Below are 42,618 nucleotides of genomic sequence, written 5' to 3'. Positions count from 1 at the left end.
CCTCCGAGGCTGCAAACCTGATGCGCGAAATCTTCGCAGCGAAGTAAACAGCATAGTATTGCGGCAGATGCCGGTAGTCGAAAGACTGCCGGCATCTGTGCTTTTAACGCCCCCCGCTAGCACCCGCAAATATTGCACTAGAAAGTAAGCTTGTGCACACGATGCCACAAAAAGATGTAAGTACGACCATAACCTTTGTATACTTGAGGACATCGAGCCTAGTCAGAATGATTCTCTAACCAGGTTTCAAGAAACACCACCACTCACAGGAGATCACCACACTCATGACCCAGCCTATCTCTCGCCGCGCTGTCGCCAAGGCAGGCGTCTGGTCCGCACCCGTCGTCGCAGCCTCCGCAGCAGTACCCGCATACGCAGCATCCGAGGAAACCCCCGGCGTGCAGTACGGCGTGTACGTCAGCGTGCAGAACAACGGCGGCTACGTCGGCTACGCATCCTCCAACAACACCGGCACTATCAACCCGGCAACCCCCGAGGCGCACTTCACTGCCTCCGGCACCCCCGACTCCGACATCAACTGGGACGACGCAACCTCCAAGCCCAAGAGCGCAACCTACGTCAACGGCGAAGGTAAGTTCACCCCCGTCACCAACTCCCAGACCGGCGCAAACGGCGCCTACATGTCCTCCAGCGGCTTCTGGTGGTCCGTACCGACCAAGGACACCGCAACCGGCACCGGCTACATCCCCGGCAGCAGCGTCACCCTCGCAGCTGGCGCAACCTTCGTGACCGAGGTTGAGTACACCGTCGCCGCCAGCGCACAGTCGCTCCTTAAGTTCGGTAAGATCAACGGCCAGGCATGGGCCCCCTCCGGTCGCAAGCTGACCGGTAAGACCACCGAACTGGTAGCCTCTGCAGGCCAGGCAAAGTACCTGTCCGTGGCGCAGACCGCCGGCACCTGGACCGCAGAAGTACCGACCGTCACCAAGAACTCCGACGGCACCTACACCTTCAAGGGCCGTATCGTCTACACCACCAGCAAGGCGTACACCATGAAGCAGTCCGGCACCAAGTACTACAGCCAGACTAACTTCATGCCGGCGCAGCTGCGCTTCCCGGCAGATAACGGCTGGGTCTCGTACAAGCAGACCTCCACCGTGCAGGTCGCAAACCTGACCTACTCCGGCAACGGCGCAACCGGTTCGGAGAGCGTTTCCGGTCAGGCCACCACCGCAGAGATTCACCCGTAATAGGGCAACCCCTCATGCAGGGTAAGAACATATAGAAAACCCCCAGCGGATGATTCACCCGCCGGGGGTTTTCTATGCCCAGGAAGCAACCTCCACAGGAGAGTGAAGAGCATTCCGTAATGGCTATATAGGCTTGTCTAAAGCATATTCAGGAATTGGAATTAGCTGACCGTCGTGCCGAACGCCAGACCCAGCAGGTAGGTTACGAACGCTGCGCCGAAACCAATTAGAATCTGGCGAATACCGCGCTTGAGCGGGGAAGCGCCCGAAAGCAGGCCCACCACGCCGCCGGTGAAGCCCAGCGCCGCACCCACAAACAGCAGGGACAGCACCATCGCGAACACGCCCGAAAAACCGAAAATATAGGGCAGAATCGGAACCAGTGCACCCGAAGCAAAGAACGCGAACGACGCAGCGGCGGCACCAATATCGGTACCCAAAGCCACATTCTCCTCACAATCCTCATCCTCGCGGTGAGACAGCGACGGATCGCAGTCACAATCCAGGTAGCCGAAGCGCTCCATCGCACGGTGATGCGCCGCGTCCGGCTCCATGCCGCGGGCACGGTAAATGAGCTCCAGCTCGTTCGAGTCCAAATCCAAATCGTGTGCAACACGCAGGGTCACCTGGGTCGGCTGGGAGGCATCCAGCAGTTCACGCTGGGAACGCACAGACACAAACTCACCCGCCGCCATCGACAGCGCACCCGCCAGCAGACCCGCAATACCCGAGAGCAGAACCATCGAGCTGGATGCGCCCGAGGCGGTAATACCCATAGTCAACGCCAGGTTTGACACCAAACCGTCGTTAGCACCAAAGACCGCCGCACGGAAATTACCCGAAAGCTTCTCCCTGCCACTGGTCGCCAGGGCACGGATAATTTCCTCGTGAATCGCCTCGTCAGCCGCCATTTCCTCGGTAGCGTCCGGATCCTCAGCGTAGGGGGAGCGGGACTCTGCGCGCTGAGCCATCGCCAGAATAAACACCGAACCGAAGTTCTTTGCCAAGAACTGCAGCACCAGAGACTGCATGGACGGGCGCACGTGAACATCCGCGTGTTCGCCGAGCATGTCACGCCAATGCTGCTGGTGACGCTTCTCCGCCTCGGCAACCTGCAGAAGGATCTCGCGGTCGGTACCCTCAGCGCGGCGAGCCAGGTAGCGGTAGATGCGTGCCTCCGACTCTTCATCAGCCAGGTAGCGGCGCCAACGCTTAATCTGCGCGGGGGAGGGGGAAGTAACCGCACTGTGGCGGGTCGGCTTGTGCTCGGTCGCCTCAGCTGCGGTCCTTTCAGCCTCGGCCGCGTCAGTCTGAAGCTTCTCGGTCTGCTCGCCGTACGTGTCTTCGCCGTGCTCGTTCGGTGCGTGCGTGCTCATATCTCTCTTTCCGCCGGATGCGGGTCGCGCCGGGTATTTCCCGGGCGCACAATCATGCGTTCAATCTGTGTGTTCTGAGTTGATCAGTGAACCACTGTAGAGCACTCCGAACAGAAAATCTAGGACGGCCTAACCCGATAATCATGTTCGCCTCAACGTACTTTGTGATACCGCACGGGCGAGGATTCAAGGGGCGGGAAAGGTAAAAGTGCCGGGAAGGAGCGGGGCAGCTTCGAGCATAAAAAGCCGGGCGGGTGCACCCTCCATAAGGAGAGCGCACCCGCCCGGTTGGTGGCTCTAAAAACTAGCGTCTACATGGTTTGCCGCCATAGGTAGGCTGCAGTTTAGAGGCTACAACTTAGATGGTTGCGGCTTAGATGTTGCCTTCGCCGTTCTCCAGGAACGCGCGGATGAACCACTGGAACTTCTCCAGCTCAGCGGTCTGACCGATCAGCAGGTCCTCAGTGACGGGGTCGGACTCACCGGCAAAAGCAATAGCCTTGCGGTGATCCTTGATCACACGGGTGTACACGTCGTTCAGGGCGTGCAGGTGGTCAGCAACGCGTGCGCGGCCGACGGGGTAGTCCTCGACGGTGCGCTGTGCGACCAGTGCGCCAGCCAGGCCGTTGGGGGTTGCGCCCAGGGTTGCCATACGCTCTGCGATGGCGTCGACGAACTCGCGGACGGTGTCGACCTGGGGGTCAATCATTTCGTGAACGGCGATGAAGCCGGGGCCGGTCACGTTCCAGTGAGCGTGCTTCAGCAGCAGGTGCAGGTCGTTCAGGTCGTGCAGACGTGCCTGGAGAACCTCGGAAATGCCCTTGCCTTCTTCGAGGGTCAGGCCGGGTGCGGTGTAGTTTGCGAATGCCATGATGGTGTCTCCTTCTTGATGCTGTGATGTTTTTGGTTCGGTGAGGTGGCGCCCCGCCGAATCGTTATTATGAGTAAATCATTTTAAGGAACCATTGTCAAGGTTATTTTGAGTAATTCGTAATAAATTGTCATCTATGTGTCGCGCCGCACTTAAAAGCTCCTGCCCAAACGTGCCAGCCCCAAACGCCCGCGTGGCTCACCGCCCAGGCGCACACAAAGGGTGGGATGCGCGATATCTCATCTTGTGCATCCCACCCTTTACGGTGAAGTGTATTCAGTTCTCTGTAGAGCTTTCAGTCTGCAAACTACGCGGCTACGCCAGCGCGCGAACCGCCTCCAGGGTCAGCTCCTCATGCTTGAGGCGCACGGTACCCAGCTCCGCCGGAACCTCCAGCTCGCCCGGCACAACAATGACACGCATACCCGCCGCGGTTGCGCTACGCACGCCCGAAGGGGAGTCCTCAATCGCCACGCACTGAGTCGGATCAACACCCAGACGCTCCGCTGCCAAAAGGTACGGCTGCGGGTCCGGCTTGGGGTGAGTGGTCTCATCGTTACCAATAATGACCGAGAATGTGCCCTCGGGAGCCGCGTTTGCGGTACGGCGCGCTACGGAAGTGGTCGCATTGGTGACGATAGCCGCCGGAATCTGCGCCTCGCGAACCTCCGAAAGGAAACGCTCAATACCGGGCAGGAACTCTACCGGCTGGTGCGCCAGGGCGTCATGCACCTTCGCCACAAGACGTTCATTAATCTCTTCGTCCGGCAGATCCACGCCGCGCTCGCGCAGGCGATCCAGAGTGAACTGCATGGACAGACCCAAGCAATCGAGGGTGTCCTGCTCGGTCCAGGTGCCACCGAAATCTGCGGCGAGAGCAACCTTAGCGGCAGCCCATACGGGTTCGGTGTCAACCAGGGTTCCGTCGTGGTCGAAGAGAATGGCGGCGGGGAAGGTGTTCGTAGTCGTCATGTCATTAAGCCTACCGGTTTATTTCTGAGGCGAGCGTAGGACAGTGTCCCCAATCGTCACCAAAAAATCTGTGCCCGCGTTCTGGGGGTTCTTGGCGATAGTGAGCAGCGCATTGGCAACGTCCTCACGGGCAATCGTCGGAATGCCCGGAACGCGTTCGACACTCGCCATGTTAAATACCTTCACCCCGCCCCTACCGGGCTTATCGGTCAGCCTGCCCGGATGCGCCCGCGAAATATACGGCTGATATTCGGCGACCAGGGCGTCCGCCTTAACCTTGTCGGTAAAAATGCCGCGCATGATGACCTTGCATGCCAGGCGCATGGGCAGGGATGCGGTCCGCACCGTATCGCCTACGCCGTAGGCGCTCATCAGAACGCAGTGCTTCACGCCTGCGCCCGTGACCACCTCCATGATGAGAGGCAGGCGCTCCTGCATGAACGTGGAGGAGAGAAACTCTCGCACCGTGGCTTTCTGGCCCAGGATGCTGACCATCACGTCTTGCCCGGAGGATGCTGCGGCGAGCTGTTCGGCATCGTTCAGGGCTCCCGGAACGATAGTGAGATTTTGGTGCGACCCTAGTAGTGCTCGTGCTTTATCGGGGTTGCGCACGTAGGCGGTGACGGTGTGCCCCTGTTCTAGTGCTTTGCGGGTGAAGAGGCGACCGGTGCGGCCGGTTGCGCCGAGAACCAGTATTTTCATGTGGGTCCCCATTCGTGACTGTGATTGTTGTGGGAGCCCGCAAGCGCCCAGTCCGGTCAGTATAGCAATGTGGTTTCGACTGGGGGCTTTTGGTTGAGGCTCTTTCAAGCGGGGTTTTGGCTAGGGCTCAGAGCAGTGCGGGGTGAAAAACGAAAAAAGTGGAGAAAATTTTTTGAAAACCCCTTGCGAAACATAGTTGAGTGGAGTAGACTCAAGTTATGTAATGCGAGGGGACGTAGGATAGGCCCCTGAATGCACGATACGAAAGGACATCATGGATATTAAGTTCACGACCAAGAGTCAAGAAGTTATCTCCGCCGCTAACACCAACGCGCAAACGGCGGGTAACCCCACTATTGAAACCTCCCACATCCTCAAGGCCCTGATGGATCAGCGCGAAGGCATCGCAGTCTCGGTGCTCAAGGCCGCAGGCCTGGATGTAGACGCCATCTCCGAGGCTGCTTCCGCAGAAATCAAGAAGCTTCCCAAGGCATCCGGCACCTCCGTGCAGAACGCCTCCTTCAGCCGTTCCGCACTCTCCGCCCTGCAGGCTGCGCAGACCCGCGCTCAGGGCTTCGGAGACACCTACGTCTCCACCGAAATGATTCTGCTGGGCATTGCCAGCGGAACCGATAGCACCGCGACCGCCATGCACAAGCTTGGCGCTACCGCAGAGCTCATCGCACAGACCATCCCCAACGTCCGAGGAGACCGCACCGTGGACACCCCCGACCCCGAAGGCACCTTCCAGGCGCTCGAAAAGTACGGCACCGACCTGACCGCCATTGCCCGCGCGGGCAAGCTCGACCCGGTCATCGGCCGTGACTCTGAGATTCGCCGCGTCGTGCAGGTGCTCTCCCGCCGAACCAAGAACAACCCCGTTCTGATTGGTGAGCCCGGCGTCGGTAAGACCGCCGTCGTGGAAGGCCTGGCACAGCGCATGGTTTCCGGCGACGTGCCCGAATCCTTGCGCGGCAAGACCCTCATCAGCCTGGACCTGGGCTCCATGGTCGCAGGCGCAAAGTACCGCGGTGAATTCGAGGAGCGCCTGAAGGCAGTCCTCGAAGAAATCAAGAAGTCCGAGGGCCAGATTGTGACCTTCATCGACGAGATTCACACCGTCGTCGGTGCTGGCGCATCCGAAGGCTCCATGGACGCGGGCAACATGCTCAAGCCCATGCTTGCCCGAGGCGAGTTGCGCCTGATTGGTGCGACCACCCTCGACGAGTACCGCGAGAACATTGAGAAGGACCCCGCCCTGGAGCGCCGCTTCCAGCAGGTGTACGTGGGCGAGCCCAGCGTAGATGACACCATCGGTATTCTGCGCGGCCTGAAGGAACGCTACGAGGCACACCACAAGGTGCAGATCGCTGACTCCGCGCTGGTTGCCGCAGCAACCCTGTCTAACCGTTACATTCCTTCCCGTCAGCTGCCGGACAAGGCAATTGACCTGATTGATGAGGCAGCATCCCGCCTGCGCATGGAAATTGACTCTGCACCGGAGGAAATTGACCAGCTGCGCCGCGCTGTGGACCGCCTCACCATGGAGGAACTGGCACTTGCCGACGAGACCGATCCCGCATCGGTTGAGCGCCTGGAGGCCCTGCGCAAGGATATGGCGGATAAGAAGGAAGAGCTCGACGCCCTCAACGCTCGTTGGGAGGCTGAGAAGGCAAGCCTGAACCGCGTGGGCGACATCAAGACTCAGATCGACGAGCTGCGTTCCCGTGCAGAGGTTGCACAGCGCGAGGGTAACCTCGCTGAGGCATCCCGCCTGCTGTACGGCGAGATTCCCGCAAAGCAGGCTGAGCTGGAAGAAGCACAGCGCGCCGAGGACCGCGCCAAGAGCGAGTCCATGGTCTCTGAAGAGGTCACCGCAGATGATATCGCCGAGGTGATTTCCTCCTGGACCGGCATTCCCGCAGGTCGCATGATGCAGGGTGAGTCCGAGAAGCTGCTCGAAATGGAGAAGCGCATCGGTGCCCGCCTGATTGGTCAGGAAGACGCAGTGGTAGCTGTCGCTGATGCTGTGCGCCGTGCCCGCGCAGGCATCTCCGACCCGAACCGCCCGATTGGTTCCTTCCTGTTCCTGGGCCCGACCGGTGTCGGTAAGACCGAGCTGGCTAAGGCACTGGCTGAGTTCCAGTTCGATGACGAGCGCGCCCTGGTGCGTATCGACATGAGCGAGTACTCCGAGAAGCACACCGTTTCTCGCCTGGTCGGTGCCCCTCCCGGATATGTCGGCCATGAAGAGGGCGGTCAGCTGACCGAGGCTGTACGCCGTCGCCCCTACTCGGTGGTCCTGCTCGACGAGGTCGAGAAGGCACACCCCGAGGTCTTCGACATCCTGCTGCAGGTGCTCGATGACGGCCGCCTGACCGACGGTCAGGGCCGCACCGTGGACTTCCGCAACGTCATCCTGATCCTGACCTCGAACCTCGGCTCGCAGTACCTGGTCAACCAGGACCTGCCCTTCGACGAGCGTTCCGAGAAGGCCATGGAGGTTGTGCACCAGGCATTCCGCCCCGAGTTCCTCAACCGACTGGACGACATCATCATGTTCCAGCCCCTGTCGGCTGAGAACCTGGGTCAGATTGTGGGTCTGCAGGTCAAGAGCATGGCTAAGCGCCTGGAGGACCGCCGCCTCACCCTGAACGTGACCGAGGCAGCCCTCGAGTGGCTGGGTAAGACCGGCTACGACCCGGCGTTCGGTGCCCGCCCGCTGCGCCGCCTGGTTCAGCGCGAGATCGGTGACCGCCTGGCTCGCGGCATCCTCTCCGGTGCCATCCACGACGGCGACACCGTGACCGTGGACGTGAACCCGGACGTTGCCAGCGACGGCCTGGTCGTGACCTCCGAGCGTGAGCAGAAGGCTGAGGACTAAAACTCAACCGGCTGGCTGGATAGGCCCGGTTACTTGGCAGGGCCCGGCTTGCTGGGCGGACTTAGCCTGTGGCTGAGTTTGCCAGTTCGAAACCATAAGAAATAGGCTGTGGGGTACCCTCGAAATGGGGGTGCCCCACAGCCCTTTAACGTGCGAGAACAACGTACGAGAGCACAGAGCATAGAGGAGAAGAATGGACCGCTGGACTGACCAACAGAACTTTGCCGCAGCCGGTGAACAGCGCGAAGAAATCGCCTCCGTGCACCGTGCCGCAATCCGCTCCATTCAGCGAGTCGTCTCCGAGAACGCCACCCCGCACGACGAGGGGTACGCCGCCGCGGGTATTGCCGAGCTACTCAAGGCGGGTAAGGTTCTCGTGCTCACCGGCGCGGGCGTGAGCACCGAATCCGGCATCCCCGACTACCGCGGCCCGGGTGGTTCCCTGCACGATCACCGTCCCATGACCTACCAGGAATTTCGCTACGATGACGCCGCGCGTCAGCGCTATTGGGCGCGCTCCTACGTGGGCTGGCGCCGCATGCGCCGCGCCCAGCCGAACCGTGCCCACTATGCGCTCGCTGAGCTGGAGCAGCTGGGTGCCGTGAGTGGTGTGATTACGCAGAATGTGGACGGTCTGCACGCCCGTGCCGGAAGCTCTAATCTGCTGGCGCTGCACGGTGACCTGTCGCGTATTGTGTGCCTGGACTGCGGTCAGGATGAGGGGCGCGAAAGCCTCGATACGCGCCTGGATGCGGCGAACCCCGGCTACCTGGCGCGCCTTGAAGACGAAGACCTGCGCGTGAACCCCGACGGTGACGTGGAACTGGACGACCGCTACATCCGCGATTTTCAGATGGTGCCCTGCCTCGCCTGCGGTTCGACCCGCCTCAAGCCGGACGTGGTGTACTTTGGCGAATCCGTGCCCGCCGAACGCAAAGCGCTCAAGGATGCCATGCTCGCCGAGTGTTCGGCGCTGCTGGTGGTCGGCTCCTCGGTAGCGGTCATGAGCAGCTACAAGATTGTGCTGGAGGCTCTGCGCGCCGGCAAACCGGTCGCCATCATTAACGGAGGTCCGGGACGCGCCGATGCGAAGGCAACCTACCTGTGGCGTAGCGGCGTGGGTGAGGCGCTGGAGCTCATGCTTGACGAGATTGACGACTAAGTAGCACTGGCACAACTAGGTGGCGCCGGCACGACTGGGTAACGCTGGCGCCCGGCGAATTTTGCCGCGCGTGCACTGACCTGTAGTTGGCCCGTCATTAACTGCACGAAAGTGCTACTTTGTGGCGTAATTCATTTTAAATAGCCCCTGGACAGGCGGATACACCCATTACGCGAGGATAAAATGATGGGATGGACATTCGACACACTATCACTCGCTTCGGTGCCACCGCCCTGATTGGTTGCGGCCTGGTGGTTACCGCAATCCCCGCAACGTTCGCTCAGAACGGCGAAGAGTTCGTCACTCACGTCTACTCCGACAAGGCTACTTCCCACATTTCTGAGGTTTGGTACAAGGGCGAAACCCTGAAGGTTACCGGCGAGGGCTTCCTGACTCAGGACGGCACCTCCGGCTCCGTTATCGCCATTAAGCTGAACAAGGGCACCGTCAAGATTGACGGCCAGGACTACCTGGAAGTTAAGGCTGACGAGAAGGGTAACTTCTCCGTCTCCATTCCCTGGCAGAGCGACCTGGATGAGCGCATCTCCGTGGACGTCTACCTGCTCTCCGGCTCCCTGAAGGACAACGACACCGCTCGCGGCGGCAAGGCTGCGACCGTGAAGATTGAGGCTCGTTCCGTTCAGGAAGCAACCCCCTCCGCTACCGCTTCGGTGAGCCCTTCGGCGACCGCGAGCGCATCGGCTTCCGTGGTGGCTACCCCCTCCGCATCTGCTACTCCTTCTGCTTCGGCTACTGCCGCTGATGAGGTTATTGCTTCCGTGGATGCTGAGATTAAGAACCGCGCCGATGAGAAGGCGTCCGCCACTGCTTCGGTGAGCCCTTCGGCTACCGCGTCGGCTTCCGCTTCTGTGGTTGTTACTCCCTCCGCTTCGGCTACCGCTACTGCTTCTGCTACCGCGTCCGCTGCTGCTGATCAGAACGCTTCCGTTGCGAACGATGCGAAGGATCAGCTGGGTGATTCCACCTCCGCTACCGAGCAGGTGAGCGCTTCGGCTGAGAGCACCCGCTTCGCGAATTGTGCAGAGGTTGCGGCTGCGGGCCTGGCACCCATTCACAAGAGCCACCCGGACTTCCGTCAGAAGTTCGACAACGACAAGAATGATTGGGGCTGCGAGGTTATTAATAGCGAAGTGACCGACGGTTCCTCTTCCAACGGTTCCTCGGGTTCTTCCTCCCGCAACTCCGGCGGTCTGGATAACCTGGGTAGCGGCTCCTCCTCTTCGAGCAACTACACTTCGAGCCGCGCTCAGCGCTCCTCCCTGGCTAACACCGGTGCTTCGAACGCCTTCACCATTGCTGGTCTGGGCCTGGTAGCTCTGGGTCTGGGTGTTGCTGGCGTGTCTGCTGTGCGTAACCGCAAGAACTCCTAAAACTATTGCCGCCGCCCGGTGCGGTGCGTGAGAGTCCCCTCTTCTGAACGCTTTTGAGCGTTTGGGTGGAGGGGATTCTCGCGTTTAACGGGGCGGTTTTTGCTGGTGTGTTGTGTTAATAAGTCGGCGTAGGCACTTGTTAGTTTTTTCAAGTCTAAATTGAGGCTTTAGGGGTGCACGGCGGTGTAAAAGGTCTCTATAGTTCAACCATGCCTTCAATAAACCTTCAAGAAAAATATGTTTTGTGAGTCAGGTCATGGCAAATTGGCTTCTTGGGAGTCGGTATCCCAAGCTTCGCTCGTTAGAATGGGGGGCATGAGCATTCGAAACAATATCGCACGCATCGGCGCCACCGCACTCATCGGCTGTGGCCTCGTTGCTACTTCCGTCCCCGCAACCTTCGCAGTTGAAGGTGCGCCTCAGACCGTTCACACCTACGCAGACTCTGCACAGTTCATTGCCCCCGACACCTGGTATGAGGGTCAGGGCCTGAACATTGGTGGCCAGGGCTTCAAGACCGCTGACGGCACCTCCGGTTCCGTTCTGGCTCTGAAGCTGAACAAGGGCGCCGTTAAGATTAACGGCCAGGACTACCTGGAAATCCACGCTGATAGCGATGGTAACTTCTCCGCTACCATCCCCTGGCAGGAAGAGCTGCACGGCAGCGTTTCCGTTGACATTTACCTGCTGTCCGGCTCCCTGAAGGACGGTGACGTTCCCCGTGGCGGTAAGGCAGCTACCGTGACCATTAAGGTCGCAGAGCAGCCCGCACCGGCTCCCACCGAGGACCCGACCCCCGCTCCTTCCCAGGATTCGACCCCGGAACCCACCCAGGATCCCACTCCCGAACCGTCCAAGGATGCAACTGCTGAGCCGACTACCGAGGCTCCCAAGCCTGCTGACGAGACCTCCGCTCCCGCAGTTGAGGAAGCTAAGGAAACCAAGCCCGCTGAGGATCAGAAGCCTGCCGACGAGCAGAAGTCTGACGGGCAGTCTACCCCTGAGGCTGACCATGTTGAGGGCGACTCCCAGGCACCTAAGGGCTCCAAGAGCTCTGACAATATCGTGCTGGGTTCCTCTAGCAACGATGACCTGGGCTCCGGCTCGAATGACAACCTGGGCTCCGGTTCCTCCAACGCATCCTCCAAGAGCTCTTCTTCCCTGGCTAAGACCGGTGCATCCGGTGCAATGACTGCTGCTGGCCTGGGTCTGATTGCTCTGGGTGCAGGTGGCGCGACCATCGTTGCAACCCGCATGCGCAAGAAGGCTTAATAGCGCCTAGTCGCTAAGCTTTTAGCTACTTTTATGGGCTCCCTCCATATCGGAGGGGGCCCATTTTTTGTACCTTTTGAGGCTGTGGTGGATGCTGGGAAAGACGCGAAAAAAGCAAAAAATTACGGACAAATAGCGCTACTGACAAGGCTATTTATCGGAGATACATAACACTTATGTCTAAGTTAAGACGAGCACAGGGTAAACACAGGCTTGCACGGGAATCTAGATACTACCAAGAACGCACAGCTCGGAACTGAAGAACAGACAGCGACGAGCACCGCGAATCTCACGACACGACATCTGGAGCACCCAATGAACATTCTGACCATGGCACTCGCCGATGCCATAGCCATCGCAGCGCTCTGCACCCTCTACATGGTGCGGCACCGCAACCGCGAACTGATGATTTCCTACGCGGTCATCAACGCCGGTATCTTCACCGTCTCGGTGGCGCTGGTATCCGCCGGATCGAACGCATCCGCTATGGGTATGGGTCTCTTCGGTGTCCTGTCGATTATCCGATTGCGTTCCACCGCCCTGAGCCAGCGCGAGGTCGGTTACTACTTCGTAGCGCTCTCGGTCGGCATGATTGCAGGTGTGAACATCAGCCCGGCGTACATCGCCTTCGCCCTGATGGCTACCCTGGTCGCCCTGATCGCGATTCTTGACTCGCGTAGCGCCCCGACTTCTAAGGAACTGACTCAGACCGTCACTGCCGATCGTGCGATCAGTGACGAGGAGGAGCTCAAGAACTACCTGAGCGCTCGCCTGGGTTACAACGTCACTTCGGTCAAGGTGACCGAGCTGGACATGGTGAACAACCTGACCCGCGCAACCGTCACCTACCAGCCCAAGGAAACCACCGAGGGCGGCACCCCCGCAGCGGTGGAGGCGGCAGCACCGCAGGTAACCGCAACCCGCCAGCCCGCGGCAACTCAGCCGGTAGCGCCCACCGCCGAGGCGCACGCCACGCTGGATACTCGGATGATTCCCCTCCAGCGCACGCCGGTGGGCAAGTAAAACCAGCCGGTATCTAGACTTCCGATTCACTCCAACCGCACGACAACCCCCGATACCCACGACACGCCGCCCCAGTGCATAGCCCAACGCACAACCCAGAGCACAGGGGGTGGAACCCCAGAAGGACGGAAGACCATGACTAACGCAGCCGCAAACATAATCCCCGCAGAGTGGAAGAGCATCAGCCTCGAAGCCATGAACGAAAAGGCAGCCATGCAGACCCGTGTGGACCGCAAGTACATTGTCGACGCAGAAACCGCCGCCAAGGTACTTTCCACGCTCGATGCAGACGCCTCCGTCATGGAAATCAAGGGCCAGCGCGACTTCGCCTACGACTCGGTCTACTTCGACACCCCGCAGATGCAGAGCTACCACTCGGCAGCCTACAGTCGCGACGACACCTTCAAGATTCGTACCCGTAGCTACCTGGACTCGAAGCTGACCTTCCTGGAGGTCAAGACCGACGGTGAACAGGATATGACCGTCAAGAAGCGTATCCCGTACACCTTCGAGAACCGTGACCAGCTCACCGCGGAAGGCCACGAGTACATCACCGCAGCACTCGGTGACATCCTCGCGGGCCCCGTGCACAAGCTCGAACCGGTCCTGACTACCGGATACCGCCGTACCACGGTCTTCCTGCCGCAGAGCGAGAAGAACCCGGTCGCCTCCCGTATGACCGTAGATAACGCCCTGACCTGGACTCCTCTCTCCGAGAACATCCTCATGGCGGGTGTGAACTACCGTAACTTCCACGGCAACCTGGTCGGCACCACCTACGGCCTGCCGAACGCGGTCATCATCGAAACCAAGTCCGGTGTGGAGCCCTCCGTGGCTGACCAGCACCTCTGGGATGCGGGCATCACCCCCGCGAAGATTTCCAAGTTTGCAACCGGTATGGCGGCGCTGAACCCGCAGCTGGCAAGCAACAAGTGGGAAGAAACCCTGAAGAACTGGATGCACCTGGAACCGGTCAACGGCACCCGCCTCAACCTGGATGACATGACCGAGGAGGACTACCAGAAGCTGCTGACTGAGCGTTTCGCAGCCGCCTAAACGGCAACATGGCTAAAACAGCAACTTAGTTGCGCGGGTAGGGTAGCGCACCTACCTTACCCGCGCCCCCAGCCCCCCTAACCGATAACCCTCCGAACTAAACACAACACTGGCTTTATTCGCCCCACACAGGCAATAACCGCTCTCACACATATTCACATTTCACATACAACCTGTACCCCCCAACCTGTGGCGCGAGCTCTCCGCGAGTAGTCACCAAAACACAAAGGAAAACCCGTGAAAAAGAGCAATATGATCAAGAGCGCAACCTCCATTACCCTCCTGGCAGCCCTGGCGTTGACCGGCTGCTCGGCAACCTCGGCATCGAATGCCAGCGCATCGAGTGCAATCAGTACCTCCGCTTCGAGCACTTCGGGCACCACGTCGAAGGTGGCAGACTCCTTCTCCACCGACGTGAAGAGCGGCGCGAAGCTCGCCGAGGACACCCACTACTCCGCGAAGGATCTGACTTGGGATTCCTCCAGCGAAGTCACTATCGATCTTTCTAACCCGACCGCGACCGACGGCGTGACCGTCAGCGACGGCGTCATTACCATCACCAAGGCGGGCAACTACAAGCTCACCGGCACCTACGAGGGCCAGATCAAGGTTGAGGCAGCCGACAGTGACATGGTCCGCCTGATCCTGAACAACGCGGCGATCACCAACTCCACCGGTGCAGCTATCAACGTTGTTGAGGCGGACGAGGTCGTTATCTACACCGCCTCGGGTACCACCAACACCGTCTCTGACGGCTCCTCCTACTCCGATACCGCCAGCGGCAGCCCCGACGCAGCTATCTACTCCAAGAGTGACCTGACCCTGGCGGGCGAAGGCACCCTGAAGGTTGAAGGTAAGTACGAAGAGGGTATCCACACCTCCGACGGCCTGGTCATTGCCTCCGGCACCCTGGAAGTGAACGCGGCAAACACCGGCATCAAGGGTAAGGACTACGTCGATATTCTGGACGGCACCATCACCGTGACCGCAAGCCAGGACGGCATCAAGGCAACCAATGACACTGACGGCAACCGCGGCTGGGTGCGCCTGAGCGGCGGTACCGTGAACATCTCTGCAGGTGATGACGGTTTCAAGGCTGAGCGCGTGCTTGAAATCTCCGGCGGTACCCTGAACATTACCCAGGCGAACGAGGGTATTGAGGCGCAGTACATCAACATCCTGGACGGCACCGTGAACGTGACCAGCTCCGATGACGGTATCAACGCCTCGTACAGCACCACGACTACCACCGACTCGACCAGCACCGACTCGACTACTGCAACCTCGACTAAGCAGAGCGCGCAGGGTGGCCAGAACTCTGCACCCCAGGCGCCCAGCGGTAGCGCAGGTCAGGCACCTGCAGGTGGTGGTCAGGCTTCCTCGGGCACCATGGGTCAGCCCCCGGCTGGTGGTGGCGCAGGCGGTGGCATGGGTGGTGGCGGTACCTTCGAGGTCGTCGACGCAACCATCAACATCACCGGCGGTACCGTCACCGTGAACGCGAACGGCGACGGCATCGACTCCAACGGTACGGCAACCCTCTCCGGTGGCACCCTGATCGTGAACGGTCCCTTCACCGGCGGTAACGCATCCCTGGACACCAACGGCGACCTGCTGCTCAACGGCACGACCGTGGCCGCGGGTAACTCCGGTGACATGTTCGAGGCGCCCTCGACCAACTCCACCAGCGGCTACGTGAAGATCAGCAACGTATCGAACCTGAGCGCCGGCACCACCGTACAGGTTGCCGACTCTTCCGGTAATGTGGTGGCGAACTACAAGGTGACTAACTCCAGCACCGCACTGATCCTGGTCTCCAGTTCCAAGATCACCAAGGGCGAGAGCTACACCGTGTACACCACCACCGATAGCGTGGACGCCTCCAGCACCGCCCTGGCTTCTAATGCCACTTCGCTGGGCTCCTTTACCGCAAGCTAAGCGGGGGCGCCCTCCCTAGACCCCGTGCGGGATGTCATGACCTGCACGGTACCCTCTCTGAACCCGGTCTTGTGAGTGAGCCGGTAAGGAGAGACACTCGCCCCGCATCGGATGTAGTGATATATCCGGTGCGGGGCTACGTGTTATATGGGGTGTGTGGCGTCTGGGGTGTTGTGGCATCTGGAGTGTGGGCAAAGAGCGGGGTTTAGGTGATCGCGGTGGGGCGGACGCTACGCTGCGCTCGCCGCGGGTGCAAAATAAAACGGTTGTTCCGGTGCGAAGAAGTGTCATGATACGCAAAATAGGTGCCGCTGAGCGAGACATTCAGGGCTGAAACAGGGTACTCTATAGTGTAGTAAAGACTGTTGAACGATCCGAGAGCGATGCGCCGCGCGTGCTGTTCGCCTCGGACAGGATGAAAGAGGGGGTCACGCCATGGGGCGCGGCCGTCAGAAGGCTAAAGCAACTAGGCAGGCTCGGGAGATGAAGTACTTCAGCCCCGAGACCGACTACAGCGCACTCGAGCGCGAGCTCAGCAGCGCGAAGAAAACGAAGTCCTCCGATTCGTCCCGCCGTCGCTATGACGACGAGGACGACTACTCGGCATACGCAGAAAAGTACGCGTCTTACGAGGATGAGGCATAAAGAATACGCGGAATGATTCGGTGCATATCGACCGAGCGTATTTCATAGATGATGAACCGGCTTGAGGCCCCGCACGGGGTGCTCAGCCGGTTTTTTCGTGCCCGCGTTTTTGTGCCCGCAGTTTTAGAGGATGCACTCTCAGGTGTGTGCGCGAGGACAGGTTACCCGGGGGGGGGGGTCTTAACTGTATGGAACACAAAGCCAATACACATGTTTATACATATATATGCATAGTATCACCTGGTAATAAAGCATAGTCAGTAATAAAAAAGTTTGAAATGAATAAGCATACATAGCTTCTGCACAGCTTAGTCATGCCTGGCACAGAGAATAGACCGGCATTCTAGAGACATGAACAACGAACAGAACATGACTCAGAACATTGACCAGACCACCCAGACCGTAGCAGAACAAGCTAACGCAGTGCAAACCGCTGCAGAGCAGAAGCTAGCTAAGAAGAAGCTCACCCGTCGAATTTTCATCGGCGGCGGCCTCGGCGCACTCGCAGTAGTCGGCGGCGGCGCAGGCTGGGCCTACAACCGCTACCTGGCAGAGCACACCGAAATCGAAGACACCACCGCCTACGAGGCGGCAGCAGCTCAGGCAAACGCAAGCGCCTCCGGCTCCGCCACCGCAGACCCCACGGAACTGACCGGAGTGAAGGTCAACGGCCAGAGCCTCACCGCTAACGAAGGCTCGATCACCATCACCTCCAACACCACCGGCAGCGGCTCGGGCGCGGTCGTCTCCTTCGTGGCAGACATCAAGCTCGACAACGCAACCCTGCTGCGAAGCGCCTTCGCCAACAACAAGTTCGGCCAGAACATCATCGACACCCCCTCGAACATTGCCTCCGAACACAACGGCATCTGGGCGATCAACGGCGACTACTACGGCTTCCGTACCACCGGCATCGTGATCCGAAACGGTGTGGTCTACCGTGACTCCGGCGCTCGCGAGGGTCTCGCCTTCTACCGCGACGGCTCCGTCAAGCTCTACGACGAAACCGCCACCAACGCCCAGACCCTCGTCAGCGAGGGCGTGTGGAACACCCTCTCCTTCGGCCCCGCACTGGTCAAGGACTCCGCAATCGTCGACGGCGTCGACAGCGTCGAGGTGGACACCAACTTCGGTAACCACTCCATCCAGGGCAACCAGCCGCGAACCGGTGTGGGTGTGCTCGGCACCAACCACCTGGTCTTCATCGTGGTCGACGGCCGCTCCACCAACTACTCGCGCGGCGTGACCATGCCCGAGTTCGCCCAGATGTTCAAGGACCTCGGCTGCGTCAGCGCCTACAACCTGGACGGTGGTGGCTCCTCCGCCATGGTCTTCAACAACAAGCTGGTCAACCGCCCGCAGGGTGGCACCAAGGAACGCGGCACCAGCGACATCCTCTACATTGCAGGGAGCGCATCGTGATTATCCTGATACCCGCCTATAAGCCGGACCAATCGCTGGTCCGCCTTGCCCGGGCCCTGCGCGAACAGGACCCCGGCGCCGAAATCCTCGTGATTGACGATGGATCCGGCAGCACCTACGCACCGATCTTCACCGAACTGCGTATCGACGGCGTGACCGTGCAGACCCACCCCGCCAATAGGGGCAAGGGCGCGGCACTACGCACCGGCATCGCCTGGGCGAAAGCAAACCGCCCCGGCGAGGTCATCGTCACCGCCGACGCGGACGGCCAGCACCTACCTCGGGACATCTTCCGTGTGGGCGTGCGCACCGAAACCGCAGCGGCGGCAGGCCAGAAGAGCATTATCCTCGGCGTGCGTACCAAGCCCGACCCGAACGCCGGTGAAGAAGGCACTAGGGTGCCGCTGCGCTCCAAAATCGGTAACAGCGCAACCGTAGGCTTCTTCGCCCTGGCGACCGGCGCCCGCGTGGCAGATACCCAGACCGGTCTGCGCGGCTTCACCCCGCAAATCCTGGACTGGCTACTGCAGATCCCCGGCGATAAGTACGAGTACGAGTTCTCCATGCTGCTACGCGCAACCCGCGCGGATGTGGAACTGGTGCAGGTACCCATCGTGAAGGTCTACGAGCCGGGCAACCCGACCAGCCACTTTAGGCCGCTGCAGGACTCGGCGCTGATTTACGCACCGCTGCTTGCCTTCCTGGCTTCCTCTTTCCTGACCGGCTTCCTCGTGGATGCTATCGCCCTCTTCGTCCTGGTGGGCATGGGCGTTCCGCTACTGGCGGCCGTGGTCGGCGCCCGCATCATCTCGGCGCTGACAAACTTCACCGTCAACCGAATGCTCATGCACGACGGAGGCACACGCCCCTCCGCCTCCTCCTCGCTGGTACGTTACGCCGTGCTGGCGGTGGGTATCCTCGCAGCCAACGCGGCTCTGATGGAAGCTTTGACCGGCCTGGGCGCGTCCCTGCTGGTCGCCAAGATCCTGACCGAACTGATTCTGATCCCGATCAGCTTCGCGGTTCAGCGCCGCTGGGTCTTTCTACCCACTCGGTGGCAGGAAAATACGCGAGAGAAGGCAGTGGCAACTCACGCACCCTCGGGTTTGCGTGCGGTGAGCTACGAGTCCGCTCGCATGGAGGCTGCCGGTATCCGTACCGGCGTGCGCGCCTCCCAGGTACGCCCCTAGCCCGCCTACCCTGGCGGCTAGTTCACTAGTGGCTAGTTCGCTAGGGGCTACCTACAAAACTTCTCTCACCCGTCAGTCGTGAGGGTGGGTGGGAGATGCAAGCTGCCGCACCACAAGCGGCAGCATTCTGTTCACGAAAAGCCCCCGCTGAAAACTCAACGGGGGCTTTTTGTATGTGGGGTCCTTCAGAAGCCTATTGGCTCACCGGCTTCCAAAGGATAATGCGCCGATTAGCGGCCGGGGATCAGACCACCGGGGGTAATCAGGAACGGCGGGTTGTGGTTAACAGCCGGGTTGGTCACGTAACCAACACGTGCCGCACGGGTCGGGTGCTTGGGGGCACGCTTCGGCCAGGGCTTCGCAGCAGGGTTCGGGTCCTTCTTGCCCTGCACCATAGCCAGTGCGCTCGCCGCGTTCACAATGCCGGAGCCGCACGCGTTCACATCGCAGGTGAGCGGCTTGGAGCTCTGCTTCAGAATCTGCTTTGCACGCTCAGCGGTCAGCGAGGGATCCACCGACTTCATCAGCGCAATCACGCCAGCAACCTGGGGTGCCGCCATGGAGGTGCCGTCGTACTCGGTGTAGCCTGCGCCGGTGGACACGGTGGTACCCAGGTCCACGGTGGACATAATGCCGCTACCGGGGGCGCTCACATCAACGAGCTTGCCGTAGTTGGAGAAGTCGCTACGCTTACCCTCCTGGTCGGTAGCGCCCACCACGATCGAGCCGCCGCAGTTAGCCGGAGCGACCTTGGAGGTGTCCTGACCGTCGTTACCAGCTGCAACGACGAGAATCGCGCCGCGCTTGTTCACCTCAGCAATAGCCTTGGAGTAGGTTGCGGGGCAGGTGCCCTCGCCGCCGAGGGAGAGGTTAATGATCTTGGCGGGGTTGGAGTTCGCGGGAACACCCTCAACGGTGCCGCCAGCTGCCCAGACCATTGCATCCGCAATGTCGGAGTCATAGCCGCCGCACATGCCTAGAGCACGCACGGGCAGGATCTTGGTGGAGGGCGCCACGCCGACGATACCGCGCTTATTGTTCATAATTGCGGCGATAGAGCCGGCAACGTGGGTGCCGTGCCAGTTCGACTCGCTTGCCTCGGAGTCAGCACCGCAGACGCCCGCTTCTTCCCAGTTGCCCTGGTCGGTCGGGTCGGAGTCGCGGCCGTTGCCGTCACGGGCGATGGAGGGCTCGGTGATGAAGTCGTAGCCGGGCAGAACGTTCGCGTCCAGGTCGGGGTGCTTGACGATGCCGGAGTCAATCACAGCAACGGTCACGCCAGCACCCTGGGTGGTCTTCCACGCCTCGGGCGCGGCCAGGCCCTTGGTACCGTGCAGGTTCCACTGCTGCGGGTAGAGGGTATCGTTGGGCGCTACAACCTGGTTCGACGCCTGAGCGGCCTGAGCTACCTGAGCCACCTTGGAGGTGGTGGCGGTACGAGTGCGCGCGGTGGAGCGGCGCAGCAGGTCGGGCTCAACCGATGCGACGGAGGGGTTGGAGCTCAGGGTTGCCATGTACTTCTCCGCCTGCTCTGCGGTGAGCTTGGAGGAGAGGGTCACCACGGTTGCCTTCTGGGCGGTGGTGCGTACGTAGTTGGTTTTGATTTTGAAGAGGTCGTCGACGCTCTTCACCTCGGAGGTGAGGCCCTGGTAGAGGGAGTCGCTCCAGGTGGCGACCTGGGTGCCTGCGGGGCTTGCCCAGTTGACGCCGCCCCCGTTTAGTGCGCTATCGGTGTAGGTGATAACGAAGCGGTTGAAGCCTGCCTTCTGCTGCTTGGAGCTGAGGGAGGAGATGGTGGTGTGCGCCTTGGCACGTTCGGCGCTGTTAGCCTTTGCGGGTGCCGCGAAGGATGCGGGTGCGCCCAGGGTTGCGACGAGTGTTGCTGCAGTACCCAGGCTCAGTGCGGTGCGTGCGATGCCGCGTGCTGAGGGGTGAGTGGTAAAAGACATCGGGGTCCTTTGCGTATGTGAGTGCCGGAAGCGGCAAGTGGGTTGGTTATTCACCCACATAAATGCACCTTCGAGAAAATATCTGCATTCTTTTGTGTATTTGCTTGTGAGGAGCGAATAGAAAAAGAAAATGCACATCACTGCATTGATGTGTATTTTTCTCTAAAAACCCCCGTGCGGGAGTTCTTCGGAAGTAGTTTATGTGGTGAGATATCGCTATCCTAGCACCTTTTTCCAGGTATATAGCGGCTAAAGCTCGATAGTGTGGCGTAAATAATGAGATTTTTCCTTCATGTAAATGCAGATAAAGAAATGCCTAGTCGAGGTATTCTGGCGCCTTAAAGTGAAGATTTAAATTTTGCTCATCTTTGCATAAAATGATCTGCATCACAAAGGTTATTTTATTCATAAAGTAACCCAAAAAGGGTGCTAGAGTATCTCACGGTGCGTACCCGTGCATGCACATTGTGAAACCAAATCACAGCCCACACAATGCACCAACACCTCACTCTTCCGTATTCACTCGTACCGAGCGCACGCCCTCAACGCGAATCGGCAACGCTACGCCACATCGTGCGCACCCGGTACCACTCACCTCAAGGACGTCCATGCTTCGCATTGCTCGCCCCTCGCAGGCACGCTCCTCACAGCGTTCCCTGCTGAGCTTCGTCACCGCAACCTGCCTGCTCTCGGCAAGTGTGATCCCCGCCGTGGCGGCACCCACCGCGCAGACCACCCAGCCCAAGGCATCTGCGGCGGCACAGGCTTCTAACACCGCCCAGATCTCCAATACCGCGCAGGCCGCGCCCGTGGCGTACAACCGCTTCATCATCACCTACACCGATGAGGCGAAGAACGCCGCCTCCGCCGACGCCACCGCAGACCAGATCGACTGGTCCGCAGCCGCCGGCACCCAGCAGGCAACCTGGGCCGACGCACTCTACGCGGGCATCACCTCCGAGGTGCAGAGCATTGACGAGCTACTGAACATTAAGACCAGCTACGTCCGCTCCACCGCGCTGGATGCCAGCGTGGTCACCACCTCCGCGGAGCTCACCCCCGCCCAGGCGCAGCAGTACATGGACGCCCTGAGTGCGAACTCCAAGGTCGCCTCCGTCTCGCCCGATATGCGCCGCTACGCCACCGTGGACAACACCTCGGAGCCCGTCAAGATCAACGACCCGAAGATGAACCGCATGTGGTCCCTCACCGGTGAGAAGGGCGTCTCCGCGCTGGAGGCGTGGGGCACCACCCGCGGCAAGGGTGTGACCGTTGCGGTGCTGGACTCCGGCATCACCGCTCACCCGGACCTGGACGCTAACGTGCTGCCCGGCTACGACTTCATTGCCGAATCTGCCTTCTCCAACGACGGTAACGGCCGCGACTCCGACCCGACCGACGCCGGCAACTGGACTGTAGACAACCAGTGCTTCACCGGTTCGAAGGCAACCGCCTCCGACTGGCACGGCACCCACGTGGCGGGCACTATCGCCGCTATCGCAAACAACAACGAGGGCATTGCCGGTGTGGCACCCGAGGCGAAGATCGTGCCCGTGCGCGTGCTGGGCGCCTGCGGCGGCTTCGACTCGGACATCACCGACGGCATTATTTGGGCCGCCGGTGGTAGCGTGCGCGGCGTACCCGCAAACCAGAACCCCGCCCAGGTCATTAACATGTCCATCGGTAGCGAGGGCACCTGCACCACCCCGTACCGCCAGGCGATTGCTCAGGCGAATAAGCGCGGCTCCATCGTGGTTGTCGCAGCGGGTAACAACAACTTTGACGCCTCGAAGTCCAGCCCCGGCAACTGTGAGGACGTCATCACCGTGGGCGCAACCGATAAGAACGGCAAGCGCTCCTACTTCTCCAACTACGGCTCCCGCGTGGACGTGAGCGCTCCCGGTGGCGACCGCCGCTACTGGGGTGGTGGTATTCTCTCCACCCTGAACGCCGGTAAGACCGCTCCCGGTAAGGCCGACTACGCCGAGTACCAGGGCACTTCCATGGCGGCACCGCATGTTGCCGGTATTGTGGCGCTCATGAAGGCGGTCGATCCGAAGCTGACGTACGCTCAGGCGAAGAAGGCTCTGCAGTCCACCTCTCAGAGTGTTGAGTGTGACCAGTCCGCGTGCGGTTCCGGCATTGTGAACGCGGCGCGTGCGGTTCAGCAGGTCCGCTCCGACCGTGAGGCTGCTGATGCTGCTGCGGCTGAGGCGGCACGCAAGAAGGCTGAGGAGGAGGCCGCACGTAAGAAGGCAGCTGAAGAGGCAGCCCGCAAGAAGGCTGAAGAGGACGCCAAGCGTCAGCAGGCCCCCGCGCCTAAGGTAACCCCGGCACCTAAGGTGACCCCGGCGCCTAAGGCTACCCGCCCCTCCCGCCCGGTGACCCGCCCGTCTCGCCCGGTGACTCGCCCCTCGTACCCGTCGCGTCCGCGTTACGGCCACACTCCGCGTTACCGCTCCTGGTACGGTGCTTCTGCGAACACCTACCCGAGCAGCGGTTACCCGAATAATGGCTACCCGAACAGCGGCTACCTGGGTTTCGCGACCGGTAACCACCGCTAGTTATCTCCACTAGTCGAGTTAGAGTTTAGATACGAAAAGCCCCCGATGATTTCTTTCATCGGGGGCTTCGCTATGCGCTGTCGGATGGGCCTGGTACGGCGTCCGTAGCGGATAGTTTATTGTTCATTGACCTCGCGGGGCTTCTGCGCGGGGTTGGTGACCAGCGGCTCGTCCTGGGTGATGGGTTCGGCGTCACCGTTCAGGTCATAGACCTGGGCATCTTCGGGGATTTCCATCGCGGGGGCGCCGGGAATCCGGTCGTCAGGAATCTGGCTGTGGGCATCGGTGCGGTTTTCCTCGGTGGTGGCTACGGCCCCGGTGTCGTCCGCAATCTTGGCGTTAGACGCTCCGGCGCTCAGACCCTTAGAAATGATCTTGCGCGGTCGCAGGAAGGTCACCTTGCCGTTTGCGTCCAGGTTTCCAGCTTTTTTAGCCAGGTTGAAGCTGTTGATAATGCCTCGGCTGCAGAAATACTTATCGCACTTGATGCGGTTTCCCCCCGCGAGGGTGAACGCCTCCTCAACCTGTTTGGTGGTCATGGACGTGCCGTTGACCAGCTGCTGCGCCAGCAGAGCGGAGACGTGCGGTGCCGACATGGAAGTGCCGCTCTCGTAGTCGTAGCTGAACTTAGTGTAATCCGGGCGGTTAAGGCTCTTCATGGACAGGGTGAGAATGTCCTCACCCGGCGCCGAGATGTTAACCCTCGTGCCGTAGTTCGAGAAGGATGCTCGCGTGCCAGCCTTGGTGGTTGCGCCAACCGTGATAACGCCCATGCAGTTGGCGGGCGCGTACTTGGAGGCTTCCGTGTTGCCGTTACCAGCCGCGGCGACCACGAGCGCGCCCTTGGAACGGGCAATGTCGATGGCGCGCTGGTAAGCAGCGGGGCAGCGGGTCACAGTGCCGATAGACATGTTGATGATCTTGGCGGGGTAGGTGTTATCCGGTACGCCGTCAACGTGTCCGCCGGCAGCCCAGATGATGGCGTCGGCAATGTCGGAGGTGCGGCCACCGCATCGGCCCAGCACGCGCACGGGCTGCACGCGGGCGAGGTCGGCGGCACCAACCATGCCCATGCCGTTGTTGCCGCGGGCGCCGATAATGCCGGCAACACTGGTGCCGTGCCAGGTGGAAGTGTGGGCGTTCGCCTGGTCCTTACAGAGGTTGTAGGGCGCGTAGTCGCCTTCATCCCTGGGGTTGGGGTCGCGGCCGTCGCCGTCGCGGGCACTGAGCGGGTCGCTGACGAAGTCGTAGCCGTTCGCCATGCCGGTGACCAGGTCGGGGTGCGGTACGTAGCCGGTGTCGAGTACGGCGACTTTCACGGTTGCACCGCGGCGCAGGCGTGCGTTACCGGTGTTCTGAACGCCGGTGGTGGGGTTGGTGAGGTTCCACTGCTTGCTGTACTGCGGGTCGTTGTACTGGAAGGTGATGTCGCCTTCTGCGGCGGGGTAGTTGATGTAGTCGGGTTCGACGGAAGCTACGTCCGGGTCGGAGGCGACCTTCGCCATGAACTCCTTTGCCTCATTTTTGTTGAGGGTTTTGGAGGTCTGGATGACGGCGTCATTGGTGGAGGTACTGCGCAGGGTTTGGGTATCGATGTTCAGAGATTCACTGGCAATATCAACGGTGTCTTTAACGTCATTAGCAATGTCTTGGATTGCATCCCGATTGCCTTCGTTCTGCTGCTTACGCTGCTTGGCTTCGTCGGTGTAGGTGACGATGAATCGGTCGAACTTCTGCTGGGGGAGCGTACCTGGAGCAGGCGCGGTGGGGGTGTTAGGGCGTGCTGCGCCATTGCGCATCAGATTGAGGGGGCTGACGGGCCCTTCGATCTGGGGTGCCGCCTGGGCTGCTGCCAGGATGGCTTCGTCGCTGGGGGCCTGCGCGAGGACTGCGGGCAAGTCGCCTCCGAAGAGGAGTGCGCCGGCGGCGAGCAGGCTCATGGCTGCGTGTGCGGGGCGCTTGCGGCGGCGGTTATTGGGGTAGTGGCGAGGAGGTGTTTCAGCGCGGCATGCGCCGATGTATGGAAGCCTCATCTGGTTCTCCTGATGTAGGTGTGTTGGTGTGGACTGTGTGAAGTGTACGGGTGCGTTCCGTCCATGTTTGGTTTGTTGTTACGGGGCGGCAATGGGGCCTGTTTTTGGGCGCGCTGAAGTAATGAATGGGGTGAGGGAATAGCGTTTATTTGACCCTTTTTCGTCCCGGAAGAACTCATTTTTGGACGGTGTGTAACGTACATTTCTAAGGTATCACTTCAGGGTGAGCTTTAGGGATTTTTAAAGTATTTTTCACGGGTTAATGTGCATAAAATCAACCCGTGCAGGCTGAATAGTGCCTAATCATTAAGGGTTTATGTAAGTGAAACTTGAAAGTTTGGGTATGCGAGGTGAACGGCACGGTGCCCCTTGAGGGGTGGGTGATAAGTAAATGTTTTAACACTGTGGTGTAAGCACTGAAATGCATTAAAAATGCGGTTGATATTAAAAGATAAAAACCAACCGAAATATACGTGAAAATAAATAAAAAACCTGGTGGTACTCATAGTTGGCAGCGCTGACAGCACACCCTGCCTGCAGGCACACCCTGCCGGCAGACACACAAAAGACCGGGGCGGCCACCGCATGGGTGACCGCCCCGGTCTTTAGAATCATCAGCACCAGATAACCGGCGCTCGCTGTCTACCGAAGAAAGCGTCCTTAGGAAGCGTAGGAGCCCAGCAGGCGAACCGCGCCGCCGTCCACGCCCTTAGCGCCCTGAACGTAATCGGGGTTGTTAGCCTCGGGCTCGCCAGCGGCAACAACGTCACCCATAATCCAGGAGGGGATACCGCGGTCGTTCAGGCGCTTGGTAGCAGCCTCAGCCACGGAGGGGTCAACGATAGCAATCATGCCCACGCCCAGGTTCAGGGTGCGCTCCAGGTCGGCGAGGGGCACGTTGCCCAGCGAACCGATCAGGGAGAAGATCGCGGGAATCTGCCAGGTGGAGCGGTCCACGCGGCCCTCCAGGCCCTGGGGCAGAACGCGAGCCAGGTTAGCGGCCAGGCCGCCACCGGTCACGTGGGAGAAGCCGCGCACACCGCTGCCGGTGGTGCCGTCTTCGCCGTTGACGGGGAATGCCGCCGCCAGGTCCAGGCAGTCTGCCGCGTACACGCGGGTGGGTTCGAGCAGTTCTTCACCGATGGTGCGGCCCAGCTCGTCCACCTGGCGCTCCAGACCCCAGCCGGCAACGTTCAGGACTTTGCGGACCAGGGAGTAGCCGTTGGAGTGAATACCGGAGGAAGCCATAGCAATCAGCACGTCACCCTCACGCACGCGCTCGGGGCCGAGCAGTTCGTCTGCCTCGACCAGACCGGTTGCTGCGCCGGCAACGTCGTACTCGTCCTCTGCGAGCAGGCCGGGGTGCTCGGCGGTTTCGCCGCCAACCAGGGCGGTACCAGCCTGTGCACATGCGCCAGCGATACCGCGCACAATGTCAGCGATACGTTCGGGAACGACCTTGCCGGTGGCAATGTAGTCGGTCATGAACAGCGGCTTCGCACCGCAGACCACGATGTCGTCCACGACCATGCCGACCAGGTCGTAACCGATGGTGTCGTGAATATCGAGTGCCTGCGCGATAGCGACCTTGGTACCCACACCGTCGGTGGAAGTAGCCAGGTAGGGCTTGCGGTACTTGACGAGCTCGGAGACGTCGTACAGACCCGCGAAGCCGCCCACGCCACCAACGACGGAGGAATTGTGGGTTGCCTTGATAGCGCCCTTCATCAGCTCAACGGCGCGATCGCCAGCCTCTACGTCAACACCTGCGCTTGCGTAGGTTACGGTGGTGGTGTTCTCGCTCATTAGGATTCCTTCGGGGTAGTGGTAGCGGAGGAGTTTGCGGGGGTGCGGTCCTGCTCGGTGAGCAGTGCCTCGAGGTCGGCGTCGGGGCCGGGGTTGCACATGCCGATACCGGCATCGTCTTCGGCAATCTGTACTGCGGAGGGGTCGAACTTCGTTTCGAGAGTTTCGGTGCCTTCGCGGGTTTCAATGGAGACAGCCTCGGCGTGCTCGGGCTTGGAAGGGACGGGACGTTCCACGGTCACCTCAGCCGCCTTACCGGCGAGGGGGCCGCCCTTGCCCTTCTCCTCGGAGTCGAAGAGGGACTTGCCGCGTCGTTCCTCGCTGGGCAGCTCAATCGGGTATTCGCCGGTGAAGCATGCGGTGCACATGTTTTCGGTGGGCTGCTCGGTGGCTGCCATCATGCCGTCCTGGGAGATGAAGCCGAGCGAGTCGGCGCCCAGGGAGGAGGCGATTTCGTCCACGGACAGGCCGTTAGCAATCAGCTCCGCGCGGGAGGCGAAGTCAATGCCGTAGAAGCAGGGCCACTTCACGGGCGGGGAGGAGATGCGCACGTGCACTTCCTTCGCGCCGGCTTCGCGGAGCATACGCACGAGGGCGCGCTGGGTGTTACCGCGAACGATGGAGTCGTCAATAACGACGAGGCGCTTGCCCGCAACCACGGACTTGAGCGGGTTCAGCTTGAGTCGAATACCGAGCTGGCGGATAGTCTGCGAGGGCTGAATGAAGGTTCGGCCCACGTAGGCGTTCTTGACCAGGCCGTTGCCGTAGGGAATACCGGACTCTTCGGCGTAACCGATAGCGGCCGGAACACCGGATTCGGGGGTGGGCATGACCAGGTCAGCTTCGACAGCGTGTTCACGGGCGAGCTGACGGCCCATTTCTACGCGGGATTCGTAGACACTACGGCCGGAGATGGTGGTGTCCGGGCGAGCGAGGTAAACATACTCGAAGACGCAACCTGCGGGCTTAGCCTCAGCGAAGCGCTGGGAGCGCAGGCCGTTCTCGTCGATGGTGATGAATTCGCCGGGCTCAACTTCACGCACGAAGGACGCGCCGACAATATCGAGTGCCGCGGTTTCAGATGCGACAACCCAACCGCGCTCCAGGCGACCGAGCACGAGGGGGCGAACGCCCTGCGGGTCGCGTGCGGCGTAGAGGGTGTTCTCATCCATGAAGGTGAGGCAGAAAGCACCGCGCAGGGTGGGCAGCAGGTCGAGTGCTGCTTCTTCGAGGGAATCGAAGTCGTGCTCCGCCAGCAGGGCGGTGACGAGCGCGGTGTCGGTGGTGTTGCCCTGGGCGAGCTCGCCGTGCTTGGGAGGCTTGCCGCCATTCTTGGCAATCACTCGGTCGTAGAGGTCAGCCGAGTTGGTGAGGTTACCGTTGTGCGCCAGGCACAGCGTGCCGTGCGGGGTGGTACCGAGGGTGGGCTGTGCGTTAGCCCAGTGGGATGCGCCGGTGGTGGAGTATCGGGCGTGGCCGATAGCGTGGTCGCCGGGCATGGAGCTGAGAGTGGCTTCGTCAAAGACCTGGGAGACGAGTCCCATATCTTTGTACACGTGGATACGTTTGCCGTTGCTGGTTGCGATACCTGCTGATTCCTGGCCGCGGTGCTGGAGTGCGTACAGGCCGTAGTAGGTTAGCTTTGCCACGTCCTCGCCGGGTGCCCAGACGCCGAAGACGCCGCAGGCGTCCTTGGGGCCGTGGTCAATCGGATCGAGGTCGTGAGTGAGTTTTCCGTCGGGGCGAATCAATTCACTGTCTTTTCGACGATGGGACTGCGGATGCGTCTGCGCGGGCGCAAGACGGATGTGTGTTTCTGTACTCGCACCTGCCTGTGTGTGCGGTAGCATACACCAGACCCTTAAAAGTGTACCGGGTTTCAGTCTAGACGTGGTGAAGGATACGCTAAATACCTCAGTATGGACGGCTATTAGCGGCTTCTGGCGGCAGAAGGCTACAGAAGCCGCGAAAACTTGGGGCCTGCTGTGTACTTAAAGGAGCAGTACCTAGAAGAGCGGCAGCACCTAAAAAAGTGGCAGCAGGGTAGAGAGGTCGCTACGCTCGCCGGAGGCGTCGAGCACCCCAGCGGCGACCGCCTGCTCCCACGAGCATTCGCCCAGCACCAGTGCCGCCCAAACAACCGGTGAGGTTTCCACAACCGAGGGAGGGGTGCCGCGCGTATGGCGAGGACCCGCCACGCACTGGGTGACTCCCAGCGGAGGTACGCGTACCTCCACGCTATTGCCGGGGGCGAGGGTCGCCAGCTCTTCAAGGGTGAAACGCACGAAAGTAGCGCGCACGGAGCGGGGGAGAGTCGCGAACGCCCGTTCTATTTCAGTGGGTACGGGAACGGCTTCGGAAGGCTCGGAATCAAAGGAGGCGAAGAGCGCCCGCACCTCGCGGACCGCCGCCATGCCCGCCTCTTCGCTGGTTTTGCGTCGGATTGCCACGGCTACTTTCCTTCCGGGGCGCCGGTAGCGAGATCTTCGCGGGTGAAGAGCTCCCCGCGGGCAAAGAGTTCCTCATGCACGCGCAGCTCGCCAACCTCGACCGGCTGACCGTCCACGTATCCGCCGGTCACGGGGCGAACCACCAGCGCAAGCAAGCGCTCGCATTCCTCGGCGCTCAGGTAGCCGCCAGCAACCAGCGCGCGCAGTGCCACGGCGTACATGGCGCGGTGGGTGCCGTCGCTCATCTTCACCACCACGGACGCACCCGACCGAAGGCCAATGCAGAGCACGCCCTCCGCGCCGCTCTTGACGATGGCGTCCAGCTCTTCGCTGAGCACGGTATCGGGGTAGCCGGGTGCCTGAATCAGCTCGGGGTAGTCCACCATGGCGGTTGCAACCGTGGAGGCGCGCGCATCCGCCCCGAGGTTGCGGATTGCCGAGCCCAGGGCCGAGTAGGCGCGTGCGGCACCCAGCAGAGAAACCGCATGTACGGGCGCGCCGCAGCCGTCCACTCCAATGGCGGCTACCGGTTCGCCGGTGAATGCCTCAATTTCTTCGGTAATGACCTGCTGCAGCGGGTGGTTAGGGTCGAGGTAGTTGTGCAGGGTCCAGTTCTGCGAGCCCTCTTCCAGGTCGCCGCGCTCAAGCTTGGCGGTGCACGCCCACAGGAAGGCGGCGTGCTTGCCGGAGCAGGGGTGCGCTAGGGCAGTGGCGGCAAGGTTCGCCTGAATCATGGCATGACGTGCCTGCTTATCGGAGGGGAGCGCGGGCTTGAGCGCCAGGTTTGCCTGGGTGAGCGGGTTGGTTTCGGTGCTGCCCTGGGTGAGTACGTCCTGCACGGCGCGCATCTGCTCGAAGGTCCCGCTGTGCGAGCCGCAGGCGATGGCGACCTGGGAGCCGCGTAGGGGTGCGCCCGCCTTCATGGAGCCGATGGCCTGTAGCGGCTTGGCGGCGGAGCGCAGGTAGAAGGGCTCGTGAATATCGCCGAGGGCAAGCTGAATTTCGCCGTCGGGGCCCAGCAGAATGAGGCGGCCGCGGTGGCGCGCCTCAACAAAGTTGTTGCGGGTGAGCTGCGCGAGTTCTACGTCGAAGGCGCTGCCCTGGTGGGTGGTGTGAGTGGTTGCCTGTGAGGTGGTGCTGTTGGTCATTCTTCTAGTTTAAACGGGGCGTGCGGCTTGACCCTATTTGTCTCTGGTGGCGCGGAGCTAAGATGGGCTGGCACGGTCGAGGGAGAGCCCTGTGAAGAGATTCACGTTTACTGCGAGTTGAAGTTATGAGTAATTCATTTTTATAATTGAAGTGTGCTCAAGCGCAACGGGTAAGACTAAGGTAAGTGAGCGAGGCACAGCCCGCACGAACCGAAAAACCCAGCACCGCATAGGACCGACCACGATCGACGCCCGACGAACCATTCCGGCGCCTCGACGTACCGCCTCATGAATATGGCGATGACCAAGGCAGCGGCAGATGAGCAAAACCCCACCCCGTCAATCGATGAGCTATGAGTGTATCCACGGTTTATCATCTCTGACCTGCCCCAATATGCAGTCTGAGAACGGGCGTAATATATCCAGTAGGAGATTGATGCAATTGCAGGGGTCGACCACAAACTTGGGTACGATCCGGTACGAGCTATGCATCCTTAGTGCCCCTCACCCCTCCGTGATTGGTGAGCGGCAAACCATGTAAAGGAGTACATCCATGGCAGAGCAGAACAACACCTCCGCAAACACCTCCGCACAGAACAGCTCCCCCAAGGGCGGCGTGAGTGCAGAATCTGAATTCCACGCAAAGTTCTTCCCCATCCTGGCCCGTGTTGCTTCTGTGACCGCAGTGCTCATGTACGTGTTCTACTTCCCGCAGATTATCGGTAACCTGAGCGGTCACAAGGGTGACTGGATCCAGCCTCTGGTTGCGGCTGTGAACTGCACCCTATGGTTGCTCTACGGCCTGTGGCGCCCCAAGAAGGATATTCCGATTATCATCGCGAACGCTCCCGGTATTGTCTTCGGCAGCTTGGCTGCTATTACCGCCCTCGTCTAATGCTTTTAGCTTGATTCGGTAGCTTCGGTTACGTAAGCTGTGCGGCTCTTCTCTAGCGTGCATTCGTGTGAATGTGCCGCCACATGAGAAGAGCCGCATTTTTAGTGAGCCCAGCTCACGTTTTTAGAGTGATACCGGGTACCCTGAATAGCATGAAGGTTTTGGTACTGGGCCCCGGCGGCCGCGAACACGCAATTATTCGAGCGCTTCTGCGCGACCCTGAGGTAACCGAGGTGCACAGCGCCCCCGGCAACGCCGGCATTGCCCAGGATGTTCCCGTCCACGCAATTGATGCGAATGACCCCGCCCAGGCAACCGCCCTGGCACGCGAACTGAACGCCGACCTGGTCGTTATTGGCCCGGAGGCGCCCCTGGTCGCAGGTGTCTCCGATGCACTGCGTGAGGCGGGCTTTGACGTTTTCGGCCCCTCCGCAGCTGCCGCACAGCTTGAAGGCTCCAAGGCTTTCGCTAAGCAGGTCATGGAAGAGGCGTCCGTGCCGACTGCTCGCGCCTACGTGGCAACGAACGCCGCTGAGGCGCAGGCGGCACTGGACGAGTTCGGTGCACCCTACGTGGTGAAGGACGACGGCCTGGCTGCAGGTAAGGGCGTTGTGGTGACCGAGGACCGCACCGCGGCACTGGAGCACGCTCAGGCTTGCTTCAACGCCGGCGGCACCGTGGTCATTGAAGAGTTCCTGGACGGCCCAGAGGTGTCCCTCTTCGTCATCTCTGACGGCAAGAATGTTCTGCCGCTGTCCCCGGCGCAGGACTTCAAGCGCATTTTCGACAACGATGAGGGCCCGAACACCGGCGGTATGGGCGCCTACACCCCGCTTCCCTGGCTGCCCGAGGGCTTCGTGCAGGAGGTTGTGGAGAAGGTGGCACGCCCGACTGTGGCTCGCATGGCTGAGCGCGGCACCCCGTTCGTGGGCGTGCTCTTCTGCGGTCTGGCTGTGACCAGCCGCGGCGTGCGCGTTATCGAGTTCAACGCCCGCTTTGGCGACCCGGAAACCCAGGCGGTTCTGGCGCGTCTGCGCACCCCGCTGGGTCAGCTGCTGCGTGCGGCTGCTCGCGGTGAAATTTCTGAGGGTACCGAGCTGGATTGGGATCCCCGCACCGCAGTTGACGTGGTTATGGCTGCTGAGAACTACCCGGACACTCCCCGCAAGGGTGACGTCATCTCTGGCCTGGATGAGGCGAACGCCCTGGAGGGCGTGCACGTGATTCACGCGGGCACTGTCGCATCCGAGGAGGGTGTGCTGACTGCTGGCGGTCGTGTGCTGGCTGTTGTTGCTCTCGGCGATGATCTGGCTGCTGCCCGTAACGCCGCCTACGAGGGTGTTCGCGCTATCTCCTGGGCTGGCGCGCAGTACCGCACCGATATCGCGCTGAAGGCTGTGGAGAACCGCATCCACATTCCCGCCCCGCGCGGCTAAAACCTAAGGTGACCGGCTTCCCCGCTTGAGGGTGGGGGAGCCGGTCGCTTCTTTGCCTCAAGATTGTGCCGTATTGATGCTCAATTGGCACTATCGGGAGCCGTGCCTATCGCGGTATTGTAATTACACAGACTTTTTGCATCCACATCACACCACCTCATCAGGAGAAATTCTCATGACTTCTCGTTCTAACCCCGTGGAAATTCCTGGCTGGACTCACATTTATTCCGGCAAGGTCCGCGACCTGTACGTTCCGAATGAGGAACGTTTTGACGCCACCGGCTTGACCGTCAATGATGACGCTGAGCTGCGTGCCGGTTCGGTCATGGTTGTTGCCTCGGACCGTATTAGCGCGTTTGACCGTATTCTGCCCACCGAAATCCCGGATAAGGGCAAGATTCTGACTCAGATGTCCCTGTGGTGGTTTGAGCAGCTCAAGCAGGTTCCGAACCACGTGCTGTCCACTGACGTTCCGGATGTTGTGGCTGGTCGAGCAATGATTTGCCGCTCCCTGAACATGTTCCCGGTGGAGTGCATTGTGCGCGGTTACCTGACTGGTTCGGGCTTGGCGGCGTATAACGAGACCGGTGAGATTGCTGGTGTAAAGTTGCCTGCGGGTCTGGTGGATGGTTCCCGCCTGGACACCCCGATTTTCACTCCGACCGGTAAGGCTGAGGTGGGTGAGCATGATGAGCTGGTGACCCGTGAGGAGCTGTACGCTGAGGTGGGTCAGCCGGTGGGTGAGCGCCTGGAGGAGCTGAGCCTGAGCCTGTACACCACTGCGGAGAAGATTGCTCGTGAGCAGGGCATTATTCTGGCGGATACCAAGATGGAGTTCGGTACTGATTCGTACCGTGGCGAGATCACTCTGGGTGATGAGGTTCTGACCCCGGATTCTTCGCGTTTCTGGGACGCTCAGCAGTATGAGCCGGGTCATGCTCAGCCGAGCTTTGATAAGCAGTATGTGCGTGACTGGCTGCGTTCCCCGGAGGCGGGCTGGGACGGTTCGGATAACGTGCCGCACCTGCCTGAGGAGGTTGTGGAGAAGACTCGTGCCCGTTACGTTGAGGCGTATGAGCGTCTGACCGGCACGAAGTTCTAAACTCTATATTTCGGGCTGAAATAAGTCTTAGAGATAGCTAAAGGGCGGTGCCCCGGAAGGTCATTCTTCCGGGGCACCGCCCTTTAATTCATAAGCTCTTTTACATGCATTTTTATAGGTGCCATACGTCATAAATATATCTTGTGCGTCTATTGTACGGGGGGGGTCTGTCCTCTATCATACTTAGTAATCGGCTCGCCAAGGTTCTACCCCACAAAACGCAGGTTCACGCCATATAGCAGGTCTGTAGGTAGCCCTCACGATACGTCCGTATCACTGCCGGTTCTCGCCCATCAATGATGCTTGAGAAAGGTGAAGTCCATGGCAAAGAAGCCCTTCGCATCCCTCGCCCTTATCGGTATTGCCTGCTGCCTGGGCGTATCGAGTTGCTCCACCACTGTTGAAGTTAAGCAAGACATTCGTAATGTCCTGGCAAGCTACGAGAATCCCTCCCCGGATATTAACGTGGCCCTCGTCAACGAGGTCAAAAAGTGTATGAGCGAGAAGTCCTTCACCTACTCCGGTAGCCAGAACATTATTGGCGGCGCCTCCGTTCATGAACTTGCGATGAGTGGCGCCCACTTCGCCAACGAAGAAGCGGCCACCCAGGGATACTCGTCCACCCGGCAGGGCAACGCTAGCTCCAGCAACGCACCCGCGATGGAAAACCCCGCATATCAGAAGGCGTTCCTAGGCGACTCTCAAGCCCCAGACAGTAAAACTATCACCATCACCATGAGCAGCGGTGCCCAGGTCGGCATGGCAACAGATTCATGCCTGGGACGTGCGGCAGAGGCTGTCTTCGGCTCAACAGAAAACTACCTCAAATACACCAACTTCGTTAACGAACTCATCACGGGTGGATCCAAAAATAACGCGGTAGAAGAAATGGGGAAATACTACCGTAATGACACTACCTACGGTGCATGCATGAAAGAAAGCGGATACGCCGACATCCAGCACTTTGGAGATGCTCCCAGCTACGCAGAGAAAACCTGGGGTAAGTATAAGGCAGCCAATGCCGCCGCCAATGCGGAAGAGCAGGCCCTAGCTCATGCTGACTACAACTGCCAAAAGTCCACTGGAATCCTGACTAAAGCACAGAATATCTACTACGAAAAGGCAGCGACCTGGCTCAATGAGCATGAGCCGCTCATCCTTGAAGTACGCGACATCGAACGTCAGGCCCAGGAGCGCGCCGCAGCTCTACTCAACGGCAACTAGCCAACGGCAACCAGTAAACGCTGATTCCTCGTTGGACATTTTCTAGCGAAAATTTTCTACCGGTCCTCTGCTCTCAACTGCGTTCACCCGCGGATGAGAGCAGAGGATACACCCCTTTATTCAACCCCCGCCACGTTGTTACCCTCAGCAATTACCCCTAGTCCCGCCCCATATTTCACCGCAGAAAGGTGAACCCATGAACACGCAGCAGAGTTCAGAAAACCCCCGCCGCGCCGCCACGACGGCAACCATACGCGCCTACCTGGTTCCGGTGCTCGTCATTCTGCTCGTCATCACCGGCGGGTTCTCCATCTACGCACTCAACACGGGGCTACGCACCAATGTTGAATCCAACGCGCAGCCATCCCGAGCCGCGCAACTAACAACCCGCATCAGCACGCAGACTGTTACCCGCACCTACTCGGGAGAAGTCAGCGTGTCGTCTGCCCGAAGCTACACCGTAGGAACCCCTCAAGGAGTGGTGACCAGGGACGGCGCCAAAGCGGGTACTCGGCTGAGTAACGGCTCAATTATCACCACTATCAACGAACGTCCCATCATTGCGTTCAAAGGTAGCATCCCCGCCTACCGCGACCTTGCCGTAGGCGCTCGCGGCGATGACGTTAAACAGCTCCAAGAAGCTCTAGAATCGCTCGGCTACAGCATCTGGGATGAGGAAGGAAACTACGGCGAAGCAACCGCCAACGCTGTCTACCGTTTCTACCTGGACCGTGGCTACTACCCTCCCGGGGATACTGACCGAACCGAAGAAGGACGCTACAGCACCGCCCTGCCGCTCTCTGAATACCTCTTCGCTGACGGCAATGAATACACCGTAGACAACAGCTGCGGCACCAAAGGCCAAACCTCAACTCCGGCGCTGTGCACCCTATCCGCGGGTGGGTACCGTCTGGTACTCTCCGCGGACGGTAGCGCTCTCAGCAATGAACTCGCTGAAGGACAGAAAGTCCAGATTCTTACCGATAACGGAAGTCCGCTCGAAGGCACTCTGGGCGCGGCCCTCACACCCGAAGGCTCAACTAACGCTGACGGCGGCGCTAACGCAGGTGCCTCCAACGGTGCGCAGAACAGCGCGCGACCTAACAGCGATACCTCCGCACCGGGAGCTACTGCGCGGAAACGCTACCCCATCACAATCGACTTGCCGGAAAACACGACGGCATCAACACGTTTTCAGGCAACCGTCACTCTCAACCGAGGCGCTGAAAACGCCCTCGCGGTGCTCGAAGCAGCCGTCAAAACCGAAGAAAACGGAACGCACTCCATCACCCTGGATAACGGTCAGAGCGTTCCCGTCACCCTTGGTGTGTGCTCCGCCGGAATCTGCGAGCTCGTCAACCCCGCTGCAGAACTCAAGGCAGGTACCGTCGTGAAGCTGAAGGAGCGCTAAAATGCCTCATCATGAGACAGAACGTGCCCTCCCCGCGAGCGCTACCGCCACAAAACCTAATATTGAGTGCCACAATATTGCGCGTTTCTTCCCACCCTCCACCTGGGCGCTAAAAAACGCAACCCTCAGCATTCATGAAGGCGAATCGGTGGCCATTACCGGCGCCTCCGGAAGCGGAAAATCTACGCTCCTCTCCATCATCGGGCTACTCGATCAGCCCTCCGAAGGTGAGCTGAAAATATTGGGCCAAAACATGGGCACCGCCAGCGATGCCGAGCGAACTGTAGCACGCCGTGAGCACATTGCTTTCGTCTTTCAGGCGTACCACCTCATTGCTCATCTGAACGCCACCGAGAACATTGCCCACACCCTCCGGATGCGCGGCGTACCGGGCCGTCAGGCACATCAGCGTGCGTTGCAGGCACTCGAACAGGTGGGTTTGGGGCACCGTCTGGAGGTTCTTCCACGCAACATGTCCGGTGGTGAACAGCAACGAGTCGCGGTCGCACGCGCGTTAGCCTGCGCCCCGCGTATCCTACTGTGCGATGAGCCTACAGGAAACCTCGACACTGAAAACTCTCACAAGGTGTTGGATCTGCTCCTCGCCGGCCGTGCGGAAAAGCAAAGCCTGGTCATCATCACCCATGAACCCGATATCGCGGCTCGCTGCGACCGGCAGCTACACATGGTCGATGGGCTGCTCGTTAGCCCCGAACTCGCTCGTCCCGAAGAGCCTGCCCATCAATCGCTCAAAGAACCCGTTGTCAGGGGAGGATAGATGCTAAGGAACAACCTTCACTACGCTCTCCTTGCAGTTGTTCGCCGTTGGCGCCGCAACCTGCTCACGGTACTGGCGATGCTCGCGGGAACAACCACCATCATCATGCTGGTGGGCGTCAGCGAGTCATCGGCGCTCAATACGAGCTCGCAGCTGGCCAGCTACGATTCCACCCGGCTCGGTGTGCGCCTCCAGCCGCAAACCTGGGATATACCGGAGGATGAACTGCTCTGGCGCGTTAACCAAGTTCCAGAGGTCAAAGCTGCTGGTACAGTCACCATTGATACGCAGACAACGCGTCCGCAGGTCAACAGGCCGGGGCAGGAAGGCCAACAGACACCCCTCGCAATCGTTTCAGAAGCAGGTTTGAAAGCACGAGGTGCGCACATTGTCGAAGGGCACTTTTCGGAGCCTGCCCGTGAACGCCCCGGTGAGCCTACCGTCTATCTGGGCGTTGCCCTCGCGAAGGAGCTAGGGGTCAGTGCTGAGCCCGGGCGGAACATGATTGAGGTCAACGGAATGCGAGCCTACGTGCTCGGCATTATCCGTGACGGCGGCAAAAACGCTGCCCTCAGTAGCGCTCTTATTCTGCCGACCACCTCCACTTTCTTGCCGCAAGCCCACACCCTACAACGCGGTATGGACGTCATCGTGAATCCAGGAAGCGCAGATACGGTCGCGGAACAGCTCAAGCAGGTACTCGATCCGCAGCGCGCCCCTGTTGATACAAACATTGAGATTCCGCCTTCACCGGTGACTCTTCGTGCTTCCTTGACGAAAGACAGTCGAACCCTTACGACCATTATTCTGGTGGTTCTTATCGTCTCGACAAGCTTCGGCATTGTGATGACCATGCAGATTTCGGTCTGGGAACGCCGCAGGGAAATCGGCATTAACCGTGCATTAGGGTTGGGGCGGCGAGATGTGGCGGTCAGCTTCCTTGCGGAGGCGGCTCTCCTCGGTGCCTTGGGCGCTCTTGGAGGCTTCATCCTCGGTATTCTCGGTTCCTGGGTTGTGTGCCTTCTCAACGGCTGGGCGCTATCTCTGCCGCCCCTTATCCTAGGGATTCCTTTCCTCGGCTTGGGTGTGGGCATCGTGGCGGGTGCATTGCCCGCCTACGCGGCAACGAAGGTTCAGCCGCTTGAGCTGCTGCAATAACTGCCCCGCTGAAATAATTGCTCGGCGCATAAGGGTGGTGCCCCGGAAGGTCATTCTTCCGGGGCACCGCCCTTTAGCTATGTGGGTTTATGCGATTGAGGGGCGAAGCCTAGCCGGCGTGAACGTCTTCGTCATGTACGTTCTCGTGGCACAAATCCTCGTGCAGAATATCCCGCGCCGGATGCTGCCGCGCCCGCTCCTCCGCAGCACGGTCAGACAGCGAATAAAACCACGTAATGTGCTCGCACACCCGCTCATAGGCTGCCTGCTCATCGTGAGAGGCAATCGCCTCAATAATGCCGTAATGCTGCTGCTGCAACGTGCGCTTGACCGCCTCCCAATCCTTCAGGAAAGGAACCGCCTCCTGCACATAACTCATCGTCGCCATGTGCAGAGAGTCGATCACCGTATCAAGCACAATATTGCCGCCGAGCTTCGACAGCTCATAGTGAAAACGCGTATCGCAGAAATGGAAGCGCTCATCGCTGATCTGCTCATCCATCTCCGCCAGATGCACGCGCGCCCGCTCCAGCGCCGCCGCACGCTCCGGTGTGTCCGGCGCGGCAGCCGCCGCACGCGCCGCAGGACCCTCCAGCAGCAGGCGGGTTGAGACAACGTCCTTCACCGGCAGGCTGCGGGTCGCAATGTGCATGCGCAGCGCCCAGCTGAGCGCATCCGACGGCTCAGAAATGATAATCGCGCCCGACTTCGGTCCCGAACCCGTGCTGGAACGAATCAGACCCAGCGCGTTCAAAACCCGAAGGCCCTCACGGACCGAGGGGCGGGAAATACCGTGCCGTGCCGCCAGCTCACGCTCGGAGGGGAGCTTATCGCCCACACGCAACTCACCCAGGCGCAGGCGCCGCTCAAAGGTCTCCAGAATGATGCTGTAGCTGCGGTCCGCCAGAATCGGCTGGCGCTCGACCACAGGGGGCGCCTCTGCAGGCTGGGTGTCGTCAAAAGAACGAGGCATACTCTCTCCTGATAACGAGGCGGATAACGAAAAGAAGTCTCGACTCAGCATGTTCTCCCAAACTATTGGGGCAACCTATCGAGTCATAAGGGGCATAAAAAGCGGGGCGGCGATACCGGAAAGGTACGCCGCCCCGCTGTGGCCTCCGGTCAAACCGGGGCGAATGTCCTACTGTTCGTGAAGCGGATGCTTCAGGAACTCTCTAAAACCTGAGCTTCAGATTAGGGAATCATGAAGGACAGCACGTTGGTCTGCAGGAAGACCAGGACGCAGACGAACAGGAGCATAGCGAAGGACCAGGGGAGGACAGCCTTGAGGATGTCGGATTCCTTGCCTTCCATGTCCACGGAGGTAGCAGCAATAGCCAGCGACTGCGGGGAGATCATCTTACCGACCACACCACCGGTGGTGTTAGCAGCCAGCATGAGCTCGGGGGTTGCGCCGTGGATACCTGCGTGCTGCAGGTTCTCAGCAGCAGACACCTGCAGCTTGGAGAACAGTGCGTTCGCGCTGGTGTCCGAACCGGTCACAGCGGTACCGATCCAGCCCAGAGCCGGTGCGAGGAACGCGTAGACGGTGCCCAGGCCTGCCAGGAAGGTACCCATAGCAATGGTCTGACCGGAGAAGTTCATGACGTATGCCAGTGCCAGAACCGAAGCAATGGTCAGGATGGACCAGCGCATGCGGTAGACAACGGAACCGAACTCGGTGAAGATTGCCGGGAACTTGAAGGCGTAGCGGCCCTTCTCGTTGAAGAAGAAGTAGACCACAGCAACAACCAGACCGGAAATGATCAGCAGGGTGCCGGGGTTGGACATCCACGCGAAGTTGTAGACAGCGTCCTTGACGGGCTTGCCGTCAGCGGTGACGAGGCGGGAGCTCAGAGCCTGGATATCAATCTTGATGACGAAGCTCTTCAGCCATGCCTTCAGGCCAGCGTGCAGGTTAGCAACACCGAAGATTGCAACGACGATGACGTAGGGCAGCAGTGCCATCCAGACGCGAACGGCGGGCAGAGCTTCCTTCTCTTCAGCCTGTGCGGGCAGACCGTAGCGTTCACGAACGCCTGCGACGCCGCGCGGCTTCCAGAACTGCAGGAAGATCACGGCAACGCCCATGGAGACGATGCAGGCAACAACGTCGGTCAGGTTGTATGCGGGGGTAGCGGCGGTGACCCACTGTGCGATAGCGAAGGAAACGCCGATGACCAGTGCGGGCAGCCAAGCGTCCTTCAGGCCCTTCATGCCGTCGAGGATGACGAGCAGGATGAGCGGAACGAGCATTGCCAGGAACGGAGCCTGGTGACCAACGATGGTTGCGATAACGTGTGGGTCCTTGCCGCCGACTTCACCTGCGGTGGTAATCGGGACAGCAACCGCGCCGAATGCCACGGGTGCGGTGTTAGCGAGCAGAACGGTGATAGCAGCCTTGAGGGGCTTGACGCCCAGTGCCAGAATCATGGTTGCGGTAATTGCAACGGGAGCGCCGAAGCCAGCCAGTGCCTCGAGCAGACCACCGAAGCAGAATGCGATGAGGATAGCCTGGATGCGCAGGTCGCCGCCGCCGAGGCGGTCGAAGACGCGGCGCAGGTCTTCGAATCGACCGGAGAGAACGGTGATCTGGTAGAACCAGATGGCGCCCAGAATCACCCAGCAGATGACCAGGCCGTAGATGGCGCCGCGGACGGCGCTCAGGCCGGCGAGGTCAGCGGGCATGTGGAAGCCCAGCGCTGCTACGAGGATGGATGCTGCCAGTGCCACGAGTGCGGACCAGTGAGCGCGTGCCTTAACGCCCAGTAGCATCACAAAGAAGGTGAGGAGGGGAATGGTTGCCACGAGCGCGCTGAGGCCGAGGCTACCTCCCACTGCATTGGTTACAGCGGTATAAGTTTCCACTGGAACTCCTTTGGTTCAGGGTGTGTTTTGTGTGTGGTCAGACCATAGATAATTCTGTGGGGAACGAGTCATTGTTCCCTGCATGGGGATGTGGTCAGACCATTGATCGCATGTTTAGAAGAGTACCGGATAATGTGGTGTTTCACCAAAAGTGACCTGACTCATTTTTGTGGAAGGCGACCGGAACCTGGGCTCGCTTCCAGTGAAACTGCCGAAATATTGCGGTTCTGATAGTTAATTCCAGGTTCTGAAACTCGAATATTTTCAGATACATCACGAGTTGGGTGTATGGGTCATTGGTTTACCCAGGGGAGAGTCTTCATTTGGACGCATATACCCGAAAAGAATGTTGTTTTAAAAAGGAAAAGCCCCATAAAACAACCATAAAATCTTCAGAACGGCGGATTTCTAGGGGGTTTATGGTCCACTTCTGTGTGTTTGATAAATGTTCAATCTGCGAAAAGAATATAGGGGTCTTACGGGGGGTGCATGGGAGATGAGGTCACATGTACCGGAAGGTAGGGAAATATACCTTAAGGTCAGGTCGACCTAACCGGTTATTTAACAAGGAAAGTATGTGCTATTCCAACTAGAGAAAAGCCGTCCAACGGTGTTAAATGGCTAGAAAGATAAAAGACATCACCACGGTTTCTGATCCCACCGCATCCCACCTCCACTTGG

At 60.0% G+C, this 42,618-nt stretch carries 31 protein-coding genes; 19 read left to right on the top strand and 12 right to left on the bottom strand.

Going from position 1 to position 42,618, the window contains the following annotated elements:
* Positions 1–284: 284 nt before the first annotated feature.
* On the top strand, positions 285–1,211 hold the full coding sequence (locus RWZ58_RS07700; RefSeq protein WP_314658239.1) for an amino acid oxidase: 927 nt from the start codon (positions 285–287) through the stop codon (positions 1,209–1,211).
* A gap of 161 nt (positions 1,212–1,372) precedes the next feature.
* On the opposite strand, the gene RWZ58_RS07695 is transcribed toward RWZ58_RS07700, so the two are convergent.
* The 4 genes from RWZ58_RS07695 to RWZ58_RS07680 all read right to left on the bottom strand — a co-directional run bounded on the left by RWZ58_RS07695 (position 1,373) and on the right by RWZ58_RS07680 (position 5,132).
* On the bottom strand, positions 1,373–2,587 hold the full coding sequence (locus RWZ58_RS07695) for a VIT1/CCC1 family protein (RefSeq protein ID WP_314658238.1): 1,215 nt from the start codon (positions 2,585–2,587) through the stop codon (positions 1,373–1,375).
* A gap of 373 nt (positions 2,588–2,960) precedes the next feature.
* On the bottom strand, positions 2,961–3,458 hold the full coding sequence (gene dps, locus RWZ58_RS07690) for a DNA starvation/stationary phase protection protein Dps (RefSeq protein ID WP_005508202.1): 498 nt from the start codon (positions 3,456–3,458) through the stop codon (positions 2,961–2,963).
* A 315-nt stretch (positions 3,459–3,773) separates the two neighbouring features.
* Positions 3,774–4,430: an HAD family phosphatase gene (locus RWZ58_RS07685; RefSeq protein ID WP_049353925.1), complete on the bottom strand. Its 657-nt coding sequence runs from the start codon at positions 4,428–4,430 to the stop codon at positions 3,774–3,776.
* A gap of 18 nt (positions 4,431–4,448) precedes the next feature.
* Positions 4,449–5,132, bottom strand: coding sequence for an NAD(P)-dependent oxidoreductase (locus RWZ58_RS07680; RefSeq protein ID WP_070846734.1), 684 nt, complete (start codon positions 5,130–5,132; stop codon positions 4,449–4,451).
* Between the two features lie 274 nt (positions 5,133–5,406).
* Here RWZ58_RS07680 and clpB point away from each other — a divergent pair, with 274 nt between their 5' ends.
* The 10 genes from clpB (at position 5,407) to RWZ58_RS07630 (ending at position 19,115) form a co-directional block, all read left to right on the top strand.
* The gene (gene clpB / locus RWZ58_RS07675; protein WP_297605833.1) at positions 5,407–8,016 is read left to right on the top strand and encodes an ATP-dependent chaperone ClpB; all 2,610 of its coding nucleotides are present in this window, start codon (positions 5,407–5,409) and stop codon (positions 8,014–8,016) included.
* A gap of 193 nt (positions 8,017–8,209) precedes the next feature.
* Entirely contained in the window at positions 8,210–9,178 is a 969-nt protein-coding gene (locus RWZ58_RS07670) for a Sir2 family NAD-dependent protein deacetylase (RefSeq protein WP_070832034.1), read from the top strand.
* Between the two features lie 191 nt (positions 9,179–9,369).
* Positions 9,370–10,569, top strand: a complete 1,200-nt coding sequence (locus RWZ58_RS07665) for an excalibur calcium-binding domain-containing protein (RefSeq protein ID WP_314658237.1) — start codon at positions 9,370–9,372, stop codon at positions 10,567–10,569.
* Between the two features lie 315 nt (positions 10,570–10,884).
* Positions 10,885–11,841, top strand: coding sequence for a calcium-binding protein (locus RWZ58_RS07660; RefSeq protein ID WP_314658236.1), 957 nt, complete (start codon positions 10,885–10,887; stop codon positions 11,839–11,841).
* Positions 11,842–12,156: 315 nt separating this feature from the next.
* Entirely contained in the window at positions 12,157–12,864 is a 708-nt protein-coding gene (locus RWZ58_RS07655) for a DUF4956 domain-containing protein (RefSeq protein WP_314658235.1), read from the top strand.
* Positions 12,865–12,999: 135 nt separating this feature from the next.
* Complete coding sequence (locus tag RWZ58_RS07650) at positions 13,000–13,920, top strand: polyphosphate polymerase domain-containing protein (protein ID WP_314658234.1); 921 nt, start codon at positions 13,000–13,002, stop codon at positions 13,918–13,920.
* 237 nt (positions 13,921–14,157) lie between these two features.
* Entirely contained in the window at positions 14,158–15,858 is a 1,701-nt protein-coding gene (locus RWZ58_RS07645) for a carbohydrate-binding domain-containing protein (RefSeq protein ID WP_314658233.1), read from the top strand.
* A 435-nt stretch (positions 15,859–16,293) separates the two neighbouring features.
* Positions 16,294–16,503, top strand: coding sequence for a DUF3073 domain-containing protein (locus RWZ58_RS07640; protein WP_005504588.1), 210 nt, complete (start codon positions 16,294–16,296; stop codon positions 16,501–16,503).
* Positions 16,504–16,854: 351 nt separating this feature from the next.
* On the top strand, positions 16,855–17,925 hold the full coding sequence (locus RWZ58_RS07635; protein ID WP_314658232.1) for a phosphodiester glycosidase family protein: 1,071 nt from the start codon (positions 16,855–16,857) through the stop codon (positions 17,923–17,925).
* Complete coding sequence (locus tag RWZ58_RS07630; RefSeq protein ID WP_314658231.1) at positions 17,922–19,115, top strand: bifunctional glycosyltransferase family 2/GtrA family protein; 1,194 nt, start codon at positions 17,922–17,924, stop codon at positions 19,113–19,115. The genes RWZ58_RS07635 and RWZ58_RS07630 overlap by 4 nt, the downstream gene beginning before the upstream one ends.
* A gap of 230 nt (positions 19,116–19,345) precedes the next feature.
* Here RWZ58_RS07630 and RWZ58_RS07625 read toward each other — a convergent pair whose 3' ends face one another.
* On the bottom strand, positions 19,346–21,064 hold the full coding sequence (locus RWZ58_RS07625) for a S8 family peptidase (RefSeq protein WP_314658230.1): 1,719 nt from the start codon (positions 21,062–21,064) through the stop codon (positions 19,346–19,348).
* A 608-nt stretch (positions 21,065–21,672) separates the two neighbouring features.
* On the opposite strand from RWZ58_RS07625, the gene RWZ58_RS07620 reads away from it, so the two are divergent.
* Positions 21,673–23,628, top strand: coding sequence for a S8 family peptidase (locus tag RWZ58_RS07620; RefSeq protein ID WP_314658229.1), 1,956 nt, complete (start codon positions 21,673–21,675; stop codon positions 23,626–23,628).
* Between the two features lie 116 nt (positions 23,629–23,744).
* Here RWZ58_RS07620 and RWZ58_RS07615 read toward each other — a convergent pair whose 3' ends face one another.
* From RWZ58_RS07615 to RWZ58_RS07595, 5 genes are all read right to left on the bottom strand, one after another.
* Positions 23,745–25,661 carry a S8 family peptidase gene (locus RWZ58_RS07615; protein ID WP_314658228.1) on the bottom strand — a complete coding sequence of 639 codons (1,917 nt, stop codon included), beginning with the start codon at positions 25,659–25,661 and terminating at the stop codon, positions 23,745–23,747.
* Positions 25,662–26,321: 660 nt separating this feature from the next.
* Entirely contained in the window at positions 26,322–27,467 is a 1,146-nt protein-coding gene (purM, locus tag RWZ58_RS07610; protein ID WP_005504604.1) for a phosphoribosylformylglycinamidine cyclo-ligase, read from the bottom strand.
* Positions 27,467–29,218: an amidophosphoribosyltransferase gene (purF, locus tag RWZ58_RS07605; protein WP_314658226.1), complete on the bottom strand. Its 1,752-nt coding sequence runs from the start codon at positions 29,216–29,218 to the stop codon at positions 27,467–27,469. Before purF ends, purM begins: the two co-directional genes overlap by 1 nt.
* Before the next feature lie 273 nt (positions 29,219–29,491).
* The gene (locus RWZ58_RS07600; RefSeq protein ID WP_314658225.1) at positions 29,492–29,917 is read right to left on the bottom strand and encodes a sterol carrier family protein; all 426 of its coding nucleotides are present in this window, start codon (positions 29,915–29,917) and stop codon (positions 29,492–29,494) included.
* 2 nt (positions 29,918–29,919) lie between these two features.
* Positions 29,920–31,065 carry an asparaginase gene (locus RWZ58_RS07595; protein ID WP_314658224.1) on the bottom strand — a complete coding sequence of 382 codons (1,146 nt, stop codon included), beginning with the start codon at positions 31,063–31,065 and terminating at the stop codon, positions 29,920–29,922.
* Positions 31,066–31,618: 553 nt separating this feature from the next.
* Here RWZ58_RS07595 and RWZ58_RS07590 point away from each other — a divergent pair.
* The 7 genes from RWZ58_RS07590 (at position 31,619) to RWZ58_RS07560 (ending at position 39,069) form a co-directional block, all read left to right on the top strand.
* Positions 31,619–31,960 carry a SemiSWEET family transporter gene (locus RWZ58_RS07590; RefSeq protein ID WP_294640489.1) on the top strand — a complete coding sequence of 114 codons (342 nt, stop codon included), beginning with the start codon at positions 31,619–31,621 and terminating at the stop codon, positions 31,958–31,960.
* Between the two features lie 152 nt (positions 31,961–32,112).
* Positions 32,113–33,396, top strand: a complete 1,284-nt coding sequence (gene purD, locus RWZ58_RS07585; RefSeq protein WP_049349823.1) for a phosphoribosylamine--glycine ligase — start codon at positions 32,113–32,115, stop codon at positions 33,394–33,396.
* Between the two features lie 175 nt (positions 33,397–33,571).
* Positions 33,572–34,498: a phosphoribosylaminoimidazolesuccinocarboxamide synthase gene (locus RWZ58_RS07580; RefSeq protein WP_314658223.1), complete on the top strand. Its 927-nt coding sequence runs from the start codon at positions 33,572–33,574 to the stop codon at positions 34,496–34,498.
* A gap of 321 nt (positions 34,499–34,819) precedes the next feature.
* Positions 34,820–35,722: an adenylate cyclase gene (locus tag RWZ58_RS07575; protein ID WP_314658222.1), complete on the top strand. Its 903-nt coding sequence runs from the start codon at positions 34,820–34,822 to the stop codon at positions 35,720–35,722.
* A 196-nt stretch (positions 35,723–35,918) separates the two neighbouring features.
* Complete coding sequence (locus tag RWZ58_RS07570) at positions 35,919–37,133, top strand: peptidoglycan-binding domain-containing protein (RefSeq protein ID WP_314658220.1); 1,215 nt, start codon at positions 35,919–35,921, stop codon at positions 37,131–37,133.
* 1 nt (position 37,134) lies between these two features.
* Positions 37,135–37,911, top strand: coding sequence for an ABC transporter ATP-binding protein (locus RWZ58_RS07565; protein WP_314658219.1), 777 nt, complete (start codon positions 37,135–37,137; stop codon positions 37,909–37,911).
* On the top strand, positions 37,912–39,069 hold the full coding sequence (locus RWZ58_RS07560; protein ID WP_314658218.1) for an ABC transporter permease: 1,158 nt from the start codon (positions 37,912–37,914) through the stop codon (positions 39,067–39,069).
* A gap of 109 nt (positions 39,070–39,178) precedes the next feature.
* Here RWZ58_RS07560 and RWZ58_RS07555 read toward each other — a convergent pair whose 3' ends face one another.
* Positions 39,179–40,042: a FadR/GntR family transcriptional regulator gene (locus RWZ58_RS07555; protein WP_005508239.1), complete on the bottom strand. Its 864-nt coding sequence runs from the start codon at positions 40,040–40,042 to the stop codon at positions 39,179–39,181.
* Between the two features lie 221 nt (positions 40,043–40,263).
* The gene (locus RWZ58_RS07550) at positions 40,264–41,937 is read right to left on the bottom strand and encodes an L-lactate permease (RefSeq protein WP_070677480.1); all 1,674 of its coding nucleotides are present in this window, start codon (positions 41,935–41,937) and stop codon (positions 40,264–40,266) included.
* Positions 41,938–42,618: the final 681 nt, after the last annotated feature.

The sequence above is a fragment of the uncultured Rothia sp. genome (assembly GCF_963544205.1).
Classification (GTDB): Bacteria; Actinomycetota; Actinomycetes; order Actinomycetales; family Micrococcaceae; genus Rothia.
This window is presented reverse-complemented; position numbering and strand designations above follow the sequence as displayed.

Bases quoted from the DNA above. Each gene is read 5' to 3' on its own strand.
- RWZ58_RS07640 (WP_005504588.1), top strand. From the start codon at position 16,294: ATGGGGCGCGGCCGTCAGAAGGCTAAAGCAACTAGGCAGGCTCGGGAG.
- RWZ58_RS07560 (WP_314658218.1), top strand. From the start codon at position 37,912: ATGCTAAGGAACAACCTTCACTACGCTCTCCTTGCAGTTGTTCGCCGT.
- purM (WP_005504604.1), bottom strand. From the start codon at position 27,467: ATGAGCGAGAACACCACCACCGTAACCTACGCAAGCGCAGGTGTTGAC.
- RWZ58_RS07625 (WP_314658230.1), bottom strand. From the start codon at position 21,064: ATGTCTTTTACCACTCACCCCTCAGCACGCGGCATCGCACGCACCGCA.
- dps (WP_005508202.1), bottom strand. From the start codon at position 3,458: ATGGCATTCGCAAACTACACCGCACCCGGCCTGACCCTCGAAGAAGGC.
- RWZ58_RS07620 (WP_314658229.1), top strand. From the start codon at position 21,673: ATGCTTCGCATTGCTCGCCCCTCGCAGGCACGCTCCTCACAGCGTTCC.
- RWZ58_RS07700 (WP_314658239.1), top strand. From the start codon at position 285: ATGACCCAGCCTATCTCTCGCCGCGCTGTCGCCAAGGCAGGCGTCTGG.
- RWZ58_RS07680 (WP_070846734.1), bottom strand. From the start codon at position 5,132: ATGAAAATACTGGTTCTCGGCGCAACCGGCCGCACCGGTCGCCTCTTC.
- RWZ58_RS07685 (WP_049353925.1), bottom strand. From the start codon at position 4,430: ATGACGACTACGAACACCTTCCCCGCCGCCATTCTCTTCGACCACGAC.
- RWZ58_RS07570 (WP_314658220.1), top strand. From the start codon at position 35,919: ATGAACACGCAGCAGAGTTCAGAAAACCCCCGCCGCGCCGCCACGACG.
- purD (WP_049349823.1), top strand. From the start codon at position 32,113: ATGAAGGTTTTGGTACTGGGCCCCGGCGGCCGCGAACACGCAATTATT.
- RWZ58_RS07565 (WP_314658219.1), top strand. From the start codon at position 37,135: ATGCCTCATCATGAGACAGAACGTGCCCTCCCCGCGAGCGCTACCGCC.
- RWZ58_RS07635 (WP_314658232.1), top strand. From the start codon at position 16,855: ATGAACAACGAACAGAACATGACTCAGAACATTGACCAGACCACCCAG.
- RWZ58_RS07695 (WP_314658238.1), bottom strand. From the start codon at position 2,587: ATGAGCACGCACGCACCGAACGAGCACGGCGAAGACACGTACGGCGAG.
- RWZ58_RS07650 (WP_314658234.1), top strand. From the start codon at position 13,000: ATGACTAACGCAGCCGCAAACATAATCCCCGCAGAGTGGAAGAGCATC.
- RWZ58_RS07555 (WP_005508239.1), bottom strand. From the start codon at position 40,042: ATGCCTCGTTCTTTTGACGACACCCAGCCTGCAGAGGCGCCCCCTGTG.
- RWZ58_RS07590 (WP_294640489.1), top strand. From the start codon at position 31,619: ATGGCAGAGCAGAACAACACCTCCGCAAACACCTCCGCACAGAACAGC.
- RWZ58_RS07595 (WP_314658224.1), bottom strand. From the start codon at position 31,065: ATGACCAACAGCACCACCTCACAGGCAACCACTCACACCACCCACCAG.
- RWZ58_RS07670 (WP_070832034.1), top strand. From the start codon at position 8,210: ATGGACCGCTGGACTGACCAACAGAACTTTGCCGCAGCCGGTGAACAG.
- clpB (WP_297605833.1), top strand. From the start codon at position 5,407: ATGGATATTAAGTTCACGACCAAGAGTCAAGAAGTTATCTCCGCCGCT.
- RWZ58_RS07615 (WP_314658228.1), bottom strand. From the start codon at position 25,661: ATGAGGCTTCCATACATCGGCGCATGCCGCGCTGAAACACCTCCTCGC.
- RWZ58_RS07580 (WP_314658223.1), top strand. From the start codon at position 33,572: ATGACTTCTCGTTCTAACCCCGTGGAAATTCCTGGCTGGACTCACATT.
- RWZ58_RS07575 (WP_314658222.1), top strand. From the start codon at position 34,820: ATGGCAAAGAAGCCCTTCGCATCCCTCGCCCTTATCGGTATTGCCTGC.
- RWZ58_RS07660 (WP_314658236.1), top strand. From the start codon at position 10,885: ATGAGCATTCGAAACAATATCGCACGCATCGGCGCCACCGCACTCATC.
- RWZ58_RS07665 (WP_314658237.1), top strand. From the start codon at position 9,370: ATGGACATTCGACACACTATCACTCGCTTCGGTGCCACCGCCCTGATT.
- RWZ58_RS07655 (WP_314658235.1), top strand. From the start codon at position 12,157: ATGAACATTCTGACCATGGCACTCGCCGATGCCATAGCCATCGCAGCG.